This window comes from Streptomyces lydicus (assembly GCF_000717345.1).
GTDB lineage: Bacteria > Actinomycetota > Actinomycetes > Streptomycetales > Streptomycetaceae > Streptomyces > Streptomyces lydicus.
On the sequence record NZ_JNZA01000011.1, the window covers coordinates 1 to 57,671 of the forward strand.

Here is a 57,671-nt window from a genome sequence, read left to right on the forward strand (position 1 = left end):
AGGGGGTTTGTTCGCGCCTTTCGGCGTGATCACTACGTTAGCGGAATTCCTCGTCGGCACATAATCGCGCCGCGGTCCGAATTTCGGCATGCCGAAATTTTTCCCGGTGAGGGGCCGTGCAGTAGTGGTGTGCCGCGAAGCGGCGGGATGGCTGCTCAGGACCTGTCGGCCCCGTGGCAACTCGAAGAACCTACACGATCCTATGGGTGCTCCACGACTTGGGGGCACCTTCGCGGTGGTTCGAGCTCTCCCGGACCGCTGCGTCGCCAGACCACCTGGTCGCTGGGGCACCCAGGTTTCGCCGTTGTCCAGGAGGAGGCTTCCTGCCCAGCCCGGCCTGCCCGAGCACCCGGCCTACCCGCATCGTCCCCGTCTTCGACGAGGCACCGGGTCCCTCCGGGCCCAGGAAGTCTTCGTAGCTCACGGCCACGCACGGCCCCCGAAGACGATGGCGGAATCAGTCAAAGAGGCATGAAAAGCCTCTCGGTGCCCCCGTACCAAGCGGATGTTCTGGGTCCAGGCGTTCGTCCCGCCGCTCGGCGTGGTCTTGCAGGCGGGGCATAGCAGCGCCAGACCCAGGTGCCATTCTGCGGAAGCGCTCGGCGGCGGCCCCGGATCCACCCTGGGGGCCACACTGCTGGCGGTGACCTCCGCCATCGCCTTCGCCACGATCCTGGCGGTGGTGGCCGGACTCACCCTCACCTCGTCCGCCTCCTTCGCCCACGACCTGTACGCCCACGCCGTGCGCAAGGGGAAGGCGAGTGAGCGCGAGGAGATCAGAGCGGCGCGGTTCGCCGCGGTCGGGATCGGCATGGTGGCCGTCGTACTGAGCATGTCGCCGACAAGCTCAACACCGCGGCGCTGGTGGCACTGGCCTTCGCCATCGCGGCCTCGGCCAATCTGCCGACGATCCTGTACAGCCTGTTCTGGCGGTTCAACACCACCGGTGCGTTGTGCACTATCTACGGCGGCCTGGCGACTTCGGTGGTGCTGGTGATCTTCTCCCCGGTCGTCTCCAGCACCCCGGCCTCGCTGGTGTGCGGACTTCCACTGGTTCCCACTGGAGAACCCCGGCCTGGTCTCCATCCCGATCGGCTTCCTGTCCGGCTGGCTGGGCACCCTCGCCTCCCGCGAGACCGACCCGGACAAGTACGCGGAGCTGGAAGTCCGTTCCCTCACCGGTGCCGGCGCGCACTGACCCCCGGCTCCGCGTCGCGCAACTGCTCGTACGGCCGGTCCACCACGCCGAGGGGAACGCGAAGGGCGCCATGGCGCGCGGACTCCCCTGCGGCCATGCCACGGCCCGGGTCGGGCGCGATCCCGGGCAGCAGGTGGTCCAGGCTCGGCGACTCGTCGAGCGGGGGCAGCCAGACCTGCCGGGCCGGCGGGCCGGCGTCGACGAGTCGGTCGACCATCACTTCCAGCAGGCTGTCGCCGCCCTCGCCGCGCCCGGTGGGCCCGGTCTCCTGCTCTGCGTCGGCTCCGAGCGCGGTGGCCGACGGAGGGGCGTGGTGCGTCGGTTCGGGTTCCGGGGCGGAGGCCGGCGCCAGCTCCAGCCGGAACGGCACGACCTCGCAGGCGACCCTGGCCGCCCGCACGCTCGGCGTCGATGCCACCGGCGGCAGATAGCCGTGTCCGGGCTCCGAGGGCAGTTCGTAGGCGCTGGGCGACCCGATCACGCTCCGGGACTCCATCGAGGAGAAGGTGCGCAGCGCGATCCGGTACGACAGATGTCCTTCCACCCGGTTGATCCGGCCCTCGTCCAGTCTCTGGGAGGCCAGCAGCAGGTGGATGCCGAGGCTGCGCCCCACTCGCTCGATCATCACGAACAGCTCGACGAAGTCCGGCTTGGACGCCAGCAGTTCGAAGAACTCGTCGACCACGATCACCAGCGACGAAGCGGCGCGAGCCGGGCACCGGCGAGGCGTGCCTTCTCGTAGTCGAACAGTGAGCTCCGCTGCCGCCTCGGTGAGCAGGTCCGCCTCCGCGTCGGCGGTAGTCTCGCCGGTGGGGAAGTGACCGTGGCGTTCTCCACGGTGAGCCGCAGCACCTTGGGCCGCCGCGCAGGGAGCCGGTGACGTCGAGCACCACCGCACAGCGCACCCCGCCGTCGAGCAGCCGGCATCGTTCAGGAGGTCCACTCCGTCGGCGACGATCACCATGAACGGTTCCGTCGTCCCGGGAACGGCCGACTGGTCATGATCGGGCCGGTCGGCGAACTCGGCGCCCAGCAGCTCCATCAGCCCGTCATGGTCCTGGGCCGCCAGCCGCAGCGGGCCCGTGGCGTCCTCCCGCTCCGGGTGAGCGTTGTGGGGCAACCACTTCACCCAGTCCCACTCCGCCCGCCCAGCGTCGTCGGTGCGCAGCGCGATCCGCAGTTCGTCAGGCGAGTGGAAGGTGGCGAGCTGCCCGACGAGCGCCCGCGCCAGGCCGAGGACGCCCTCCCGGTCCCCCACCAGCTCCACGCTGGTGAACCGGCGCAGCACCACTGTCACCGGGACACCGGGTACGGCCCTGCTGGCGCGGGCGAACCGCCGCAGCGACACGGCCGAGAGCGGCTCCAGATCCTCCACCGGCTTGGTGTGCGGCGGGACGTACTCCAGCGCGGCCCGCCGCGTGCCCACCCCGGTCCGTACATGGGCGAAGTCCTGGTGGCCCGGCCGCCGTTCCCACAGGCGGGGGCCGGTGGCGAGCGCGGGGAGGTGCTGCGGTCGCGGGTTGTCCCAGCACACCGCCGCCCGCTGTTCCTCAGCCGCCGCTCTGGCCTGCGGCCGCAGCTGCGCGAGGTACCGCAGGTAGTCCCGCCGCTCGGCCCGGATCCGACGCTTGCGCTCCGCGCCTCCCCTGCCGAGCTGACTGAAGGTCATGCTGAGCATGGCGATGCCCATCACCCCCGACATCAAATAGCTCGTGGGGGAACTGCCGCCCGTGGAGAACATCAGCACCATCGCCGTGCCCTCAGGCCCATCGGCAGGTAGAGCAGCATCGGCGTGCGGCGAGCGCTTGACGATCACGGTACTCAGCGGGTCGGCTCTCCTGCTCGTGACGCCCTCTCCCTATGGGGGCCGGGGAGCCGCCGCGCCGTGAGCGCGCGGTGGCGAGGGACGGTGCCCGGACGACCGCCGAGACGTGCCCACCCTTACAGGTTCTGCGGTGACCTGCTCATATCGGAAGGCGTACGCGACGGCGTGGGCCCGGTTTGCGCAGCTGCAACCTGCTCATGGCCCCATAGATGATGTTCTTGATGGTCCGCTCCGAGTAGTTCAGCCGCTGCGCGATAGCGGCGGTCTCCAGGCCGTCGGCGAGGAGCTTGATGACCTCCACGCCCGGGTCACCAGGCCGTTGGTCGTCAGGCCGATCGGCGTCAGTACATCCGACTGGACCGCCCTGGCCCAGTCGAGCAGCCAGGCCGCCCCCTGTGTGGGCAGCTCGGCGCGCCCGTCCCTGGCCCCTATGACCGCCCGTAGCAGCCGCTCGGTGCTGGCCTCACCGCGCGGGATCAGGCTGATCAGACCGCAGTTGACGGCGCGTAGGAGATGCTGCGTGCGCACCATGTCCCCGCCCAGCACCACGCGCATCCGTGGGTTGGCCGCGTCACGGACCGCCCGCTCGATGGAGTCCAGGGTCTCCGCGGTGATCTCACCCGCGAGCACCAGCAGGACGTCGGCCTCGGCACTGCACTCCGCGGCAAGCAGGCTGACGGTGGGGTACGGCCGCAAGAGGGCGGCGGCCCCGGCGCCGCTGATGGGGTCGGCAGCCAGGATGGTGAAAGAAACGCTCTCCAACACTTCTCCTGTTGGCGCCTTGGTCTACGACGGGCCGGACCCGCGCCACTGGACGGGCATAGGGCGGTTCCCACGCTCCACCACAGGGAGCGGCGTCCGACCGCAAGTAGCACGCTAAGGACCGCGCCCCTCGGCACACATGACGGCACTCGCCGAAAGGTTTGCGCCGCAAGGACCGAAGAGGTTGTTGCGGCGCCTGCCGCCCGAACCCGGATCCCCCGCCGACCAGGGCTGGCCGAAAGGCAGTCGCCCACGGGAGGTCCACCTCAACGGTCAGGGCGCAGCGGCCGTACGGCCGGGCCGGCACTGCTCCGGCGTCGCCGCCTGTCGACGTCGCCGACGGTGGCCGTCGGGGGATCTTTGGGCCGCGGCGGTTTCTCAGTCGGGAGGAAGAGGGAACTCAACAGGTGGGGCCGGACACCACGCAGCGGGCCGGCCCCGAACAAAGGCCCCCGCCGGCACCCGCCCGCGGAGGGCCTCACTTCTCACTTGCTCTCACACGCGTCTCACCAGCACCGTCGACGCACCGGGACCACGAGGCCCCCACCTGAGCAAACGGCCCCGTCCTGGACCACGCGGAGGCCAGAAGACGGCTCCGGCAACTTGTGCCGTGCCGTGCCGCACCGCTCCGCCGATGCCACCACACGCCAAGATCCGGGCCGGGTGCGGACCAACTCGACTTCACAGCCAGCAGCGGCCGCAGCGGTGTGACACCAGCAGACGAAGAACCCTTACTTCGCCCGCTCCAGGGTGACCACGCACTCCACATGATGCGTCATCGGAAAGATGTCGCAAAACGAGAGATGTGACATAGCAACAGCTCAACATCCCTTTCCCGGCTTGCCGTAGGGGCCTTCGAGCACTCGGAGCGTCAAACGAGCGTCACGGCCGGCCGGGCCCCCGCTCCGTCGACCGGAACGGCTCCGGCAACAGAGCTGCCTCACCGTCGGCGCCGGTAGCCCGCGCCGTGCCCGAGGCCACGAAGAGCTGTCTCCCAGCGAAAGCGAGAGCGCTTCGCCGACACTGATGACCGAGGAGCAGAAGAAACGCAAGGAACTGATCCGCCACCAAGGTCACCTACGACAAGGTCGCCATCACGGCTGGGGGCGGTCTCGGACAGCAAGCTCATCGAGCTCGGACTTCAAGGGTCAGGGGGACGGGACGACGACGAGAGCGCGAGCCCGAGCCCTTCGCCGACGGGCAGTGCCACACCCGGTGCCGGAGCGCAGTGGGTCGCGACCGTCGCCACCAAGAGCGGGACGAAACACAAGGTCCGCATCGACGTTGTCTCCGGCAAGGTCGCCAGCTCGTCCGAGGGCTCCGACCAGGACACCTCGGACAAGGCCCGGACGGTCAAGCGGATGGCCGAGGCCAAGCAGACGCCGCAGCAGGCGGCGAAGGCCGGCTCGGCGGGAAAGAAGGGCACGGTGTCGTTCATCGACCTGGACGACAACGACAAGGACGTCCTTGGCTGAAAGACCGATGTCGTCACGGGACTGGAACCTTCGACATCAACGCGTCCAACGGCTCCGTGACGCACGAGGAGACTGACAGCAACTCAAGCGGATACCCCCTGTGGGCTCCCGCTCCGTACGGGCCGGGGCATTCCCTATAGACCGCGCGTGACGTCCGGGTCCCTCAGCCCCTTCATCAGCTCGGTGATGACCTCGCGGTCCCGCACCTCGTTGTTGTACGGGCCCGGAGCGGCGGTCTCCTGGCGGGACACGAACTGCGGCATGTCACGCAACCCGGCGAACGGGCTGGCCAGTTCCTGGACGGCGGCGAAGCCCTCAACCAGCACTGTCGCTTCGTAGCGGACGGCGAGTTTGTCGTACCGAGTGGCAACGGCCCGGTGGCGCTTGAGCCGCTTGATCCCGCACTCGACCGCGTGCCGCTGCTTGTAGTCATCCTTGTCGAACTTCGGCGGCCGCCCGCCACGCGATCCACGCTTGAGGCGATTACGGACCCGGTCCGCCGGAACCGGGATGGTGGCCTTGATCCCGCGTCTGCGCAGGTAGGAACGATTGCCACGGGAGTCGTATGCCTTGTCGGCCCACACCCGGTCCGGACACTTGCGCGGCCTGCCGAGCCCCAGCCTCGGGGCCCGGATGGCCTCCAGGACCGCTTCGAACTGCGGGGAGTCGCCCCGATGCCCAGCCGTGATCACGACGGACAAGGGCTTCTTCCCCTGCTCGACTGTGAGGTGGATTTTGCTGGCCAGTCCGCCCCGGGAGCGTCCGAGGCCGTGGTCAGCCGGCTCGACGAAGATCCCGCCGGGCGGTTCCTTCTGGAGCTCCCCCCTTTCACCGCTCTTGCGGCGTGCTGGTGCGCCCAGCAGACGGTGGCGTCGACATTGAGGTCCCGGGTGATCAGGCCCTTCGTGTCCGCCTCGGCCTGGAGTTGGGTGAGGATCCTTGCCCAGGTGCCGTCCCGCTGCCAGCGCCGGAACAGGTCATAGACCCGGCGCCACGGCCCACAACGTTCGGGCACGTCCCGCCAGGGAGCACCGCTCCGGGTCCGCCACCATATGCCGTCTATCAACTGCCGTCGCGTCCACACCTGCGGACGACCCGGCGTGATGCCCGTCGGCAGCAGAGGCTCCGCCGGGCCCACTGGCCGTTCGTCAGATCCCCAACGTCCCATAGGACGTGATCAACCACGAACAAGATCCACTTTCGCAACGGACCCTAAGCGGGTTGAGCCCGCGCCGGTTCGGCAGGCTGATCACCGCGTTGAGCCGCGAGGGTGCGGACCCGGTGCGCAAGGGCCGACCCTGGAGCTGTCGCTGGAGGAGCGCGTGCTCCAGGTCGCCGCCTACTGGCGGACGAACCTGGCCCTGCGCCAACTAACCCTGCTGTTCGGAGCGTCCAAGACTGTGGCGGGCCGCACCGTCGACCGCCTCGGAACGTCGCTCGCGCTCCAGCAACGCCAGGGGATTCGTGAGAACACCGTGCTGCTCGCGGACGGCGCCCTGTCCCCCACCCGCGATCACCAGTGGGCGAGCAGTCGAAGAACTGCCGCTGCTCCACCAACCATCAGGTCCTCATCGACGCAGGCACCCGCCTCGTCGTCACCGTCGGCCCGCCCCTGCCCGGCAACCGCAACGGCTGCAATGCATGGGAGCCGTCCGGAGCGAGAGCCGCCGTCGGCAACACCATGGTCATCGCGGACGGCGGCTACCGGGGCACAAGCCTGGTCATCCCGCACCGGCGCGAGAAGGGCCAGACCAACTCACGGCCTGAAAAGAGGAACGCAACGCCTCCCACACGCAAGGTCCGCGCCCGCCTCGAGCACGCCTTCGCCCGCATGAAGACCTGGAGATCCTCCGCGACTCCACAACCTCACCCTCGCCGGATGGCCGTGAAACTACGCTGGCCAACAAGCATGCCGTAGATCATTTACGGGACAGCGCTTGGAGATTTCCGCCCGGAATTAGCCAGTCCGCGGCACCTAACTGGCCATCTGAGGAAAAGCCAGTTGATACAGGGTTATTACCGCTTAGTCTCTACCCTCTGCCGCCATGCCCTGAACAGACGACGCATGATCACCACACTGCATGGGGTTGCCACCACAACTGCGGCAACGAAACGACGGGAAAATGTCATGACGTAGAGCACAGGGTCAAAATCCGCATGACGGGCAGATCTCCCTGCCGGAGCAGAGATGCGATTGACGCCTCTACAGGTCGCGACGACGAAGCTGATAGACGAAAAGGCCGACACCTTCAGAATTTCGTCGCAGGCCCCCCAGCGGGGCAGCCATTATTGCAGGACCTGAATAGATACACACGCCCATTGCGCAATAGAGAGCACCACAACCATCCCTGAAAAGGCAGTGGTTGACACACTCCTGCGCTCACATCGACTCTTCAGGAATTAACTTGATACGTCGTCACCGCGTAACGAAGCGTCTGCCCACACCATTGCTCCTCGCCACAGCCATGCTGGTCGCGAGCGGACCTTCGGTGTCGCAGGCGCTCGCCGTCGAACCCTCGCCACCGTCCGCGAGACTGAAGGGGTGGGACGCGGTCGCAGCCGCCGAACACAAGTTATCCGACAAGCCCCGCTCGAGCCGCGTAGCTAGCCCGGACATCAACCTCGGAAAGAGCTGGAAGCAGAGCAAGGACCGCGCCGTGATCGGCGTGGCCGACGTGAAGGCTTTCAAAATCCTCGCCGCCGATGAAGCGAAGGCGTACGACTGGAAGACAGTCGCGGCCCTTGCGGAACCGACCATGCCCGCCGACTCATGGATCGGTAACCAGTGCGTCATGGATCGCGACCATGTCGCCGCCGTGTACGCGCCCCGCACGTTCACCAACAAACCCGACCTGATGCAGGGAGGCGCGTTCGCGGCGATCGTCAGTACCACGACCGGTGCCGTGACGAAGTTGCCCTTCACTGCCTCTCTCGCCTACTTCGACCCCACGTGCAACCCGCAGACGCATACCGCAGCATTCACCGCCTACAGGGACATGAACGACCCGGCGAAGACGACGACGCGGGTGCTCACGGTCGACACAGCAGGGAAAACGACCGCCGCCCCCGCCGTCGACGGTCAGGTGACCAGTGCGGTGCCGGTGGGGAACGGTGTGGTCGCCGCGCGCGGACGCCAACTCGTCCGCATTGACACGTCCGGCTCGATCACGAAGTTGACGACCGCCGGCAGCACGCCGTTCGACATTCACCTGGCGGCGGGGAAAATCGTGTTCGCAGATCGCAAGAACGACACCACGGCGCAGGTCAAGGTGCTCACGGGCCACGGCAGACCCGCCCTCGTCGCCTCCGGCCCTCTCTCCGACATGGACCTACACCAGGGCGAGGGTGGACGCGTGTTCCTCACGGGTCACCCCACGGACAGCCCCCGCCTGAAGGGCACCGGGATCAGCCGTCTCGCCGCGCCCGCTGGCGTCGCCATCTCCACCCACGGACGTCTCGCCGTGAACCCCGTCCTCACCCCCGGTATCCGCGCCGGACTCAACCGTATTTCTCACGCGGGCAAGGTGTTCAAGAAGGCGGAGGGTAAACAAGCGGCACCGCCCGCGCGTTCCCCGGAGCAGGTGGCACAGGACCCGGTCAAGATCACCTCGACCGCCACCACCACCGGCAAGGCGGTAGCCCAGTCGGTGGTTGAAGTCACGGCGGAGGACGGCAACAGCACCCTCAGTCCCGCCCTCGGCGGCACCGGTAAGCCGAGCGCCGCGCTCGCACCTCGTGCCGCGGGCGCCGGAGTCTCCCACGACCCCACCGACCCCGACCGCTGGTGCTCCATCTCCCGCAACGACGTGACGATGCAGGCACTGCAGCCCACACCGAACCAGGTGGAGTGGGCGGTCGACATGGCCGTCCGGGGCAAGCTGCGGGGCAGCCTGATCCGTCAGGGCGAGTACCGCAGTCAGACGGGCATGAGCACTATCGACCCGCAGGGCCTGTTCCCGCCTCCGACGCTGAAGGGCGGCCAACGCATCCCCGCCAACGTCATGCTCGGCATCCTCGCCCAGGAATCCAACCTCTGGCAGGCCGAATCCGGTGTCATCCCCGGACAGACAGGCTCCCCGCTCGCTGCCGTCGACGGCTACTACGGCCACAAGGCGGACAAGGACGACCCATCCGCCTACTGGAAGATTCACTGGGACAAGTCCGACTGCGGCTACGGCGTCGGCCAGGTCACCGACGGCATGCGGAAGGCCGGCATGGAGAAGCCGACCGAGAAGGGCATGGAGCCCAAGCTGCAGAAGGCGGTCGCGGTCGACTACGCAACCAACATCGCCGCCTCCATGTACATCCTCGCCGACAAGTGGAACGAGGTACACACCGACGGGCAGAAGGTCACGGTCAACAACGATGATCCGAAGCGCGTGGAGAACTGGTTCACCGCCGCGTGGAACTACAACCTCGGCTTCAACGGCAAGGGTGCTCCGGGCAAGCCGTGGGGCCTCGGCTGGTACAACAACCCCGCCAACCCCTTTTACCCGCCCGGACGCGGCCCGTTCATGAACACGGACATGGACACGGAAGCCAATCACGACGCGGCGCACCCACAGGACTGGCCGTACGAGGAGAAGGTGATGGGCTGGTCCGCTTGGTCCATCGACACCGGATACTCCTACGGGACGGACGGACGGCAGGACTGGAAGGGCGAGTCGGGCTTCAACTCGGCAGGCTTCCAGCCCGCTTGGTGGACCACCATTGCAAACCGTGCCACCGTCGCCCCACCCATGTTCACCTTCTGCAACATCCACAACGGATGTGACCCGGCCAACCCGGCGGACTGCCCGGACGCCAAGTGCTACGAAAAGTTCTGGTGGAATCAGGAGAACGCAACGTGGAAGAAGGATTGCGACAAGACTTGCGGTAACGAACTGATCAAGTATGCGACGGAGCGGCCCGAGCCAGGACGCGGCAACCGCCTCAAGTACGGCGAGCCGGTCTGTTCCGGTACCCCGAAGGACGCAGATATCGTCGCCTCCGTCCCCGACGGGACGCAATCATGGAGCAGTTGTGGGCAGGTGAAGTCATCGGGCAGTTTCCAGTTCACTTTCTATCCCGACTCTGACAACCACTATGAGGCCAAGGCGGATCTGTACCAGGTCGGCGGCGGCTACGGCGGCCACTTCTGGTACGCCCACACCCGTGACGGGGCTCACTACGGCGGCCCTTCAGGTCGCATGACGATCGACGGCACCTGGACTTTCGGTCAGAAAATGGACCTGGGCAAGGTATGGGTGCACCTGCCAGACACTGGAGCTCAGGCGAAGCACGCCAACTATGTGATCAAGGGCGTCGATGGCGGGGATCGCACGGTCACCATCAACGCCGACAGCGACAACACCAACAAGTGGATCTCGCTCGGCGGCTACAAGTTCACCCGCCCACCGAGCGTGACCTTGTCGAACTACGCCCATGACGGCACCGCCGATGCAGACATCGCCTGGGGTGCCGCAGCCTTCCAGCCGCTCAAGGGCACGTATGTGAAGGACACGATCGAGGCCGACGCATTCTTCGACGAGGACCAGGACATCGACGTCCGGCCGGAATCCAGCTTGTTCAATACACCGTTGAAGTCCCGCAAGGACTTGCACGACTGGGCCCTGAAGACGTCTCAGAGCGTCGCGGCATTGGGGAACTGCACCGGAGGCATCCCCGACTCCCGGTGCGCCATGCCGAAAACGCGGGAGGCGGTGCAGAAGTGGCGTGATGAGGTGCAGCAATCCGGTACCTCCACCACCGACCACCCCGACGGTCATTCCATCCCCGCCTGGATGCACTACTCCAACCCGTACACGAAGCGGCCGTCAAGCGACCAGCACCCATCATGGTTCGGTCAGGACGGCGGGGCCTACAAGATGTACAACACGGCGACCGTGTCGTACATCAAGACCTCCGACGGGAAAATTGTGGACGGCAGCCAGTCCGTCACCTACGACGACCGGACCGCCGACACCCACATGCCCACCTTCGTCCACGAATTCTTCAAGAACGTCAGTGCGGAATACGGCATCCCGGAACCAAAGCTGAACTACGCACGGAAGAACCTCAACGTCCACGACGGGGCCACCACGCACACGACCACTAACGGCGACGGGATCCTCCCCGGCCTCGCCTACCAGTCGATCGGCGTGAAGCCGGTCCTCACCGACTACGACGACAACCCCGTGTCCGGCGACAAGGGCCAGTGCGTCGCGGTAATGACCACCGCCGGCGGGGCCATCGGTTACCGTCCTGCGCTTGGCAACGACGGGCTCACCAGCAGCGTTTCCGACTGGGTGGACAAGGTGTCGCATGCGACAGGGGCGAACCATCCGGTGACGACGATGGCCGACGAGATCCGCAACATGTTCTTCAAGCCCGGCCTCACCGGCTCCATCTTCGGCAGCGCACCTCCCATTTGGCAGGAACTCGACTTCAAGTCGTGCGCCGACGGTTCGATCCGCAAGGTATCCGCTTCTCCCGTCCTGCGCTCCAGCTACATGCCGAATCAGTACCTGTACCGCAACGGCAGGGCGATCAACCTCGACGGCACCTACACCCAGTCCAGCAGCCCGGTTACCACGGGCGACTTCTACCACTTCAGCGGTCCAGCCTCGCCGCTCAACGAAGGTGATCCGTACATGGGATGTTCCCGAGACAGCGGGCATGGAGGAAACCCGTGGAGTATCAGCGTTCTGTCGGGTGTCGACACCGACCCCGACGCTCAGTTCTGTGGCGCTCCCGCAAAGAAGCCCGATGTTGAGTACACCCGATAGGTGACAGAATGAACTGGGTGCCTCACACTCGCGGGGCACCCGTTCCTCTGTCGACAACTGAAACCAGGTAGGTCATGCAGGTCGGCGCACTTGCCATTGGTATAGGCATTTTCTTGTTATTCCCTGCAATACCCTGGATTTTGTGCCCCGGCCACAGGAAGGCTGGAGCATTTGCGGCACTGATGTGGGCGGGGGCGTGCAGCGCTTGGGCGCTGAAAATCTACGGGACAGGAGCTGCGCGGTTCGTTGTCATAATCGCCCTCAGCTCTGGCATCCGTGTGATTGCCGAGACATTCGGGGTATTCAACAAATGGCGTGAGGTCCGCACCCACTGCAAAATCTGTACCGACGCCAGCTCGTGCGGGGTGGATCACAAAACGGACAGGATCCCCTACGTCTTGGTGGCCCTAGCTTCCGTCACGTTCCTTCTGGTGTTGCACGCCACATGGCCTTAATGGTTTTTGACGCGGTGAGTTGAGCGCGGCGACCATGAATCTTTCACCTCCTGGCTCACCGGACCCCGATTGAAGTCGCCGGCACTTCTACGTCACCTCCGACTTGCTGACCTGAGGCACTAGCGAGTCGACCTCGCGTCACCCTGGAGATTTAGGGCGGAGATTCGGCCAGGGTCAACTGCGGCCATACAAAGCTTCTCATAAACACCGAGAGTGGTGTTTGAGCTGCAAGAACACATGTCGCTACCCAGCCCTTCCCGGAAACTGCGGGGGTCCAATCCAGACAGCTTCACAACAAGGCGAAATTTACCCCTCAAGAGTGAATGAAGTAGCGTATGGTTACCTACCTTCGGAGTGATCGAGTTCCGATGAGCACGAAGGCCCGTTGTCTCTTTGGCGTGGCTCTGCGCATCAATCCTGGAGTCATTCCTATTCCTTTCACTGGGGGGAAAGTGCGAAAAATCGCAGTACTGACTGGACTGGCCACTGCGTTACTGGTTTCCAGTCCTGCTACCGCCGCCACCACGGTGCACGATGATACCGACAACCTCTACAGCGCGGAGGCATGCAAGATCCCCGGCAAGTCGAAGTTCGACTTCCATATCTATTACAACTCGGCTCAGTCGGGTGCCTGGCGAAACATCGGCTATTCCGTGTACAACTTTGCGGACGTGCCAGACGGAGTCGTCGGAGCTACCTCGCCGCTCCCTTTCTGTAACTCAGGGGCAGGCGCAGGGCAGGGAATCAAGAACAACGCTGCCTCGGGCGAAAACTCGCACTACAAGTACATGGCGCGCGTCTACTTCAACAGTGGTTTCAAGGGTGCGCAGGACGCCATGGCGCCGTACCAACACATCGACCAGTTCGTGCATGTCTTCAATCAGAATGCCTCGTTCCAGTGGACCTGATGAAGGCGCGAAAGAGAGGGGGAAGCATGGGTAGCAGAAACATGAAGCGGCGTGTGGGATTACCGCTCGTCTCCGCTGCAGCAGTCGGCGCCGTGGTTCTCGGGATGACCGTCATACACTCGGAATCTTCCAGCGACAAGGAGCCGGTGAGTGCTGCCGGCCAGCCGAATCCGATCTCCGAGAAGGGGCAAGCAGGGGACGGGCCGGCCACCTGGCATCTGCCCATTGAGGCCTTTATGCCGTCAAAAGCAGAGGTTCGCCTCATCACGAGTACGCGGGACAGCTTGATCGACCAGTGCATGAAGCGCGCGGGATACGACGCATGGACTCCTGCGCCGGATTTGCCCGAGCTGGGCGGCAAGTCGCTCGTGGACTGGCGTTACGGAATCCACGACCCGGCCCTGGCGGCCGCACGAGGCTACAAGCCGGACGCCGACGAGCAGGCAGCCTACGACCAAGCAATCGAAAAGGGCGCTGTCGACGAAACCGGGGCCGACCCGAGTGTTCTCAAAGGGTGCGTCCAGCAGACTGACGGGACAGTCCCGGCTAGCCAGCAGGCGCCCCTTGCTCAGCAGATCAGCAGTGAGTCCTACAAGGAATCCATGAAGGACCCGACGGTAGTGGGCGTCTTTGCTAAGTGGTCCGCGTGCATGGCTGGCAAGGGGTACACATACTCGAAGCCCATGGACGCCAACGACGACGTCCGATTCTCAGACCCGCACCGCGTGTCCGCAGAGGAGAAAGACACCGCAAAGGCAGACGTTGCCTGCCGCGAAAAGAATCACGTCGAAAAGACCTGGTTCGACGCTGAAGTCTCGCTGCAAAAAACTGCCATCAAGGCCAACCAGAAGGCCTTGAACGAGGTGAAGGCGGCCAACAAGTCCGCCGCGGCCAAAGCATCGTCAGCCGTCAAGTAGCGTTTCGACGGCAAGCTGACTCAGAGCGTCCGGAATAGGAAGGCCCTCTTTCCTGCTGGACCTCTGTGGTGATTCAAGTGCGTGCTGCACACGCCGTGAACCTCTGAGGTGGTGAATGTGCGGTCGGGCCGGCGTTCGATCCGACAGCGAGGCCAGGGCTGAGCCGGGAGGGCCGAAGCCCGACCACACATCAGGGGCCATCTGATGCCTCTGCACTGCGTCACCGGAGCCGGCCAGGGCGAAGGAGGACCCTCACGGCGGTCAACTCGGAGCTGTCCAACCACCCGTTCGAGCGCAAGCAGAACCTGCTGAAGAGCAGCCACCTGGAGATGAACTGACGTATCGCCGCTACCGAGCGGTGGGGCGCCCAGGAGATCCTGACCCGCGCCGACGACCTTGCCGAGCGCGCGACCACGCTGTGGCCGGCCCCTCTGCGCGGAATCGGTCGGGCAGAGCGCAGCCGCGACTGGCAGCTGGCCCATCAGGTACTCGCAGCGCTCCCTCACGGCACTTGGACGTCCTACGGCGACCTTGCCGCATTTCTCGGTTCGGGCGCCCAGGCCGTGGGTAACCACCTGGCCGATACCCCGGGCGTGGCCAACGCGTACCGCGTGCTCACCTCCCAGGGCAAAGTCTCCGACGGGTTCCGATGGACGTCCCCGGACGACGAAGGCGACGTCCGCGCCCGGTTGACCGCGGCCGGCATCCGCTTCACGGTCAACGGTGCCGCCGATCCGGCGCAACGCGTCAATGCCGACGATCTCGCCCTCCTGCTCACCGGCGCTGGCGACACCGAGGCGGACGGCGAGGACGCGGCTCAGCGCACCGCACAAGGCCAGGGCGGGGAGACACGCGCCGACCGGTTCTTCCGTCAGCTCGCGGCAGATGACTCCCCCGAGACGGTGGCAGCGGTCCGTTCCCTCCTCCACCGCTGGGAGGAGGGCGGCGGATGGGTCGGCCACGGCACCGGGCAGGTCACCACCAGCGCGTTCCTCATGCTCGGAGAGGCCGGGGCACCAGGCCGTGGCATCTGGCCGCTGACGCTCTACCCGGGCAGCGGGTGGCGGCACGGCGGAGGTGGTGTTCCAGCACCTCGCCGCGCGCGAACCCTTCACCGACCTCGGGCTCCGCGCCGAACTCCTGCAACGCCTCAATGAGCTGAAGGGCGTCGACATCCCCGAGGGAAAGCTGGCGCTGCGTCCCAGCTTCCGTCTTTTCCTCTTGGAGGAAGACCACAACCGCGAACTGCTTGCCGAGACACTCACGTGGTTCCGTCACTGCTGGGACGCTCGGGAGACGGCCTGAGACGTCTGGCGTGGGCTTCAACGAACAGGCGGCTCTGATAGCCCCTTTCCGTACTGGGAACGCGATGCCGGGTCCGCCGCTCGGCAACATCGGCGACCTCTCGTGGTTGGCCGCCATCCCAGGTCAGGCGCCCTTAGCCGCCTTCTCCAGCACCACCACGCACTCCACATGATGCGTCATAGGAAACAGATCAAACGCCCGCATCCGCCGCGGTACGTACCCCGCCTCGCCGAAGTAGTTGAGGTCGCGGGCGAGGGCGGCCGGGTCGCAGGCTACGTAGGCGATGCGGCGGGGGGTGAGGGAGGCGAGGTGGGTGACGGTTTTCTTGCCGGCGCCGGCGCGCGGGGGGTCGAGGACGACGAGGTCGACGTCGGTGATGCCGGTGCGGGGGAGGATCGCGTCGACCTTGCCGTGTTCGATGCGGACGCGGTCGAGGTCGGCGAGGTTGTGGCGGGCGTCCTCGGCGGCGCGCTTGCCGGACTCGATGCCGAGGACCGCGCCCTTGTCGCCGACGCGTTCGGCGAGGGCTCCGGCGAAGAGGCCGACACCGCAGTAGAGGTCGAGGGCCATGTCGCCCTTCTTGGGCATCAGGCCCTGCATGACGGCCTCGACGAGGAGGTCGGCGGCCTTCGGGTGGACCTGCCAGAAGCCGCCGTTGCCGACCCGCCAGGTGCGGCCGGCGGCGCGTTCGCGGACGAAGGGGCGGCCGTGCACGCGGTGGACCTGTTCGTCCTTTTCGCCGATGCGCAGGACGGAGACGGGCTTGTCGAGCTCGACGATCGGGAGGCGGCCGCCGGGGCGGGGGGTGAGGACGACCTGACGGTCGTGCGAGCCGGTGGCGGCGATCGCCTCGACGGTGGCGATCTGGGGCCACTCGCGCTTCTCGATGCCGAGTTCGGAGACCCCGGGGGCGGCGATCATGCAGTGGGTGATGGGCTCGATGTCGTGCGAGCGGTGCTTGCGCAGGCCGGCGCGGCCGTCGGAGTCGACGGCGTACTGCACGCGGGTGCGCCAGGCCGGTACCTCGCCCGGGGCGACCTTGTCGCCGGGGGCGGGCTCGACGGTGCCGTCCCAGCCGGCCGCCTCGGGGGTCAGTCCGGCCAGCCGCATCAGCTGCTCGGCGACCACCTCGCCCTTGAGGCGGCGCTGGGCGCCGGGCTTGGCGTGCTGCCAGTCGCAGCCGCCGCAGCGGCCCGGGCCGGAGAAGGGGCAGGGCGCCTCGACCCGGTCCTTGGAGGGCTCCAGGATCCGTACGGCGTCGGCGCGCAGGAAGCGGGCGCCCTCCTCGCCGTCGGTGACGCGGACGACGACGCGTTCGCCGGGGAGGGCGTGGCGGACGAAGAGGACCTGGCCCTCGTCGGTGCGGGCGATGCAGTGGCCGCCGTGTGCGACCGGGCCGACCTCGACCTCGTACTCCTCGCCGACCAGCGACTTCTTGGGTTCTGCCTGCATGGCGGGAGGGCTCCTGAGGTGGTGGGGCGCGGGGGCGGTGGCCGGCCTCCGGAGGGAGGCCAGCCGTCAAGTCTACGTCCCGCGGTGTGGTGCCCGGGTGCGTGCCCGGCCGGGGCCGGCCGGGCAGGTACCGCTACTTCTTGGTCGCGGCCTTTTCCTTCTTCGGCTGGGCGACCGGGCCGCGGCGCACCGCGCCCGGCGCGTTCCACTCGGCGCGCTTGCGGGCGCGCAGCTTGGCGGCCTCGGAGGAGTCCAGCTGCCAGGGCACCGAGGTGACCATGACGCCCGGGGTGAAGAGCAGGCGGCCCTTGAGGCGGAGAGCGGACTGGTTGTGCAGCAGGTGCTCGTACCAGTGGCCGACGACGTACTCGGGGATGTAGACGGAGACGGCGTCGCGCGGGCTCTCCCGGCGCAGGGACTTGACGTAGTCGATGATGGGGCGGGTGATCTCGCGGTAGGGCGAGGCCAGGACCTTCAGCGGGACCTCGATGCCGCGGCGCTCCCACTCCTCCCGCAGGGCCTTGGTGTCGGCCTGGTCGACGTCCACGCTGACCGCTTCGAGGCTGTCGGAGCGCATCAGCTTGGCGTAGTTCAGGGCCCGGAGCGTGGGCTTGTGGACCTTGGAGACCAGAACGATGGAGTGCACCCGGGAGGGGCGTACGACGTCGTCGTCGAGGGTGTCCTCGGCGGCGATCTCGTCGGCGACCCGGTCGTAGTGGCGGCGGATCGCGGACATGGTGACGAAGAAGATGACCATGCCGAGCAGCGCCACCCAGGCGCCGTGGGTGAACTTCGTCAGCAGGACGACGACGAGGACGAGGCCGGTGAAGAAGGCACCGAAGGCGTTGATGGCGCGCGAGCGGTGCATGCGGTTGCGCTTGGCCGGGTCCTGCTCGCTGCGCAGGTGGCGGTTCCAGTGGCGGACCATGCCGGTCTGGCTGAGCGTGAAGGAGACGAAGACGCCGACGATGTAGAGCTGGATCAGCCGGGTGGAGTCCGCGCCGTAGAGGTAGACGAGGATCGCGGCGGCGCCGGCCAGCAGGACGATGCCGTTGGAGAACGCCAGGCGGTCGCCGCGGGTGTGCAGCTGGCGCGGCAGGTAGCGGTCCTGGGCCAGGATCGAGCCGAGCAGCGGGAAGCCGTTGTAGGCGGTGTTGGCGGCGAGGAACAGCACCAGCGCGGTGGCGGCGGCCAGCACGACGAAGAGGAAGCTGCCCTTGCCGAAGACCGCCTCGGCGACCTGCGAGATGACCGGGTTCTGGGTGTAGCCGGAGCCGATCGGCTTGCCGTGGAGGAGCAGGTCGGTGGCCGGGTTCTCGGCCATCCTGACGTTGGTGGCCATGGCCAGGCCGATGATGCCGCAGAACATGGTGACGGCCAGGCCGCCCATGAGAGCGAGGGTGGTGGCCGCGTTCTTGGACTTCGGCTTGCGGAAGGCGGGCACACCGTTGGAGATCGCCTCGACGCCGGTGAGCGCGGCACAGCCGGAGGAGAAGGCGCGCAGGAGAAGGAAGATGAGCGCGAAGCCGGCCAGGCCGCCCTGTTCGGCGTGGATGGTGTAGTCGGCGGTGGGGGCCTTCATCGTGTCGCCCATGACCACGGCGCGGATGACGCCCCAGGCGATCATGATGAAGACGCCCGCCACGAAGACATAGGTCGGGATCGCGAAGAGCTTCCCGGACTCCTTGACCCCGCGCAGGTTCATCAGCGTCAGCAGAACGATGACGACGACCGCGCAGAGGGTCTTGTGCTCGACGACGAACGGGATCGCCGAGCCCAGGTTCTCGATCCCGGAGGAGATGGAGACCGCGACGGTCAGCACGTAGTCGACCAGCAGGGCGCTGGCGACGGTGAGGCCGGCCTTGGGACCGAGGTTGGTGGTGGCGACCTCGTAGTCACCGCCACCGCTCGGGTAGGCGTGCACGTTCTGCCGGTACGACGCGACGACCGTGAACATCAGCACGACGACCGCGACCGCGATCCACGGGCTGAAGCTGTACGCAGAGACACCCGCGACGGACAGGACGAGCAGCACCTCGCCCGGCGCGTAGGCCACGGAGGAGAGCGGGTCGGAGGCGAAGACGGGGAGTGCGATGCGCTTGGGGAGCAGGGTCTCCCCGAGCCGGTCGCTGCGCAGTGCGCGCCCGATCAAGATCCGTTTGGGCACGTCGGTCAGTTTGGACACCCGAGGATGCTAAGCGCTCGTCAAGGCTCATGCCCAGCCACCATCCGTAACGGTGGTGGGCGGTCCGGCGGGCAGCACGCCGCCGACCTGCCCGTGAACCCAGCTCAGCCCGGGGCCTTTACAGAATCCGCACCTCGTGCGCACCCCGTACGCCGGGGCTTCGGTGGCCCGGCGTGGTGTTCGTCACGTCCTCACCGGCGCGCCCCGGCGCCGGCCGGCCGCGAGCGCCGGGAGTGCAGCTCACCCAGCGCCTGGCGGGTGGCGACCAGCAGCACCCGGTCCTGGGGCCGCAGGACGTAGTCGTTGCCCAGTTCGTGCACGAGGTGGGCCGGTTCGCGTTCCTGGTCCGGCGGCGGGGCGGCCGCGGTGGCCGGTTCCGGGTCGTCGGGCGCGGAGGTGTCCACCGCCAGCACCCGCAGCCAGCCGGGGCGCAGCACCTCGCCGACCGTACGGCCCTCCAGTGCGGCGTGGCCGCGGACCTCGACCCGGGCGACCAGCAGCACCCGCCGCTCGACGGGAATGGCGCCGAGGATCTGCCGGCCCATCATCGCGCCGGCGAAGGCGGGCGCGGCCAGGAACGAGGTGCTGCGGCTGCGGGTCAGCGCCCGCGGGTGCGCGGCGCGCAGGGTTCGGTACACGGCGGTGGCGAACCGGTCGTCGAACAGCCGGAGCGTGACCCGCAGCTGCGGCTTGACCGAGCGGGCGTAGAGCGCGGCCTCCAGGTTGGTGGTGTCCTCGCTGGTCAGGGCGAGCAGGCCGGCCGCCCGCTCGATCATCGCGGCCTCCAGGACCCCTTCCTGTGTGACGTCCCCCAGGACGGTCGGCACCCGCAGCCGCCGGGCGAGCGCGATGCCCCGCGCCTCCGGGTCCGCCTCGATGCACACGACGGGGATGCCCATCTCGTGCAGCCGGGCCAGGACCCGGGTGCCGACCTTGCCGAGGCCGAGCAGCACCACGTGCCCCGACAGCCCGCGCGGCGGCCGCCGCAGCGCCGAGGCACTGCGGAAGGTGCCCAGCCCCTCGAACGCCGCCGCGACCAGCACCGGCAGCAGCAACAGCCCGGTCAGCCCGGACAGCAGCTGGAGGATCTTGCGGGGCAGCGGCGCGTCGATCGCCGGATCGTTGATCGCGAAAAGGTCCAGCAGCGTGAGGTAGGCGGCGTGCACCGGGTTCTCGCCGATGGTGATCCAGGAGGCGACGGCCAGCGCCAGCACCGCACCGACGACGCCGGCCAGCGACCAGCGCAGCCGCCGGGAGAAGAGCGAGGCGAGCGGCGCGCCCCGGCCGCGCAGCCCGCGGCGGCGCACCGGCCGCCCCGTGTAGGAGACGGTCTCCAGCACGACGGTGCCGCAGCCGACGGCCTCCGCCGCCGCGGCGTCGTCCGGCAGCAGGACCGGCCCCTCGTCGCCGGCTGCCGGCCGCGGCGCGTCGGCCGGGTGCCCGGCGGCCGCGGGGTCGCTGGCGGAGGCGGAGAGCAGCGCGAGGGTGCACAGACCGGGATCGCCCGGCCGGCCCGGGGGCACCGGGGTGCGCTCCACGGCTCGCAGCAGCAGCCCGTCCGCCTCGATGACCTTGCTGGTGCCGGCGACCGCGGTGGCCGCCAGGGCGGGGGCGACGGTGTCCGCGTCGGACAGCACGGTCGTGGAGGCGTCGATTCCGGAATCGACGTCGTCCGACGCGCCGTCGGCCTCCCCGGCGCCCTGCGCCGCGACCGCCGCGGCCTGGTCCAGCAACTCCTCCAGGTGCTGGCCCAGTTTGCGGTTGTAGAGGCGGATGACCAGCCGCAGCCGGGGGTTGAGCCGGCGGGCCCGCAGCGCCGCGTGGATGTTGAGTTCGTCGTCGTCATAGACCAGGGCCAGGGCCTCCGCCCCGGCGACGCCCGCCTCGCTCAGCGCCACGTCGTCCGGCTGCGCCGACTCCAGGATCCGTACGGTCTCCTCCGGGACCTCGCCGGTGCCGTCGGCGGGCGCCTCGGACGGCAGCGGCCCGGTGCGCGTCATCGCCGCCGAGACCCTGCCGAGCAGAGCGGTGGCCCGGTCGAGGGCGCGGGACGGCGGGGGGATCCGGGGGCGGTGCGGCTCCCGGGCGGAGGGGACGACCAGCGTCACCCGTTCGCCGTAGACGTCCCGGAGCTCGGCGGCGAGCCGGTGCGCGAGCGCATCGTCGCCACAGACCACCATGTGCGGTGCGGAATAGCCCTGTTGAGGCTGGAGAGGCAGGTTGGGCACACCTCGTAGCGTGCCTTACGGGCGTCCCACGGCGCAGCCCGGCGTGCGAAGCCGTCGTGCGGCCGGGTCGGGCCGCATCCGATCAGCGCCTACCGCGCCCCCTACGGCACGCGGCATTACGGCTACGGTTGTACCGGACCACGGTGCGCCCAGCGCTCCCGCTGCCGCGCCCGGTCCGTGTCGCGAGCTCGGGCTTCGTGTCGCCGGTACTGGGAGAAGAAAGTAGTGAGCAGGGTGTTTGTGCAGGTCAGCGCGCTAGTACAGGGCACGGGGTAATCAGCATGCACATCGTCATCATGGGGTGCGGGCGGGTGGGCTCCGCGCTCGCGCAGACCCTGGAGAGCCAGGGTCACACCATCGCGGTGATCGACCAGGACCCGACCGCGTTCCGTCGCCTCGGCTCCTCGTTCGGCGGGCGCCGGGTGACCGGCGTCGGCTTCGACCAGGACACCCTGCGCGAGGCGGGCATCGAGGAGGCGGGTGCCTTCGCGGCCGTCTCCAGCGGTGACAACTCCAACATCATCGCCGCCCGGGTGGCCCGCGAGATGTTCGGCGTCGAGAACGTCGCGGCCCGCATCTACGACCCGCGCCGTGCCGAGGTCTACCAGCGCCTGGGCATCCCCACCGTCGCCACCGTCCGCTGGACGGCCGACCAGATGCTGCGCCGGCTGCTGCCGTCGGGCGCCGAGCCGCTGTGGCGGGACCCGAGCGGTGCCGTTCAGCTCGCCGAGGTGCACACCTCCCCCGCCTGGGTCGGGCACAAGATCAGCAAGCTGCAGGAGGAGACCGGCGTCCGCGTCGCGTTCCTCACCCGGCTGGGTGAGGCGATGCTGCCGACCTCGCAGACGGTGCTGCAGGAAGGCGACCTGGTGCACGTCATGATGCGCACCGATGAGGTCGAGAAGGTCGAAGCGGCATTCGCCACGGGTCCCGAGGAGGCGCACGCATGAGGGTCGCGATTGCGGGTGCCGGCGCGGTGGGTCGTTCCATCGCCGGCGAACTCCTCGAAAACGGTCACGAGATCCTGCTCATCGACAAGGCGCCGACCGCCATCTCGGTCGAGCGGGTGCCGCTGGCGGAGTGGCTGCTGGCCGACGCCTGTGAGATCACCTCGCTCGACGAGGCGGCGCTGCAGCGCTGCAACGTCGTGATCGCGGCGACCGGCGACGACAAGGTCAACCTGGTCGTCTCGCTGCTCGCCAAGACCGAGTACGGGGTGCCCCGGGTGGTCGCCCGGGTCAACAACCCGAAGAACGAGTGGCTGTTCAACGAGGCGTGGGGCGTGGACGTCGCGGTGTCGACGCCGCGTCTGATGTCGGCGCTGGTCGAAGAAGCGGTGAGCGTCGGCGACCTGGTACGGCTGCTGCGCTTCAGCCACGGCGACGCCAACCTCGTCGAGCTGACGCTGCCGCCCGAGGCCGCACTGGCCGGCACCCGGGTCGGGGACGTGGCATGGCCCGAGGACACCTCGCTGGTCACCATCATCCGCGGCACGCGGGTGCTCACGCCCAGCAAGGACGACGTGCTGGAGGCCGGCGACGAGCTGCTGTTCGTCGCGGCGCAGTCGCGCGAGGAGCAGCTCGAGGACCTGCTGTCGGTGCGGCGCGAGGAGTCGTGACGCCGGACTGACGCCGAGCACGCGCCGGGGCCCGGGAACCGTACGGTTCCCGGGCCCCGGCGCGTCGGTGTCGGTACGTCCGCCGCGGCTGCCTCAGCGGCGGTGGCGCGGCCCCTGCGGGCGCTCCGCGGCGGCCTCGGCCACCACGTCCCCGTAGAGGTCGTCGGTGACCCGGTCGAGTGCCTCGCGCTCGATGCGGCGGCGCTCCTGCGCCTCCTCCTCGGCCTTCTCCTTCGCCTCCATCTCGGCGAAGACGTCGATCGGCGGCGGCGCCTTCACCAGGAAGACCCAGGTGAGGTAGACCGCGAGCAGGAACGGCGGGATCTTCAGCGCGATCAGCACCCAGCCGAGCTGGGTGGTGTCCGCCCACCAGTACAGGGGGAAGAGGATCGCGCACTTGGCGAGCAGGATCAGCCCCCAGGCCAGGCTGGCCTTGGCGTACGCCTTCTTGCGGCCCGGGTTGCGGGTGCGCCAGGAGAGGTTCTCCTTGAACACCGGCCCCAGGATCAGCCCGATCAGCGGGACACCGGCGAGCGTGGTGACGAGGTACGCCACCGCGAGGCCGAGGGTGTAGAGCATGCCCGGCAGGTAGAAGTCCTTGGCGTTGCCGGTCATCATCGCGAAGACCACGCCGAAGGCCACCCCGAAGACGCCGCTGAAGGCGTGCTTGACGGTGTCCTTGCGGATCAGCCGGACGGCGGTCAGCACCAGCGAGACCGCCAGCGCGGCGATCGCCGAGACGTGCAGGTCCTTGTTGACCGTGAAGATCGCCACGAACAGCAGGCCGGGGACCACGGTCTCCACCATGCCGCGGACGCCGCCGAACGCCTCGAAGAGCGCGGCCTCGGTCACCTGTCTGCCGTCGGCGCCGGGCCCCGGCGCGGGGTCTGCGGCAGCGGCCGGTCGGTGCGGGCCTTCTGCGTCAGTGGTCGGTCGGTCGTGAGACGTCACCGGCTACTCCTGTCCGAGCGGTCGGAGTTCGTACTTCGGATTGAAGAGCACCCGGCGTCCGTGGCTCAGGGAGACCCGGCCCGAGGCGATGAGCTTACGGCCCGGCTCGATCCCGACGATGGAGCGGCGGCCGAGCCACACCACGTCGAGCGCCGCGGAGCCGTCGAACAGCTCCGCCTCGAGCGCGGGCACACCGGCGCGGGGCCGCAGCGTGACGTGCCGCAGGGTGCCGGTGACCTTCACTATCTGGCGGTCGTCGCAGTCGCAGATGCGGGTGCACCCCGCGTTCTGCGCATCCTGCTGCAGCTCGGCGGACTGCAACTCCTCCTCGGAGGAGGACAGCCTGTCGAGCATCCGGCGGAAGCGACCGGCCGGCTTCTCGGGTCGGGTACCAGCACTCATGAACCCAGCGTACCGGTGGCCGGGCCGCGCAATCACGGCGTCCACAGGGACTTCGTACGCGGCTGACAACCCCGCGGGCGCCGCCTTTCGGGACGCCACGGCCCGAAACGGTCCGTCCCGGTCCGCCGCCCGCACCGCCCCGCCGCCTCACTGCTCGAAGCGGTACCCCATCCCCGGCTCGGTGATGAAGTGCTTCGGGTGGGAGGGGTCGCTCTCCAGTTTGCGGCGGAGCTGGGCCATGTAGACCCGCAGGTAGTTGGTCTCGGTGCCGTACGAGGGCCCCCAGACCTCCTGGAGGAGCTGCTTCTGGCTGACCAGCCGGCCGGCGTTGCGGACCAGGACCTCCAGCAGGTGCCACTCGGTCGGGGTGAGCCGGATGTCCCGGCCGCCGCGGTTGACCTTCTTGGCGGCGAGGTCGACGGTGAAGCCCTCGGTCTCCACGATCACCTCGTCGTCAGCCGGCCCGGTCGGCTCGGCACGGCGCACCGCCGCCCGCAGCCGGGCCAGCAGCTCGTCCATCCCGAACGGCTTGGTGACGTAGTCGTCCGCCCCGGCGTCCAGCGCCTCCACCTTCTCGTCGGAGGTCTGCCGCGCGGAGAGCACCAGGATCGGCACCCGCGTCCAGCCCCGCAGCCCCCTGATCACCTCGACGCCGTCCATGTCGGGCAGGCCGAGGTCGAGGACGACCACATCGGGGTGGCGGGCCGCGGCGAGCTTGAGGGCGGTGGCCCCGTCGGGGGCCGCGTCGACCTCGTACTTGCGGGCTTTCAGGTTGATCACGAGGGCGCGGACGATCTGCGGCTCGTCATCGACCACAAGCACCCGGTTCACTGGCGTTCTCCTCGTGGTGTCGTGTCCCGGCGGGCCGGGCCCGCGGGGCGTGGGGTGAGTGCGGTCCGTACGGGCCGGCTCATGTCGTGGCCTGGGCCGGCAGGTCGGGCCGCACCGGGGTCCGGCCGGCCGCGGCCCGGAGGGTGAGGACCATGGTCATGCCGCCTCCGGGGGTGTCCTCGGCGGCGAGCGTGCCGCCCATCGCCTCCGCGAAACCGCGCGCCACGGCCAGGCCCAGGCCGACGCCGGCGCCGCGCGGCACATCTCCGTAGCGCTGGAACGGCTCGAAGATCCGGTCCTTGGCACTGTCGGGGACGCCCGGGCCGCGGTCGGCGATCCGCAGTTCCACCCGGTCGCCGAGCGCGCTGGCCGCGACCAGCACCCCCTCGCCGTCCGGGCTGTACTTCACGGCGTTCTCGACGAGGTTGGCGACCGAACGTTCCAGCAGCCCCGGATCGACCGCGACCATCGGCAGCTCCTCGGGGATGTCGAGGGTGACGCTGTCCTCCGGTACGCCGCCCAGCGCCATCGGCACCACCTCGTCGAGGTCGATCTCGCGGATCAGCGGGGTGACCGTGCCGGTCTGCAGCCGGGACATGTCCAGCAGGTTGCCGACCAGGTGGTCCAGCCGGTCCGCGCCCGCCTCGATGCCGGCCAGCAGCTCCGCCTCGTCCTCCGGGGACCAGGCGACGTCGTCGGAACGCAGGGAGGTGACGGACGCCTTGATGCTCGCCAGCGGGGTGCGCAGATCGTGGCTGACCGCGGCCAGCAGTGCCGTCCTGATGCGGTTGCCCTCGGCCAGCTCCCGGGCCCGTTCCGCCTCGCCGACCAGCCGCTGCCGGTCCAGCACGACGGCCGCCTGGGCGGCGAACGCGGCCAGTACCCTGCGGTCCTCGGCGGGCAGCACCCGCCCGGTCAGCGCCAGCGCCATGTGGTCGCCCACCGGCATGTCGACGTCCGCGTCCTCGGGGCGCAGCAGCGGACGGGACTCGTTCAGGCCGCCGACCCGGCCCGCGCAGGTCCACGGGTCGACGTCGCTGCTGCGCTCCAGCAGTGCCACGGTGTCCATGCCGAAGGTCTCCCGCACCCGCTCCAGCAGCGCGGTCAGCGTCGTCTCGCCGCGCAGCACGCTGCCCGCCAGGAAGGAGAGGATCTCCGACTCCGCGCGCAGCCTGGCGGCCTGGTGCGTGCGGCGGGCGGCGAGGTCCACCACCGAGGCGACGGACACCGCCACCGCGAAGAAGATCACGATCGCGACGATGTTCTTCGGGTCGCTGACCGTGAGGGTGTGGGTCGGCGGCGTGAAGTAGAAGTTCAGCAGCAGCGAGCCGACGGCGGCCGACGCGAGCGCCGGGAGCCGCCCGCCGAGCAGCGCCGCGACGACGGTCAGGAACAGGAAGAGCAGCACGTCATTGGCCAGCCCGGGACCGTTCTCGATGCCGGTCAGCAGCAGCGACAGCAGCGCGGGGCCGGCCACCCCGACGAGCCAGCCGGCGATGATCCGGGCCCGGCCGAGCCGTGCACCGCGGGTCACCGGCAGCCCCCGGCCCTTGGCGACCTCCTCGTGCGTGACGATGTGCACGTCGAGGTCGGGCCCGGAGTCGCGGGCCACCGTCGCGCCCACGCCCGGTCCGAAGACGTACTGCCAGGTCTTGCGGCGGCTGGACCCCAGCACGATCTGGGTGGCGTTCACCCCGCGGGCGAACTCCAGCAGCGCACTCGGTATGTCGTCCCCGATGACGTGGTGGAACGTCCCGCCCAGATCCTCCACCAGGGTCCGCTGGACGGCGAGTTCCTTCGGTGAGGCCGAGGTCAGCCCGTCGCTGCGCGCTATGTAGACGGCGAGCACCTCGCTGCCCGAGCCCTTGGCCGCCATCCGGGCCGCGCGGCGGATGAGCGTACGGCCCTCCGGCCCGCCGGTCAGCCCGACGACGATGCGTTCGCGCGCCTGCCAGGTCGAGCGGATCGAATGCTCCGCGCGGTACTCCTGCAGATACTCGTCGACGCGGTCGGCGACCCAGAGCAGCGCCAGTTCGCGCAGCGCGGTGAGGTTGCCCGGCCGGAAGTAGTTGGAGAGGGCGGCGTCCACCTTGTCGGACTGGTAGATGTTGCCGTGCGCCATCCGCCGGCGGATCGCCTGTGGCGACATGTCGACCAGCTCGATCTGGTCGGCCCTGCGGACGACCTCGTCGGGCACGGTCTCGCGCTGCCGCACACCCGTTATCGACTCGACGACGTCCCCGAGCGACTCCAGATGCTGGATGTTCACCGTCGAGATCACATGGATCCCGGCCTCCAGCAGCACCTCGATGTCCTGCCAGCGCTTCTCGTGGCGCGAACCGGGCACGTTGGTGTGGGCCAGCTCGTCGACCAGCGCGACGGCCGGTTTGCGTGCCAGGACGGCGTCCACGTCCATTTCGGTGAACCGGGTGCCGCGGTAGTCCAGCTCCCGCCGCTGGATCTGCTCCAGGCCGTGCAGCATGACCTCGGTGCGGGGCCTGCCGTGGTGCTCGACGAACGCCACCACGGCGTCCGTTCCCCGCTCCACGCGCCGGTGCGCCTCGGACAGCATCGCGTACGTCTTGCCGACGCCCGGTGCCGCGCCGAGATATATCCGTAGCTTGCCGCGTGCCATGGCCCCATTGTCTTACGTGAAGGCCGCCCCCACCGGGCTGGACCTGCTGCGACCCTACCGACCGCTCAAGGGGACAAAAGCCTCAGGTGACGACTTCGGGCCCGGTCTTGACGCGACTCTGATACGGGGCCCGGACGGGGCGGCGCGACGGCGCTCAGGGGCCGCACGGGCCCGGCCGGACCCGCCCGGACCCGGCCGGGCGGGAGCGGGCTGAGCCGCCGACACCACCCGTAACGGCAGTGCGGCATACGGGTGGCCGCCCCCGGGCCGGATGGCCGGATGGCCGGAAAAATGGCATCGCCCCGTGCCGGTGCGGCTGCCACCATGCCCCATATGACCGAGGCTCATCCGACAGCACCGGCGATGCCCCGCCCGGCGGGCGTACGCCTCCTCCACACCGCCGACCTCGACCCCGCCACCCGCACGGCGGCCCGTGCCCTTCTCCACGATGTCTTCGACGACATGACCGCCGAGGACTGGGAGCACGCCCTCGGGGGTCTGCACGCCCTCGTCCACGAGGACGGTGAACTCGTGGGGCACGCGTCCGTGGTCCAGCGCCGTCTGCTGCACCGCGGCCGGGCGCTGCGCTGCGGTTACGTGGAGGGCGTGGGCGTACGCGCGGACCGGCGCGGCCGGGGCCACGGCGCGGCCCTGATGGGCGCGCTGGAGCCGGTGATCCGCGGCGGCTACGACCTCGGGGCACTCGGCGCCTCCGACGAGGCCGCCACCTTCTACGCGGCCCGCGGCTGGCAGCTCTGGCGCGGCCCCTCCTGGGCCTTCACCCCGAACGGCACCCGGCGCACCGCCGAGGAGGACGGCTGCCTCTACGTCCTCCCCACCCCCGCCGCTCCCCTCGACCTGGACGCCGACCTCACCTGCGACTGGCGCGACGGCGACGTCTGGTGACCAGGGGAGCCGCCGGCCCGCCAGTGGCGGGTGACCGAGAGCCGTGGGCGACCGCGGCCCCGGGGCGACGGGTGACCGAGGGCCGTGCGCGACCGGGGTCCCGGGGCGACGGGTGACCGAGGGCCGTGCGCGACCGGGGTCCCGGATGACCGGGACCGCCGGTGACCAGCGGCAGGTGCGGTCTCAGAGCAGGGTGGCGCCCTCGATCCGGGTCTCCTTCAGGATCGCCGCCAGCCGGTCGAGTACCTCCTGCGGCAGCGTGATCCGTGCCGCGGCCAGGTTCTCCTCGATGTGCGCCGGCGTGCGGCTTCCCGGGATCGGTACGACCTGCGGATCCTGGTGCAGCAGCCACGCCAGGGCGAGCTGGGCCGGCGCGATGCCCAGTTCCTCGGCGATCCCGCGCACCGGCGCGAACCGGTCCTGGTTCCTCTGCTGGTTCGCCGCGTCGAAGCGCGGCATGTTCTGCCGGAAGTCCCCCTCCTTCACCTCGCCGACCTGACCGGTCAGGAACCCGGCGCCCAGCGGCGACCAGGCCACCACCCCGACACCCAACTCCCGTGCGGCCGCGAGCAGTTCCTCGTCCACCGGCCGCCACATCGACCATTCGGTCTGCACGGCGGCCACCGGGTGCACCGCGTGCGCGGCCCGTAGTTGTTCCGCCGTCACATTGGACAGCCCGAGCCGGCGCACCAGCCCCGCCCCGATCAGCTCGGCGACCGCCCCGACGGTCTCCGCGAGCGGCACCTGCGGATCCGGAAAGTGCGGGTAGTACAGATCGATCCGGTCGGTCCCCAGCGCACGGAGGCTGGCCTCCGCATAACCGCGCACGTACTTCGGATCCGCGTTGACCGCCAGTTCCCCGAAGGCGAACCCGACGGGAAAGCGGTGCGCCTCGGCGCCCTCGGGGATCCGGAAGCCGAACTTGGTCGCGATCACGATCTCGTCGCGCCGCCCGCGCAACGCCTTGCCGATCAGGCGCTCGTTGTGCGCCTCCTCCCCGTAGCCGTCGGATGTGTCGAAGAACGTGGCTCCGGCGTCGAGCGCGGCGTGCAGGGCCCGCTCGGCACGCTCGTCGTCGATCTCGCCGTACATCCCGGGGGACAGCACCATCGCGCCGAAGCCGAGCGCGGAGACCTCAAGACTCCCGAGAGAGCGCGAAGGCAGAGCATTCTCAGTCATTGCGGCAGATTGCCACAGCCGCATCGGGAGTGAAGGCCCCTTCAGCAGGCGCCGCCCCGGCGGGGATCAGCTCGCCGGCTGTTCCGTGATCAGACCGTCGTTCAGTTCCAGTACGCGGTCGGCGAGTCTGAGCAGGTTGGGGTCGTGGGTGGCCACGAGGGCGGTCACGGCCTCGCTGCGGACGACGGCGCGCAAAAGCTCCATCACCTCCATACCGGTGTCGGCGTCCAGTTGGCCGGTCGGTTCGTCGGCGAGCAGCAGGGAGGGGCGATTGGCGAGCGCGCGGGCTATGGCGACGCGCTGCTGCTGGCCGCCGGACAGTTCGCCGGGGCGCTGCTCGACGTGATCGGCGAGGCCCACCAGGGACAGCAGCAGTGCGACGCGCTCTTCGCGCTCGCGCGGGGGAACCTTGCGCAGCCGCAGCGGCACTCCGACGTTCTCCGCGGCGCTGAGTATCGGTATCAGCCCGAAGGACTGGAACACGAAACCTATGCGGTCGCGCCGCATCCGCAGCAGTTCGCTCTCGCCGAGACCGGCGAGCGGCGTCCCGTCGACGGTGATCCGGCCGGAGTCCGGGGTGTCCAGGCCGCCGATGAGGTTGAGCAGCGTGGTCTTGCCGGAACCGGAGCGGCCGCGCAGCGCCACCAGTTCGCCGCGCGGGACCCGGCAGCACACCCCGCGCAGGGCGTGTACGGCGCCGGCGTCGCTGCCGTAGCGCCGGTGCAGGTCCTCGACGACGACCATGGCCTCACCTGTCGGCGCACCGGCGTCGGCCGGCCGGCGCTCCGCGGTGGTGCTGCCCGTCGCACTTCCCCCGCCGTTCATGATGTCCCCCACTCCCCCGGCTATGTCGTGTCAACTGCCCGCGCAGAGCGACACGTTGGCCCGGCCGGCGCGAGGTGATCCGCCCCGCGTTGCCTGCCGGTTGCGTCAGTATGCGTACCGCGCGGTTCGGCAGGCAACGCCTGTGGAAAACTCTCGGACCGGGCCCGGAGCGCCCGTGTGATCAGCTCGGATTCTCCGCGTGGGTGAGGGTCTCCCAGCCGACGAAGAGGTTGTTGGAGCCGGACGGGCGCCGGCCTTCGGTCAGCTGCTGCGTGTGGGGCATGTCGTAGTGCAGCCGGTTGTGCAGGGCGTTGTAGCCGACCTCGGTGACCGGGCCCAGGCCGCGTTTGACGCTGCCGCCGCAGAGCCACGAGGGAGGGGCGGTGCCCAGCTCGTAGGTGGCCTGGAAGCCGAGGGCGTGGCGCAGCCGGTCGGCGACCTCCGGGTAGAGGTCCTGGCCCTGGAGACGGGTGGTCTCGGCGATGTGCGAGAGGGCCGACAGGCCGTATCCGGTGTGGGTGAAGTCGCGGCAGGTCTCCTGGGTGAGGCCGTCGACGAAGGTGGTCTGGCCCTGCCAGTACTTGATGATCTTGTCGCGGGTGTTCAGGCCGCTGCCCGGTGCGGTCTTCGGCAGGTCACCGTCGGACTTCAGATAGATGTACGCGGGGACCCGGGCGCGGAAGGTCGCGACGGCCCTGTCGTAGGCGGACTTGTCCTCCAGGAAGACGGAGATGCCGACGGCCGCCTCCATCATGCTCAGCTCCCAGTTCCCGTTGCTCCGGGAGCCGTTGATGACTTTCGGGAGATAGACGTTGCGCAGCATGCCGGCGAAGCGGTCGACGCGGTCCTTCGGCCAGCCGTTGTAGGTGTAGCGGATGATCTCGGCGGCGCGGGGCCAGGAGGAGCCGGCCCAGCCGGTCTGCAGGGGTGCGTTGCTGTTGGTGTGGTCCTCGATGGTGGCGGACCAGGCGTCCATGACCTGGATCGCCTTGTCGGCGTACCTGGGGTCGCGGGTGACGTACCAGGCCAGGGAGAGCGTGTAGGCGGCGAGCGCGTCCTCGCGTTCGTCCGTGCAGCCGTGATTGGGGTCGGAGTACGAGCCGCATTCGACCACGGCGCGGGGCTTGGGGGTGCGGGAGAGCGAGGCGTACTTGCTCGCCATCATGGCGTCGAAGGCGCCCTTCCAGGGCTGGGCACCGGAGTTGACCTTGCTGCGGGCGAGGTCGAGCTGGGCGGTGCCGACGAGGACGCCGGGGTGGGTGAACGTCGCCGGTGCCGCGGCGGGGGGCCTGGTGGCGGCCGGTGCCGCGCTGGAGGGGGCGCCTATGAGCAGGCCGGCTGCCAGGGCGCCGATCAGCGCGCCGACAGCGAGGGTGGATTTTCTGCGCATGGGGGGTGGATGCCTTCCTGTAGAGAGGCTCGGCGAAACGGGAGCTGTTCTCGTACATGAACGACAGGCGTCGATATGAACACCTGTGATGGCTGGGGAACGTAAGGGCAAGCCATCGCGGCGTCAAGACGCAGCGCCGGAACCGGTGTTCGGCGCGGTGCGGCGGGGCAACAGGAGAGCGGCCCCCGGGAGGGTTCTCCCGGGGGCCGCCCGTCGTGCCGCGTGCGGTGGGCGGTCAGCCCGTGCCCTGCCGGTGTGTCAGGTCCTTCAGGGCGATGTTCAACTCCAGGACGTTCACCCGCGGTTCGCCCAGGAAGCCGAGCGTGCGGCCGTCGGTGTGGTCCTCGACCAGTCGGCGCACCCGGTCGGCGGGCAGACGGTTCTCCTTGGCGACCCGGTCGGCCTGGAGCCGCGCGTACGCCGGGGAGATGTCCGGGTCCAGGCCGGAGCCGGAGGACGTCACCGCGTCCGCCGGCACCTGTGACAGCGGGACGCCGTACGTCTCGCTGACCCACTTCTTGCGCTCCCCCACCGCCTTGACGAGGTCGGTGTTGGTGGCGCCCAGGTTGGTGGCACCGGAAACCTGGAGGTCGTAACGGGTGTTGACCTCGTTGGTCCGGTTGCTGCCCAATCCGGCCGACGGGCGCGGCTGGAAGAACCTCAGATCGGGAACCGGCTCGCCCTTCTTGTCCGTTCCCTTGTCGTAGCGCTGGCCGAGCAGCGACGATCCGACGACCTTGCCGTGGGAGGTCACCTCGGACCCGTTGGCCCTGCCGGGGAAGGCCGCCTGCGCCACCCCGGTGACCAGCAGCGGGTAGAGGACGCCGCAGACCACGGTCAGGACGAGAAGGGCGCGCAGTCCTGCCCCGAGCAACCGGGCGGTGTTGCGTACCGAGTTGTTCATATCGGTCACCAGCTCCTGAATCAGTGCAGTCCGGGGAGGAGGGAAATGAGCAGATCGATGAGCTTGATACCGATGAACGGGGCGATCAGGCCGCCGAGCCCGTAGACGGCGAGGTTGCGGCGCAGCATCCGGTCGGCGCTGACCGGGCGGTACTGCACGCCCCTGAGCGCGAGCGGCACCAGCGCGATGATGATCAACGCGTTGAAGATGATCGCCGACAGGATCGCGGAGTTGGGGCTGGACAGCCGCATGATGTTGAGGGCGTCAAGGCCCGGGTAGGCCACCGCGAACATCGCCGGGATGATCGCGAAGTACTTCGCGACGTCGTTGGCGATCGAGAAGGTGGTCAACGCTCCACGGGTGATCAGCAGTTGCTTGCCGATCTCGACGATCTCGATGAGCTTGGTCGGGTTGGAGTCGAGGTCGACCATGTTGCCGGCCTCCTTGGCGGCCGACGTACCGGTGTTCATCGCCACGCCCACGTCCGCCTGGGCCAGCGCCGGGGCGTCGTTGGTGCCGTCGCCGGTCATCGCGACGAGCTTGCCGCCGGCCTGCTCGCGCTTGATCAGCGCCATCTTGTCCTCGGGCGTGGCCTCCGCGAGGAAGTCGTCCACACCCGCCTCGTCGGCGATGGCCTTGGCCGTCAGCGGGTTGTCACCCGTGATCATGACGGTCTTGATGCCCATCTTGCGCAGCTCGACGAAGCGTTCGCGCATGCCGTCCTTGACGACGTCCTTCAGGTGGATGACGCCCAGGACGCGCGGACCGCGCTCGTCCTCCAACGCGACCAGCAGCGGGGTGCCGCCGGCCTGCGAGATGGTGTCGGTGAGCTGCTGGGCGTCGTCGGCGACGCTGCCGCCGCGCTCCTTCACCCAGGCGATGACCGAACCGGACGCGCCCTTACGGATCTTGCGACCGTCGACGTCCACCCCGGACATCCGGGTCTGGGCGGTGAACGGGACCCACTCGGCCCCGACCAGTTCGCCCTGGTGGCGCTCGCGCAGGCCGTACTTCTCCTTGGCCAGGACGACGATGGAGCGGCCCTCAGGGGTCTCGTCGGCCAGTGAGGACAGCTGGGCGGCGTCCGCGACCTCGGCCTCGGTGGTGCCGCGTACGGGCACGAACTCGGCGGCCTGCCGGTTGCCGAGGGTGATGGTGCCGGTCTTGTCGAGCAGCAGCGTGGAGACATCGCCGGCCGCCTCGACGGCGCGCCCGGACATGGCCAGGACGTTGCGCTGGACGAGCCGGTCCATCCCGGCGATGCCGATGGCCGAGAGCAGCGCGCCGATCGTCGTCGGGATCAGGCAGACCAGCAGCGCGAGCAGCACGATCATGGGCTGCTCGGCGCCCGCGTAGATCGCGAACGGCTGGAGGGTGACGACCGCCAGAAGGAAGACGATGGTGAGCGAGGCGAGCAGGATGTTCAGCGCGATCTCGTTGGGGGTCTTCTGCCGGGCGGCCCCCTCGACGAGATTGATCATCCGGTCGATGAAGGTCTCACCGGGCTTCGTCGTGATCTTGATGACGATGCGGTCGGAGAGCACCTTCGTGCCGCCGGTGACGGCGGAGCGGTCACCGCCCGACTCGCGGATCACCGGAGCCGATTCACCGGTGATCGCCGACTCGTCCACCGACGCCACGCCCTCGACGACGTCGCCGTCACCGGGAATGATGTCGCCGGCCTCGCAGACGACCAGGTCACCGATACGCAGTGCGGTGCCGGGGACCTGCTCCTCGGCACCGCCGTCCTGGGACAGCCGGCGCGCCACGGTGTCGGTCTTGGCCTTGCGCAGGGTGTCGGCCTGCGCCTTGCCGCGCCCCTCGGCCACCGCCTCCGCCAGGTTGGCGAAGAGGACGGTCAGCCACAGCCAGGCGGCGATCGCCCAGCCGAACCAGTCCGAGGGGGACGTGACAGCGAAGAGCGTGGTCAGTACGGAGCCGACCTCGACCACGAACATCACAGGGGACTTGACCATCACCCGCGGGTCGAGCTTGCGTATCGCGTCCGGGAGGGACGTGACCAGCTGCCGGGGGTCGAAGAGGCCGCCGCCCACCCGGCCGTCGCCGGGCCTGTGCCCGCTGGGAACGTCCTGGTGCGGAGCGCGGGTCGGGGTAGCTGTCGAGCTGGAAGCCATGGAGCCGGGCTCCTCCGGTTTCACGGGGGCGGTCATGACAGGCCCTCCGCCAGCGGCCCGAGGGCCAGCGCCGGGAAGTAGGTCAGACCGGTGATGATCAGGATCGTGCCGACGAGCAGCCCGGCGAAGAGCGGCTTTTCGGTACGCAGCGTGCCCGCCGTCTCGGGGATCGGCTTCTGCTCGGCGAGCGAGCCGGCCAGGGCGAGCACGAACACCATCGGCAGGAAGCGGCCGAGCAGCATGGCCAGGCCGATCGTGGTGTTGTACCAGGGCGTGTCGGCGTTCAGCCCGGCGAAGGCCGAGCCGTTGTTGTTGGCGCCGGAGGTGAACGCGTAGAGGACCTCGGAGAAGCCGTGCGCGCCGGCGCCCAGGGCCTTGGTGTTGAGCTGGGAAGCCAGCGCGTCGGGCAGCACCATCGAGGCGGCGGTGAAGCCGAGCACCAGGGCCGGCGTGACGAGGATGAAGCAGGCGGCGAGCTTGATCTCGCGGGTGCCGATCTTCTTGCCGAGGTACTCGGGCGTACGGCCCACCATCAGGCCGGCGATGAACACCGCGATGATCGCCATGATCAGCATGCCGTAGAGGCCGGAGCCCACCCCGCCGGGGGCGATCTCACCGAGCATCATGCCGAGCAGCTGGATGCCGCCGCCGAACGCGGTGAAGGAGGAGTGGAAGGAGTCCACCGCACCGGTCGAGGTGAGGGTGGTGGCCACCGAGAAGATCGCCGAGGAACCGACGCCGAAGCGGGTCTCCTTGCCCTCCATAGCGGCGCCCGCGGCCTGCAGGGCCGGGCCGCCGTGGGCGAACTCGCTCCACATCATCAGGGCGGTGAAGCCGAGCCAGATGATGCCCATCGTGGCAAGGACGGCGTAGCCCTGCTTCACGTTCCCGACGAGCTTGCCGAAGGTGCGGGTCAGCGCGAACGGGATGACCAGGATCAGGAAGATCTCGAAGAGGTTGGTGAAGGCGTCGGGGTTCTCGAAGGGGTGGGCGGAGTTGGCGTTGAAGTAGCCGCCTCCGTTGGTGCCCAGCTCCTTGATGACCTCCTGGGAGGCGACCGCGCCGCCGCCGGTCTGCTGCGAGCCGCCCATGAACTGTCCGACCTCGTGGATGCCGGAGAAGTTCTGCAGGGCCCCGCAGGCGACCAGCACGAGGGCACCGACGACCGCGATCGGCAGCAGCACCCGTACGGTGCCGCGGACCAGGTCGGCCCAGAAGTTGCCGAGGTACCCGGTGCGCATGGGGGTGCCCCCTGCTCGAGCGGAGCCGAGAGCTCGGGGGAGGGCGAAGCCGCGGACCAGGGCGATGGCGACGGCCATGCCGGTGGCGGCGGAGACGAAGTTCTGCACCGCCAGGCCGGCGGTCTGCACGACATGGCCCATGGCCTGCTCGCCGCTGTAGGACTGCCAGTTGGTGTTGGCGACGAAGGACGCCGCGGTGTTGAACGCCTGGTCCGGGCTGATCGACGCGAAGCCGAGGGACAGCGGCAGGCCGCCCTGGACGCGCTGCAGCAGGTAGAGGAAGAGCACCCCCGCCGCGGAGAACGCCAGCACGCCGCGCAGATACGCGGGCCAGCGCATCTCGGCGTCCGCGTCGGCGCCTATGCAGCGGTAGATGACCTTCTCGACACGGAGGTGCCGGGGCGAGTTGTAGACGGCGGCCATGTGGTCGCCGAGCGGGCGGTACGCCAGGGCGAGCGCCGCGACGAGCGCGGTCAGCTGGAGCACGCCGGCGAGAACGGGGCTCATCGGCTGCTCAGAACCTCTCCGGGAAGACGAGGGCGAGGATCAGGTACCCCAGCAGGGCGACGGCGACGATCAGGCCGACGACGTTTTCGACGGTCACAGCCTCGTCACCCCCTTGGCGACGAGAGCCACCAGCGCGAAGACCGCGAGCGTGACGACGACGAAGGCCACGTCGGCCATCGGGTGCTCCTAGATGGATGGGAGATCAGGACCCCCACAGCAAAGCGCCCCGCCGGAGCCGCGGGACCGCCGTTGACGCCGTCCTTACGGCCATTAGCGCCCTGTTGACGGAATCCCTACGCGCCCCGGCCTGACCTGCGCGAACGACAAGGGCCCGCGCCCCCTCAAGGGGGCACGGGCCCTGCTGACCGTCGTTATCCGGCCGGAATGCGGACGCCTACGCACCGCTTGTGCGCGCGAGGTGCGGTCCCTCTGCGCCCCGGGCGTCAGCGGATCTCGGTGATCTCCGGTCCGCGCTCCAGCCGCTCCACGCCGCCGCCGAAGCGGGACTGCTCGACCGACTCCTGCTGCACGCCGTCCGGCACCATCTGCGCGTCGTCCGGCAGCTTCAGGACGATCGGGTCACGCGGCGCCATCGGTCCCTCGCCGCGGACGATGACGGTGTCCCGGAAGATGTGTTCCAGCACGCCGGCGGCCTGCGGCTGCACCGCGCCCTGGCCGGAGATCACTCCGCGCAGGAACCACCGGGGGCCGTCGACACCGACGAAGCGCACGACCTGCACGCCGTTGGTGCCGTCCGGCAGCTGTACGGGCACCTGGGCGCGCAGTTCCCAGCCCAGCGGGCCGTCGACCTCGTCGATGACCCCGCCCTGCTGGGTGATGCCGGCCGCGATCTCCTCGCGGACCTCGCCCCAGATCCCCTCGTTGCGCGGGGCGGCGAATGCCTGCAGCTGGACGGCGCTGTCCTGCAGCACCACCGTCGCGGCGACGATCGCGTCACCGGCGACCTCCACCCGCAGCTCCATGCCCTCGACACCGGGCACGTAGATACCGCCGAGGTCCACCCGGCCCTCGCCGGGGTTCGTGACCTCCGACGCGTCCCAGGGGCCGTCGGGGCGCGGCGCGGGCGGAAGACTCAGCCGCTCCTGCACCGCGTCGTCCTCGTCGGCGTCGCTCACCGCGCGCTCCTCCCGGAGCGTGGTGTCCTTGGCCGGCTCTTCAGCCTCGTTCTTCTTGCGACGTCCGAACACGTCACTGTCCTTCCCGGTCGGCACCGACCGATGCGTATTCATTCCCGCCCGTGGAGCCGTCCACCGCCGCATGACCGCCGGTGGAACCGAATCCCCCCTCGGCCCGCGCCGAGCCGGGAAGTTCCGCCACCTCGTGGAAGCGCACCTTCTCGACCTGCTGGACGACCAGTTGGGCGATCCGGTCGAACCTCTCGAACCGCACGCTCTCGCGCGGGTCCAGATTGACCACGATCACCTTGATCTCTCCACGGTACCCGGCATCCACCGTCCCGGGGGCATTCACCAGTGCCAGTCCGCAGCGCGCTGCGAGCCCGGACCGGGGGTGGACAAATGCCGCATAACCGTCGGGCAGCGCGATCGACACCCCGGTGGGCAGTACGGCGCGCTCCCCCGGCGCCAGCTCGGCGGCCTCGGTGGTCACCAGATCCACGCCCGCGTCGCCCGGGTGCCCGTACGACGGGACGGGCACCTCCGGGTCCAGCCGGCGCAGCAGAACGTCCACGGGATTCCGTACCTGACTCACGGGTTCACCTCGAAGGCACGCGCTCGTTTGACCTGGTCCGGGTCGGCCATCGCCGCCTGGATCTCCTCGGTCCTTCCGTTCTCGATGAAGTGGTCGACCTTCACCTCGATGAAGACGGCGTCGGCGCGGACCGCTACCGGGCCGTCCGGGGCGCCTATCCGCCCCACGGCCGACGAGTAGATCTTCCGCCCGTGCACCGCGGTGACCCGCGCGTCCAGATGCAGCACCGTGCCCAGCGGCACCGGCCGTACGAAGTCGGTCTCCAGCCGACCGGTCACCGCGATCACCCGCAGCAGCCAGTTCAGCGAGCCGAGGGTCTCGTCCAGCGCGGTGGCCAGCACACCGCCGTGCGCCAGGCCGGGCGCACCCTGGTGGGCCTCCTTGACGGTGAACTCGGCCCGTACGCTCACGTCCTCGCCGGCCCGCGCCTCCAGGTGCAGCCCGTGCGGCTGGCCCGTCCCGCAGCCGAAGCAGCGGTCGTAGTGCGCGCCGAGGAGTTCGCCGGGTGCCGGCGCGTCCGCGTGCCGGACCGGAGCGACGGCGTCCGTCGGTGGCGTCAGCCCCGGCCTCGTTCTGTCAGTTCCACTCACGAGTGCAGACCCTACCCGCGCGCGTAAGGGACCCGCGCCGCCGTGCCAAGCTGGAGCCATGCAGTCGTACGAGGAACGTCTCACCGCACCCCGGTCCTGGTGGGTGATCGCCGCACTGGTCGGCGTCGCCTGCGCGCTGATGCTGCTCCCGGTCGGGACGCTGCCGATGCTCGGCGGGCTGATCGGCGGCGCGGCGCTGTCGGCGGTCGCGGTGAGCGCGTACGGCTCGGCGCGGATCCGGGTGGTGGGCGGCGCGCTGATCGCCGGCGACGCGAAGATCCCGGCCTCGGCGCTGGGCGAGGCCCGGGCGCTGGACGCCGAGGAGGCGCTGGCCTGGCGCACGCACAAGGCCGATGCTCGGGCGTTCATGCTGCTGCGCAGCTACGTCCCCACAGCGGTGCGGGTGGAGATCACGGACCCGGACGACCCGACGCCGTACGCCTATCTGTCCACGCGCCGGCCGGAGAGTCTGGTGGCGGCGCTGACGGCCGTACGCGCCTGAGCGGCCGGCCCGCCGGGGGAACGGCGTCAGCCGTCGGAGGCGGGCAGGGCGTCCCAGGGGACCTGCTTCGTGCGCAGGTCCTTGCGGATTTTCTCCGCGAGTTTTCTGGTGTCACGGCGGTTCATCAACGCGCCGACGGTGGCGCCGACCATGAACGGCGTGAGGTTCGGCAGATTGCGCAGCGTGCGCTTCATGATCTGCTGGCGCAGCTCGCGCTTCATCGGCCCGCCGAGCGCGATGTTCAGCGAGGCCGGTCTGGCGATGTCGATGCCCCGCTCCTCCGTCCAGGACGTCAGGGAGGCCATCGCGCGCTGCCGGAAATTGCCCGGGGGCCGCAGCCCGTAGACCTCGTGCAGCTCGGCGATCAATTTGATTTCGATCGAGGCCACGCCGGTGATCTCGGCGGCCAGCTCGGCCGGCATGGCGGGCGGTACGGGCAGCATCGCTGCCGCGCCGACGCCCGCTCCGACGGTGCCCGTGCCCGCGCAGGCGCCCGCGACCAGCTTGTCGGCCAGTTCCTCGGGGGTCAGACCGGGAAACTGGGCGCGCAGTGTGGCGAGGTCGCGGACCGGGATCCGCGGGGCGGTGGCGATGATCCGGTCAGCGATCACCGCGAACCAGGCCCGCACCCGGCCGCGCCGTCCTGGCGCCGCCGCCCCGGTGGTGCCGGGGACGGCCGGGTCCGCGAGCGAGGCCCTCTGGCCCCGCTCCTGCGGTGCACCGGACGTCCGCTCCGCGGGAAGGGCGGTCGGGTCGGCGGGCACGGGCGCGGTTTCTTCGCGTGATCGTGCGCCGGCCGCCGGGCCGCTGACGCCCTTGGGACCCTTACGGAACGGGTTCACGCCTGCCACGGCGCAGTCCGGTCTCAGGCCGCGCAGTCGCGGCAGATCGGCTGGCCGTTCTTCTCCTCAGCCAGCTGGCTGCGGTGGTGGACCAGGAAGCAGCTCATGCACGTGAACTCGTCCTGCTGCTTGGGCAGCACGCGCACCGCGAGCTCTTCGTTGGACAGGTCGGCGCCGGGAAGTTCCAGGCCCTCGGCCTGCTCGAACTCGTCGACGTCGACGGCCGAGGCGGACTTGTCGTTCCGCCGCGACTTCAGCTCTTCAATGCTGTCCTCGTTGAGGTCGTCGTCGGTCTTGCGTGGGGTGTCGTAATCCGTAGCCATTTTCGCTCTCCCCCTCTGGGTGTCTGCGGTGTCTCAGCGCTCGTAACGCGTGAGAGGCCGGACTTGTGCCCGACCTGAGGCGGAGATTTTGCCTCACATCAAGGTCTGTTACTCAATCGACACCCAACCGCACCCCTGAAGAGGTGATCGGTTTGGATGGCGATCAGGACCGTACACGGTCCGAATGTCGCACCTCGCGCAGCCCATCACCTGTACTTCCCGTGATTCCACCCCTGGGAAACCAGGACTTCCCCGGCATTCCACCAGGCAATTCGATCACGGAGCGTAGATGGCTGGAAATTCGCGTCTGTGAGCGATCACACACGCATTGCCCGGCGGTCGGACCGGCGCAATTCCGCGCAAAGCGAACGTGGCGAAGGATCCACTCCCACCCCCCTTCTCGTCAAACCGGGAGGCAAGACGGTGTACGGCCGCGAGACGAGCGATCGTACGCACAGATGTCCGAGGCGGCCCGCGGGGGTGCCCAGGCGCTCCTGCGCCCGTACAACCACCCTGCGGGCGCCCCGTGGCCGAAGGTCGGAGTGCCAGGTCAGAGCGGCAGGACGACCCGCATCACGAGTCCGCCGCCGTCGCGGGGCTCGGCCGTGATCGTGCCGTCGTGCGCGCGCGCCACCGAGCGCACGATGGACAGCCCCAGCCCCACGCCCTTGTCGCTTCCCGTGCGCTCCGTACGCAGCCGCCGGAACGGCTCGAAGAGGTTCTCCACCTCGTAGGCGGGGACCACCGGGCCGGTATTGGCCACCACGAGCACCGCACAGCCCGGCAGCGGCTCCGTGGAGACCTCCACCCAGCCGTCCGGGACGTTGTAGCGCACCGCGTTCTGCACGAGGTTCAGCGCGATCCGCTCCAGCAGCACCCCGTTGCCCTGGACGAAGACCTGCTGCCGGACCCCGCGCAGCGATACGCCCTTGGCCTGGGCCTCCTCACGGGACTGGTCGACCGCCTGCGCGGCGACCTCGGACAGGTCCACCGGCTTCTTGTCCACGACCTTGTTCTCGCTGCGGGCGAGCAGCAGCAGACCCTCCACCAGCTGCTCGCTGCGCTCGTTCGTCGCCAGCAGCGTCTTGCCCAGCTGCGCCAGCTCGGGGGACGCCTCCGGGTCCGCCAGCTGCACCTCCAGCAACGTGCGGTTGATCGCCAGTGGAGTGCGCAACTCGTGCGAGGCATTGGCCACGAACCGGCGCTGCGACTCGAAGGCCCGGTCGAGCCGGTCCAGCATCTCGTCGAAGGTGTCCGCCAGCTCCTTGAGCTCGTCGTCCGGGCCGCCCAGCTCGATCCGCCGGTGCAGGTCGGAGCCGGCCACCCGCTGGGCGGTACGCGTGATCCGCCCCAGCGGCGACAGCACCCGGCCGGCCATCGCGTAACCGAAGGCGAAGGCCACGACGGTCAGGCCCAGCAGCGCCAGCAGGGAGCGGTTGAGCAGGCTGTTGAGTGCCAGCGCGCGCTGGTGCTGGAGGCACTGCTCGACGGCCTGCTGTAGCAGCGGCCCGGAGGTCTGGGTGGGCAGGTCGCAGATGTCACTCGTGGACTCGAACTTGCCGCCGAGGATCTTCAGCGGCAGCGCGCTGCCGTCGTGCAGCGCGTCGGCGGCCAGCATGTAGATGATCGTCAGCAGCACGATGCCGGCCATCAGGAACATGCCGCCGTACAGCAGCGTGAGCCGTATCCGGATCGTGGGCCGCAGCCAGGGGAAGGGCCGCACGTTGACCGGGCGGGGGTCCCAGGTGGGCTTCGGCGGCATGGGCGGCGGCGGGGCGGCCGGCTTGGAGAACGAGGGCAGGGAGGGCATCGGCGGTCAGATCCGGTATCCCGAGCCGGGCACGGTGACGATCACCGCGGGCTCGCCGAGCTTGCGGCGCAGCGTCATGACCGTGACCCGCACGACGTTGGTGAACGGGTCGGTGTTCTCGTCCCACGCCTTCTCCAGGAGCTGCTCGGCCGAGACGACCGTGCCCTCGCTGCGCATCAGGACCTCCAGCACCGCGAACTCCTTCGGCGCCAGCTGGACCTCCTTGCCGTCGCGGAAGACCTCACGGCGGTTCGGGTCGAGCTTGATGCCGGCCCGCTCCAGGACCGGCGGCAGCGCGACGGTCGTACGGCGCCCCAGGGCGCGCACCCGGGCCGTGAGCTCGGTGAAGGCGAACGGCTTGGGGAGGTAGTCGTCCGCGCCGATCTCCAGGCCCTCGACGCGGTCGCTGACGTCGCCGGAGGCGGTGAGCATCAGGACGCGGGTGGGCATGCCCAGCTCGACGATCTTGCGGCACACGTCGTCACCGTGGACCACGGGCAGGTCGCGGTCGAGCACGACGACGTCGTAGTCGTTGACCGCGATCCGTTCGAGGGCGGCAGCGCCGTCGTAGACCACGTCGACGGCCATGGCCTCCCGGCGTAGTCCGGTGGCCACAGCATCGGCGAGCAGCTGCTCGTCCTCGACGACGAGAACACGCACGTCGCTAGTCCTTCCTCACGGCCCTTGCGGGCAGGCACAACAATCTTGCGGAGCCCTTCCATCCTGCCCCGAACAGCTGTAAACCGGCGGTAAGGGGGATCGGGGCGGCGCAGCGGGGTCCCACGCGGCCCGACGCGCAGGATTCCTGGGCGGGTTGAGGTTTCCCTGAGGGTGGGCATGGGGAGGACGACTGCACACCCGCGATCACGCCCTGATTATGTGGCGATCCACTTGCCATGAACTGATCCATCGCAGGGACCACGCCGTGATCGACCCACCCGTCGGCACACCCCCGTGCCACCGACCCACGACGAGGGGGCGCAATGGACGCGTTCACCGCAGGCATTCTGCAGCGCATAGAGAAGACCGAAGCAGATCTGGACCAGGCCCGCGCTACGGGCGATGACTTCCTCGCCGAGGTCGAGCAGGCCGAGCTCGAGGACCTGCAGCGACTGGCGAACGAGCACGGTGTGCGCTATGAGGCGGTCAGCAACGCCTGATCGTTCACGGCGTACGACTCAACGCCCCGGCATCCAGGGGATGGTGCCGGGGCGCTGTCGTGCCCGGAGGCGGGCGGCGGTCAGTCGTGCCAGGCGCCGAGCTCGTCCAGTAGCGGCTGGAGCTGCTCGAAGAGGGCCGGAGAGGCGGCCAGCGTCAGCTCGTGGGAGGCGGACCGTCCGGGGCGGCCGCCGGTGAGGGCCCCGGCCTCGCGGGCGATCAGCGCTCCGGCCGCCAGGTCCCAGGGGTTCAGCCCCCGCTCGTAGTAGGCGTCGAGCCGGCCGCAGGCGACGTCGCACAGGTCGATCGCCGCCGAGCCGCCCCGCCGGATGTCGCGGACCTGCGGCAGCAGGGTGCGCACCACCTCCGCCTGGGCGGCCCGGCGCTCGGCCAGGTAGCCGAAGCCGGTGCCCAGCAGCGCCTGGGACAGCTCCGGTGGCGCGGGCCGGTGGCGGATCGGCTCGTCGTTGCTGAACGCGCCCCGGCCCAGGACGGCCCGGTACGTCTCGCCGCGCATCGGGGCGGCGACGACCCCGACGACCACCTCGCCGTCCTGCTCCGCCGCGATGGACACGGCCCAGGACGGCAGCCCGTAGAGGTAGTTGACGGTGCCGTCGATCGGGTCGATGACCCAGCGGATGCCGCTGGTGCCCGCACTGCTGGCGCCCTCCTCCCCCAGGAAGCCGTCGTCGGGGCGGCGCTCCCCGATGAAGCCGGTGATCAGCTTCTCGGAGGCGAGGTCCATCTCGGTGACGACGTCGATGGGGCTGGACTTGGTGGCGGCCACACCGAGGTCGGCGGGCCGGCCGTCGCGGAGCAGGACCCCGGCGCGGTGGGCGGCTTCCAGGGCGACGTCGAGAAGTTCGTCGTACAGGGCGTCGGTCTGCGCGGCGTCGGTCTGCAGCGGGTCGGGCACGATGCTCCTAGGGTCTGGCGGGAGGGGGGCGGCGGGCCGGACTCAGGCGGGGGCGTCGGCGACCGGGCCGCGCCAGTCGGCTCCGGCGGCGGCCGGGCGCGGGGCACGCGCCGGGCAGCAGCCGACCGGGCACAGGTCGTGGCTCGCGCCGAGGGCACCCAGCGCACAGCGCTCCGGGGCGCGGCCCCGCTCGGCTGCCGAGCGCTCCAGCAGGAGCTCGCGGACGGCCGCGGCGAACCGGGGGTCGGCGCCCACGGTGGCCGACCGGACGACCGGCAGGCCCAGCTCGGCGGCCTTGGCGGTGGCCTCGGTGTCGAGGTCGTACTTGACCTCCATGTGGTCCGAGACGAAGCCGATGGGGGCCATGACGACGGCGGGGACGCCCGCGGCGTGCCGCTCCTCCAGGTGGTCGCAGATGTCCGGCTCCAGCCAGGGGATGTGCGGGGCGCCGCTGCGGGACTGGTAGACGAGCTGCCACGGGTGGTCCACCCCGGTCTCCTCGCGGACGGCGTCGGCGATCACGCGCGCCACGTCGAGGTGCTGGGCGACGTAGGCGCCCCCCGTACCGCCCTCGGTGTGGTCCGCGGGGGTGCCGGAGGTGTCGGCCGCGGCGGTGGGGATGGAGTGCGTGGTGAAGGCGAGGTGGGCGCCGTCCCGGGCCTCCGCGGGCAGCTCGGCCAGCGAGGCCAGCACGCCGTCGATCATCGGGCGCAGGAAACCGGGGTGGTTGAAGTAGTGCCGCAACTTGTCGACCTGCGGCACCGGCAGCCCCTCGGCCTGCAGCGCGGCGAGCGCGTCGGCGAGGTTCTCGCGGTACTGGCGGCAGCCCGAGTACGAGGCGTAGGCGCTGGTCGCGAGGACGGCGATGCGGCGGTGGCCGTCGTTCACCATCGTGCGCAGGGTGTCGGTCAGGTACGGCGCCCAGTTGCGGTTGCCCCAGTAGACGGGCAGGTCCAGGCCGTTCTCGGCGAAGTCCTTGCGCAGCGCGTCCAGCAGCTCACGGTTCTGGGCGTTGATCGGGCTCACGCCGCCGAACAGGAAGTAGTGCCGGCCGACCTCCTTGAGGCGCTCACGGGGGATGCCGCGGCCGCGGGTGACGTTCTCCAGGAACGGCACGACGTCGTCGGGGCCTTCGGGACCGCCGAAGGAGAGCAGCAGCAGGGCGTCATAGGGGCTGGGATCGCGCTGTTCGGGCATGCCATCGATCCTGCCACCCTTCCTCCGGGGGCGGCGGGCAGGTCCCGGTGCGGCCGGGGCCCGGCGGGCCGTGCGGCGGTGACGGAAATTCGGGGGCGGCGGGCCCCGGCCGACCCGTAAGCTGTATCGGCCACATACATTCCTTACCGATTTTCGGTCCTCATCCGGCGGAGCGCCCCCGTTGCCCAGTCCCTACCGCGCCCTCTTCGGCCGCCCCGGTACCAGGTCGTTCTCCGCCGCCGGCCTCCTGGGCCGGATGCCGCTGTCGATGATGGGCATCGGCATCGTCACGATGGTCTCCCAGCTGACCGGGCGTTACGGGCTCGCGGGCGCGCTGTCGGCGACCCTCGCGCTGTCCGCCGCGGTGCTCGGCCCGCAGATATCCCGGCTGGTCGACCGGCACGGCCAGCGCCGGGTGATGCGCCCGGCCACCCTGGTCTCGCTCGCCGCGGTCGCCGGTCTGCTGCTGAGCGCGCTGCAGCGCTGGCCGGACTGGCTCCTCTTCGCCTTCGCGGCCTGCATGGGGTGCGTGCCGAGCGTCGGCTCCATGGTCCGGGCCCGCTGGGCGGAGCTCTACCAGGGCTCTCCCCGTGAGCTGCACACGGCTTACTCCTGGGAGTCGATCGTCGACGAGATGTGCTTCATCGTCGGCCCGATCCTGTCGATCGGCCTGTCCACCGCCTGGTTCCCCGAGGCCGGGCCGCTGCTGGCCGGCGGTTTCCTGGCGGCGGGCGTCTTCTGGCTGACGGCCCAGCGCGCCACCGAGCCGGTGCCGCATCCGCGGGAGCACCACACCAAGGGTTCGGCGCTGCGCTCGCGGGGGCTGCAGGTGCTGGTGGTGACGTTCGTGGCGACCGGCGCGATCTTCGGGGCGATCGACGTGGTGACGGTGGCCTTCGCGGAGGAGGAGGGGCACAAGGCCGCGGCCAGTCTGGTGCTGGCGGTCTACGCGCTCGGCTCGTGTGTGGCCGGTGCCGTCTTCGGGCTGCTGCATCTCAAGGGCCACCCGTCGCGCCGCTGGGTGGTGGGGGTCTGCGCGATGGCGGTGAGCATGGTGCCGCTCCAGTTCGTGAGTTCGCTGCCGCTGCTGGCGGTCGCGCTCTTCGTCGCGGGCCTGTCCATCGCCCCGACGATGGTGACCACGATGGCGCTGGTCGAGGAGCACGTCCCGCGGGCGCAGCTGACCGAGGGGATGACCTGGACCAGCACCGGGCTGGCGGTGGGCGTCGCACTGGGCTCGTCGGCCGCCGGCTGGGTGGTGGACGCCGCGGGCGCCGCCCGGGGCTATCTCGTCCCGGTGGCGGCGGGGGTGCTCGCCGCGCTGGTGGCGTTCGCGGGCTACCGCAGGCTCCGTCCGCAGCCGGTGCTCCCGATGGCGGCCCGCACGGTGGCGGACCTGCCGGAGCCGGCCGCGCAGCGGCAGGGCGAGCAGAGCGTCGCCTGAGGCGTACGGCGCCGGTCCGCCCGGTGAAGACCCCGGGCGGACCACCCCGCGCCGATCCTCGGGTTACCGACGGTACGACATGTCCCGGAGCCGGGTGATTACGGCCGATTCCTCGATCGGGTATTTCCCGTCACCCCCTGTGGAAGGCGCGTCGGTGACTGACATCATGCGCTCACACCAACGGCCTGCCGCCCGCGGCCGGCCCGCGCTGAGGGAGGGGACGTCACATGGCAGTCAGCAACGCCGTCCGGGGCCCGGGAGGGCGCGGCTCGGCCACCGGGCCGTGGCGCAACTGGGCGGGCAACGTCACCGCCCGCCCCGCCCGGAGCGTGACCCCGGCGAGCACCGAGGAACTGGTCGCCGCGGTCCGCGCGGCAGCCGAGGACGGCCTGACGGTGAAGGCCGCCGGCACCGGCCACTCGTTCACCCCGGCCGCCGCCACCGACGGGCTGCTGATCCGCCCCGAGCGGCTGACCGGCGTCCGCGCCGTCGACCGCGCGGCCGGCACGGTGACCGTCGCCGCCGGCACGCCCCTCAAGCACCTCAACGAGACGCTGGCCGCGCACGGGCTGTCGCTGACCAACATGGGCGACATCATGGAGCAGACCGTCTCGGGGGCGGCCGGCACCGGCACCCACGGCACCGGCCGCGACTCCGCCTCCATCGCCGCCCAGATCACCGCCCTCGAACTGGTCACCGCCGACGGTTCGGTACTGACCTGCTCGGCCGACGAGAACCCGGACGTCTTCGCCGCGGCCCGGCTGGGCCTGGGCGCGCTGGGCGTGATCAGCGAGCTCACCTTCGCCGTGGAGCCGGAGTTCCTGCTGACCGCCCGCGAGGAGCCGATGGGCTTCGACGAGGTGACGGACCGGTTCGACGAGCTGGTCGCCGAGAACGAGCACTTCGAGTTCTATTGGTTCCCGCACACCGGCAACTGCAACACCAAGCGCAACAACCGCAGCCAGGGCCCCGCGGCGCCGCCCGGCCGGGTCGGCGCCTGGATCGAGGACGAGCTGCTGTCCAACGGCGTCTTCCAGGTCGCCTGCGCCGTCGGACGGGCGGTGCCGGCGGCCATACCGGGCATCGCCAAGGTCTCCAGCCGCGCGCTGTCGGCCCGTACGTACACCGACATCCCGTACAAGGTGTTCACCTCGCCGCGGCGGGTGCGGTTCGTGGAGATGGAGTACGCGCTGCCCCGCGCGGCCGCGGCCGCCGCACTGGGTGAGCTGAAGGCGCTGGTGGAGCGCTCGGACTTCCGGATCAGCTTCCCCGTGGAGGTGCGCACCGCCCCGGCCGACGACCTGGTGCTGTCCACGGCTTCCGGCCGGGACACCGTCTACATCGCCGTCCACATGTACCGGGGGACGCCGTACGAGGCGTATTTCGCGGCCGCCGAGCGGATCATGACGGCGCACGAGGGGCGCCCGCACTGGGGGAAGCTGCACACCCGCGACGCCGACTACCTCGCCGAGGTCTATCCGCGGTTCGGCGAGTTCACCGCGGTGCGCGACCGGCTGGACCCGGAGCGCCGGTTCGCCAACGCGTATCTGCGGCGGGTCCTGGGGGCCTGACCGACGACGACGGCCGCGGCCCGGCGCCCCGGGAGGGGCACCGGGCCGCGCCCGTCGCGGCTCCGCCCGGCGGACGGAGCGCCCGGGTCAGGGAGCGCCCGGGCCCGGGGCCTCCGCCTCGGGCTGCTGACTCTGCTGACTCTGCTCGCTCTCCTGGTCACCGCTGCCGGCCGAGCCGTCACCTGAGCCGGTGTCGCCGCTGCCCGTCGAACCGCTCGGGGAGGGATTCGGGGACGGCGAGGTGTCCGGGTCCGGCGACGTGCTGCCGCCGTCGGACGGCGTGGGGGTCGGCGTCGGGGTGTCCTTGCCCTTGCCGGTGCCGCTGTCACCGGACGGGCCCGGGTCGGGGCGGGAGCCGTCGCCACTGCCCTGCCGGCCGCCGTCACCCGGCGTGTGGCCGGTTCCGGGCGACCGCGGGGTGCCGGGCTGGTGCCGGCTCGCGCTCCCCGTCTGGGTGAGGTTGCCCAGCGTGGTGCCCTTCGCGCCGCTCGGCGTCTGCCCGGTCATCAGCTCGGCGGCGGTGACCCCGCCCATGGCGAGGACGAAGACCGCGAACGCGCCGAGCGCCGGCCGCCGCCAGCCACGCAGCCGGGTGCCGTACTTCGTGGCGCTGAGTTCCTCGGGACGCCCGGTCACGGGCAGCACCGTGGTGGCGTCGGCCCCCGGGTGCGCCGCGGGCGCGTCGGCCGGGAGGGCGGCCGCCCGGCCCAGTGCCATGGTCCGCTCGTCGAGGCGCGGCACCAGCTGGGTCCGGTCCGTCGGGTGGGCGCCGGCCGGATCACGGCGCCGGGCCTGTTCGGCCCGCGGGATCAGCTGGGTACGGGTCGCGTCGGGCCCGGGGGTCCGGGCGGCGACGGCGGTGACACGGTCCTCCGTGCCCTGCTTGTCGAAGGTCGGCAGCACCATCGTGGGCGCGGCCGGCCGGTTCTGCGGGGTGGTGGATCGAGAGCGGGAGGAGGAGCGGCGAGGCTTCGGCCTGGTGGTGACCGAGACCTCCTTGATCTGTTCGCCGGTGCGTCGGAAGAGGTGCTGGAATATCGAGCCGCCGGTCGTGGCCACGACACTGACCAGACCTGCGCCGATGATGGTTCCGTACACACCGAGCTGTCCCGCGAGGTACGCGGCCGCGGCCGCGGCGAGCGCACTGCCGGCCACCTGAGCGACGCTCAGGTCGATCCGCTTCTCCTTCTTTTTCGTAGCGGTTTCGGTTTCTTCGTCCATCTCCTACCTTTGATAGCCCCTTCGATCCATCTTGCATGGAGAAGTGACCAATTGGCGGAGCCTTTAGTTCCGAATCTGGGGAATCTGTGAAACTCGCCACCTGCGTGCCTGGTCGAGAGGTCGACAAGACGACCGACCTCCGTTGCTCGCCCAGAAGTTCGGCGGCGCGGCGGTCCACCTCAGTGGCCCGAATGGAGTACTGTGGCGAACCCTGGCCCCGGTTCCCGTCCGGCTGCCCGGAACCCACGGGAGGGGCCCTGAAGGCGGCACTCGCCCCGGGGCGCCGCCGCTCGGCACGGGTGTTCGGCGACAGGGCAAGCGGCATGGTCACTGAGCGTTGCAAACTGGTAACCGTGTCATAACGGCGTTTGAGGGCCAAGCCTCGACACGCCGGGCAACTCGGCAATGTTGTGGCAGGCTGCACCCGGGCAGGCCACACTCGACTAGCGGAAGCAGCGACGCACGTGACGTCGGCAGGCACCACCCGGGAGGTCCCCATGCCCGAACTGCGTGTCGTGGCCGTCTCCAACGACGGCACACGGCTGGTGCTCAAAGCTGCGGACAGCACCGAGTACACGCTTCCGATCGACGAACGGCTGCGCGCCGCCGTCCGCAACGACCGCGCACGCCTCGGCCAGATCGAGATCGAGGTCGAGAGCCACCTGCGCCCGCGGGACATCCAGGCGCGGATAAGAGCCGGCGCCTCCGCGGAAGAGGTCGCCCAGCTCGCCGGCATCCCGGTCGACCGGGTGCGCCGCTTCGAGGGCCCGGTGCTCGCCGAGCGCGCGTTCATGGCCGAGCGGGCCCGCAAGACCCCCGTACGGCGCCCCGGTGAGAACACCGGTCCGCAGCTCGGAGAGGCGGTCGCGGAGCGGCTGCTGCTGCGCGGCGCGGACAAGGAGAGCGTCCAGTGGGACTCCTGGCGCCGGGACGACGGCACCTGGGAAGTACTGCTGGTCTACCGCGTCGCCGCCGAACCGCACTCGGCGAGCTGGACCTACGACCCGCCGCGGCGGCTGGTCCAGGCCGTGGACGACGAGGCCCGGGCGCTGATCGGCGAGACCGACGACACGCCCGAGCCGAGCTTCCCGTTCGTACCGCGCATCGCACGGCTGCCGCGCGACCGGCCGCTGGACCGCACCCTGGACCGGCAGAACTCCGAGCGCAACGCGCCGTCCGGCGGCGAGGAGAGCGAGCCGCGGGGCACCGAGGAGACCGTCGGTGAGCGAGAGCGCGAGCGGGATTCGCTGACCAGCCTGCTGGAGGCGGTGCCGAGCTTCCGGGGCGACATGGTCGTGCCGGAGAGCACCAAGGCGCCGCAGAGCGATGAGGAAACCGAGGTCGAGGTCGAAGAGCCGCCGGCCCCGGCGGCCAGCGCCGGCGCGGGCTCGGCGTACGCCGATGTGCTGATGCCGCGGGCGGTGGCCGGCCACCGCGACCGGCTGACCGGGACGACCGACCGGCAGGCGGAGGCGGACGGCGTACGGCCCGGACGCCGGGCGGCCGTGCCCAGTTGGGACGAGATCGTCTTCGGCACCCGGCGGAAGAAGCCGGAGTAGCGGCCGGCTCCCCGCGAGACCCTCCGTCCGCCCGCCCCCTGCTTCCAGGGGGCGGGCGGACGGCGTCGTACGGGGCCCTGACGGGGGCTCAGCCGGGCTGCGGGCCGGTGGCGACCGGGCGGGCCGGGTCGGCGGTCCATTCGCTCCAGGAACCGACGTACAGGGCCGCGGGGACCCCGGCGACGGCGAGGGCCAGGACCTGGTGGGCCGCGGAGACCCCGGAGCCGCAGTAGACGCCCACCTCGGCGTCCGCCGTGGCGCCCAGCGCGGCAAACCGCTCGGCCAGCTCGGAAGCGTCCCGGAAGACCGTGCCGCCCTCGGCGACGTTCTCGGTCGTGGGCGCGGACACCGCGCCCGGGATGTGGCCGGCGACCCGGTCGATGGGCTCGACCTCACCGCGGTAGCGCTCGCCGGCGCGCGCGTCGAGCAGCACACCGCGGCGGGCCAGCGCGGCCGCCCCGTCCGCCGTCAGCAGCGGCAGCGCACCGGGCGCCGGGGTGAAGTCCCCCGCCTGCGGGGCCTCCTTGTCGGTGCTCAGCTCCTTGCCCGCGGCCTGCCAGGCGGCCAGGCCGCCGTCCAGCACCCGCACGTCGGGGTGCCCGCTCCAGCGCAGCAGCCACCAGGCCCGGGCCGCCGCCCAGCCCTGGCCGCCGTCGTAGACGACGACGGGACGGTCCGCGCGGACGCCCGCGGCCCGCATCGCGCCGGCGAAGACATCGAGGTCGGGCAGCGGGTGACGGCCGGCCGCCCCGGGCGGTCCGGCCAGCTCGCTGTCCAGGTCGACGTAGACCGCGCCGGGCAGATGACCGGCCTCGTACACCGGGCGGCCGGGCGGGCCGCCGAGCTGGTAACGGACGTCCAGGAGCACCGGCGGGGTGCCCCCGGCCAACTCGCTCGCGAGTTCGGTAGCGGTGATGATGGCATTCATGGGACTCATCCTTGCGTAGCGGTGACTACGTACAGAAGGCGGGTGCCCACCCTCCGTATGACGCAGTTACGCCCCGGCGTAACGTCGCCGAAACGGGTGGGAAACATCAAAACGGGCATTCTCCCCCGTGAACGGGCCGTGGACGGCGCGGCCGGGGCGCGCACCAGGTCACCGGGTGCGAGCATCTGCTCAAGACCCCCACCCGTACCGCACCTACCGCACATGGTCGGGCCCCCGACGCTCCGAGGAGAAAGTGCAATGACGACCGAGGCCGCGACCCGGCGGATGTCCGGCGCGCCCTGCTGGGTGAGCCTCCTGGCCCACAGTCTGTCCGCGACGCAGGAGTTCTACGGCGCGCTGTTCGGCTGGGAGTTCCGCCCGGGACCGCAGCATTTCGGTCCGTACTCCCGGGCCTACCTCGACGGCCGGGAGGTCGCCGGCTTGGGCGAACTGGCGCCCGACCGCGATCTGCCGGTCGCCTGGACCACCTATCTGGCCAGCGACGACGCCGATATGACCGCCGAGCAGATTCGTTGCTGCGGGGGGACGGTGGGCGTCGGGCCGCTGGACGCGGACGCCAACGCGGGACGGATGGCGATCGGCTCCGACCCGCAGGGCGCGATCTTCGGCGTCTGGCAGGGCAGGTCGATGATGGGCACCGCGGTCACGGGTGAGCCCGGCACGCCGGTGTGGAACGAGCTGATCACCCAGGACACTGCCTCCGTCGGCCCGTTCTACGAGCACGTCTTCGGTTTCGAGGCGGAGCCGCTGGCCCCGGCGGGCCCGACGGACCTGGACTATCTGACGCTGCGTCTCAAGGGCCTGGCGGTGGTCGGCATCCACGGCGTGGGCAGCGCGCTGCCGCGCGACCGCGGCCCGCACTGGATGACCTACTTCGCCGTCCCCAACGCCGATGCGGCCGCCCGTCGGGTCACCGAACTGGGCGGCCGGGTCCTGGACACCGCGCACGACTCCCACCACGGGCGGCTGGCGACGGTCGCCGACACCGAGGGCGCGATCTTCTCGATCATCGAGCAGGGCTGAGCGCGGACGCCTCCCCCGGCCGGCAGCGGATGCGCGGGCGGCCGGCCCCGGGCGGCGGCGCCGGCGTCTTCACATGGGCACGTGGGGCGTGACCGGAAGGACGTCCGGCGAGAGCGCACCGGCGCGGGCCGTCGCGCTGGTCATCCGGCGCAGGTGGTGCCGCCGGCACAGCACCTCGTAACCCACCTCGCCCTGCGCCTGGTTGACGTCCCCCACCACGACCTGGGCGCCCTCGACCACCATCTCCCCGCCCACCGTACGGGCGTTGTGGGTGGCTCGCGCACCGCACCAGCAGAGCGCCTCGACCTGCAACGACTCGACGCGGTCGGCGAGCTCGATGAGCCGGCGGGAGCCCGGGAAGAGGTGCGTGCGGAAGTCGGTGAGGATGCCGAACGCGAAGACGTCCAGATCGAGGTCGTCGACGATCCGCGCGAGCTGGTCTATCTGCGCGGGGGCGAGGAACTGCGCCTCGTCCACGATGACGTAGTCCGCCCGGCCGCCCCGGGAGAGGTGGTCGACGAGGTAGGCGTAGAGGTCCATCCCCTCGTCGGCCTCGACCGCGTCCGTGACCAGCCCCAGCCGCGAGGAGAGCCGGCCCTCCCCCGCCCGGTCGTCACGGGTGAAGATCACTCCTTGGAGACCACGGGCTGAACGGTTGTGCCCGATCTGCAGCGCCAGCGTACTTTTCCCGCAATCCATGGTTCCGGAGAAAAACACCAATGCGGACATGGGTGGGGAATGGCCTTTCGCGTCGGAGTCAGCGGCATGGCAGCGGGCAGGGCCCGCCGTCCGCCCGGGTGGGCGGGGTGTCGTGGGGCGTACGGGTGCGGATCGACCGGGTACCGGTCAGGTGCGGACTTCCAGGAGCGGGACCAGCTGCTCCAGCGGCGTCATCGAGCCGTGCATCCCGACCATCTCCGACTCGCGGGGCTCCCGTTCGCTCGCGATGATCACCATGTCGGCGTGCGCGGCCGCCACGACATCACCGATCCGGGCCCGCACCCGGTCGTCGACCCGCGGCCCGAACCACCCGGCCGCGATGGCCTCGTCGCGGCTCGCGACCCACATCTGCTCGCCGACCACCTCGCGCCACACGGCGAGCACATCGGCGGCCGCGCCGGGGTGGGCGTAGACGTGCCGGGCACGGCCCTCGCCGCCCAACAGGCGGACGCCGGCCCGCAGTTCCCAGTCCTCGTCGAAGTCGATCCGGGACTCGGGGTCGAACGGGATGTCGATCATGCCGTGGTCGGCGGTGACGTAGAGGGCGCTGCGCGGCGGGAGTTGCTCCGCGAGCCGCTCGGCGAGCCGGTCCACGTACATCAACTGGCCTCGCCAGGCATCGGAATTGACGCCGTAGCGGTGGCCCTTGCCGTCGACCTCGGAGTAGTACGTGTAGACCAGCGAGCGGTCGGCGGCGGCGAGCTGTGCGGCGGCCAGGTCCATCCGCTCCTCGCCGGAGAGCCGGCCGTGGAAGCTGCCGCCGCTGAGCGCGATCTTGGTGAGCGGGGTCTGCTCGAAGTTCGGCGCGGAGACCTGACAGGTGTGGACACCCGCCGCGGCCGCCTGCTGGAAGACCGTCGGATACGGCTGCCAGACATACGGATCGGTCCAGGGATACCAGCGCAGCTGGTTCATCAGGGCGCCGGTGGCCGGGTCCTCGCAGGTGTAGCCGGGCAGGCCGTGGGCGCCCGGCGGCAGGCCGGTGCCGACCGAGGCGAGCGAGGTCGCGGTCGTGGAGGGGAAGCCCGCGGTGAGCGGACGGCCGGTGCCGTTGAACGACGTCCCCAGGAGCGAGGTGAGGAACGGCGCCTCCTCCGGGTGCGCGCGCAGCAGGTCCCAGCCGAGGCCGTCGATGAGGAAGACGCAGGCCCGGTCGGCCGGTGCCAGCTCCATGCACGCGGCGAGGCCGGGGACGCCGAGGCCCGCGGCGACGGTGGGCAGCAGATCGGCGAGGGAGCCGGTGCCGTAGCGGGGCACCGGGGCGTCGAGCGGGTCGAGCGGTGTGGGTTCCGGCCAGGCGGGGGCGATGTCGACCATCAGCGGGAGGTGGTGGTGGCCGCGGTGGCCTCGGAGAGCGCCTGGGCGAAGGCGAGCGTCTCGCGCACCGAGTCGGGGCCGTCGCCGGCCTCACTGACCCGCAGCGAGAGGTCGTCCGCGGTGGAGGATCCGGTGTACCCGTGGTCCGCCTCGCAGTTGGGGTCGCCGCAGGCGGCGGGCTCCAGGTCCAGACGGGCGACGGCGCCCCAGCCGATGGTCAGCACCACCTCGCGGGGCAGCTGGCCCGGGGTGTACGACTCGGGGTTCGCGACCACGCGGCTGAGCACCACGGACGAGATCCGGCCCAGCTTGACGGACTCGGTGGAGGTGGTGGCGTACGGCGACGGGGAGGTGGCGTCGGCGGCCTGCTCGTCGGTGTGGCTGACGATGAAGCGCGTACCGGTCAGGACCAGGACGGTGACGTGGCGGCGGACCTCGTTGGCGTCGAAGGTCGTCTCCTGATGGACGAGGTACGACACCACCGGCTCGCCGCCGACCGCGGCCTGCACCGCCTCGGCCACGAGCGTCGGGTAATAGCCACTGCGCTCGATCGCCGCGCGCAGCCCCTGGGTCGTCGTACCGGTCTTAGCCATGGGGTCCATCCTACGGGGCCTGCGCGGGGGTACGGGCCCAGTGGGCATGAGGCAGGCTCCTAGTAGGCGGGCAGGCGGCGGGGGCCCAGGTCGGTGGTGGCGGGGGGCCTCGCCAGCCGGACGCCGGCCCCCAGGACGGAGAGGCCGTGCGGGGAGACCACGACCGGTTCGAGGTCGACACCCACCACCTCGGGGTGATCGTCGACGAGCCGGGAGACCCGCAGCAGGAGCTCCGCCAGCGCACCGGTGTCGACGGGCTGGGAGCCGCGCCAGCCGAACAGCAGCGGGGCGGCCCGGATGGAACGGATCTGTTCGGCGACCTCGCGGTCGGTGGCGGGGATGAGGCGGTGGGCGACATCGCCGAGCAGCTGGGAGGGGGCGCCGGCCAGGCCGAAGGAGAGGACCGCGCCGGCGGCCGGGTCGATGGCGGCCCGGACGACCGTGTCGACGCCGCGCGGCACCATCGACTGGACGACCGGGCGCAGCTCCTCGGGCGAGCCGAGGAAGTCGGTCAATTCGGCGTAGGTACGGCGGAGTTCGGCCTCGCCGGCGATGTCCAGGCGGACCCCGCCGAGGTCGGCGCGGTGCCGCAGGTGGGGGGCGGTGGTCTTGAGCGCCACCGGGTAGCCGAGGCGGGCGGCGGCGCGTACGGCGGTGTCCGGGTCCGGGGCCGGCAGGACCGGGTGGGTGCGGATGCCGTAGCGGGCGAGCAGGGCCTCGGCGTCCTCGGCCGGCACCGGGAAGGAGCGACCGTCGGAGGTCTCGGCGGACAGGCGGCCGAGGAGCCGCTCGATGTCGGCGCCGGCCGCCGCCTCCTGGATGTCGTCGTACTCCGGCACCCGGCCGGGCTCGGCGGCCTCGCGGCGCCAGGCGGCGTACCGGACCGCCTCGGCGAGCGCGCGCACCGCACGCTCGGCGGCGGGGTAGGCGGGGATCCGCAGCGGCGCGGGGCGCCGCCGGAGCGGGCCGGCGGCGGCCTCGGCGTCGGCCGGCGGGGGCGCGGGGGCGCCGCCGGGCGCCGGGGGCGGGCCCGGAGGGACCGAGGGGCGGGCGGCGGCCGTCCGGTGCGGGGGCGGCGGTGGTGCGGCGCCGAACAGAGGCGCCTCGGGCGGGGCGGGCCGGGGCGCCGGGGCTTCGGCACGGGTGGGCTGCCGGTCCGGGGCCGCCGGGTCGGCCGCCATCGCCGGGTCGGCGGAGGAGGCCG

At 70.4% G+C, this 57,671-nt stretch carries 45 protein-coding genes and 4 pseudogenes (1 of these 49 running past the window's edge); 16 read left to right on the forward strand and 33 right to left on the reverse strand.

Features of this window, described 5'->3' with window-relative positions:
* Positions 1-589 precede the first annotated feature (589 nt).
* Positions 590-1,198 (forward strand): annotated as a pseudogene (locus tag OO62_RS37790) (solute symporter family protein); the annotation flags it as partial.
* 94 nt (positions 1,199-1,292) lie between these two features.
* Here the strand turns inward: OO62_RS37790 and OO62_RS41520 are convergent.
* The 4 genes and pseudogenes from OO62_RS41520 to OO62_RS37805 all read right to left on the reverse strand — a co-directional run.
* Positions 1,293-2,986: pseudogene (locus OO62_RS41520) on the reverse strand (FtsK/SpoIIIE domain-containing protein); the annotation flags it as partial.
* Between the two features lie 176 nt (positions 2,987-3,162).
* Positions 3,163-3,324, reverse strand: coding sequence for a LuxR C-terminal-related transcriptional regulator (locus OO62_RS41690; protein WP_206738434.1), 162 nt, complete (start codon positions 3,322-3,324; stop codon positions 3,163-3,165).
* On the reverse strand, positions 3,264-3,785 hold the full coding sequence (locus OO62_RS40185) for a hypothetical protein (RefSeq protein WP_206738433.1): 522 nt from the start codon (positions 3,783-3,785) through the stop codon (positions 3,264-3,266). The genes OO62_RS41690 and OO62_RS40185 overlap by 61 nt, the downstream gene beginning before the upstream one ends.
* Positions 3,786-5,583: 1,798 nt before the next feature.
* Positions 5,584-6,445 (reverse strand): annotated as a pseudogene (locus tag OO62_RS37805) (IS5 family transposase); the annotation flags it as partial.
* Here OO62_RS37805 and OO62_RS37810 point away from each other — a divergent pair.
* The 6 genes and pseudogenes from OO62_RS37810 to OO62_RS40530 form a co-directional block, all read left to right on the forward strand.
* A pseudogene (locus tag OO62_RS37810) lies at positions 6,434-7,106 on the forward strand (transposase); the annotation flags it as partial. The pseudogenes OO62_RS37805 and OO62_RS37810 overlap by 12 nt on opposite strands.
* Positions 7,107-7,725: 619 nt before the next feature.
* Entirely contained in the window at positions 7,726-12,027 is a 4,302-nt protein-coding gene (locus OO62_RS11875; protein ID WP_129322877.1) for a hypothetical protein, read from the forward strand.
* An 823-nt stretch (positions 12,028-12,850) separates the two neighbouring features.
* Complete coding sequence (locus OO62_RS39565; RefSeq protein ID WP_129322876.1) at positions 12,851-13,390, forward strand: hypothetical protein; 540 nt, start codon at positions 12,851-12,853, stop codon at positions 13,388-13,390.
* Between the two features lie 26 nt (positions 13,391-13,416).
* Positions 13,417-14,307, forward strand: coding sequence for a hypothetical protein (locus OO62_RS11885; RefSeq protein ID WP_129322875.1), 891 nt, complete (start codon positions 13,417-13,419; stop codon positions 14,305-14,307).
* A 473-nt stretch (positions 14,308-14,780) separates the two neighbouring features.
* Positions 14,781-15,464 (forward strand): MGMT family protein, encoded by a 684-nt coding sequence (locus OO62_RS36430; RefSeq protein ID WP_228332675.1) that lies wholly within the window; start codon positions 14,781-14,783, stop codon positions 15,462-15,464.
* The gene (locus OO62_RS40530; protein ID WP_228332552.1) at positions 15,388-15,612 is read left to right on the forward strand and encodes a hypothetical protein; all 225 of its coding nucleotides are present in this window, start codon (positions 15,388-15,390) and stop codon (positions 15,610-15,612) included. Before OO62_RS36430 ends, OO62_RS40530 begins: the two co-directional genes overlap by 77 nt.
* 123 nt (positions 15,613-15,735) lie before the next feature.
* On the opposite strand, the gene OO62_RS11895 is transcribed toward OO62_RS40530, so the two are convergent.
* The 3 genes from OO62_RS11895 to OO62_RS11905 form a co-directional block, all read right to left on the reverse strand.
* Complete coding sequence (locus OO62_RS11895) at positions 15,736-17,064, reverse strand: class I SAM-dependent RNA methyltransferase (RefSeq protein ID WP_033267307.1); 1,329 nt, start codon at positions 17,062-17,064, stop codon at positions 15,736-15,738.
* 133 nt (positions 17,065-17,197) lie between these two features.
* Complete coding sequence (locus tag OO62_RS11900; protein ID WP_033267308.1) at positions 17,198-19,249, reverse strand: APC family permease; 2,052 nt, start codon at positions 19,247-19,249, stop codon at positions 17,198-17,200.
* Positions 19,250-19,440: 191 nt separating this feature from the next.
* Positions 19,441-21,429, reverse strand: a complete 1,989-nt coding sequence (locus OO62_RS11905) for an NAD(P)-binding protein (RefSeq protein ID WP_033267309.1) — start codon at positions 21,427-21,429, stop codon at positions 19,441-19,443.
* A 329-nt stretch (positions 21,430-21,758) separates the two neighbouring features.
* On the opposite strand from OO62_RS11905, the gene OO62_RS11910 reads away from it, so the two are divergent.
* Positions 21,759-22,427, forward strand: a complete 669-nt coding sequence (locus tag OO62_RS11910) for a potassium channel family protein (RefSeq protein WP_033267310.1) — start codon at positions 21,759-21,761, stop codon at positions 22,425-22,427.
* Entirely contained in the window at positions 22,424-23,095 is a 672-nt protein-coding gene (locus OO62_RS11915; protein WP_033267311.1) for a potassium channel family protein, read from the forward strand. Before OO62_RS11910 ends, OO62_RS11915 begins: the two co-directional genes overlap by 4 nt.
* A gap of 93 nt (positions 23,096-23,188) precedes the next feature.
* Here the strand turns inward: OO62_RS11915 and OO62_RS11920 are convergent, their stop codons facing one another.
* The 4 genes from OO62_RS11920 to OO62_RS11935 all read right to left on the reverse strand — a co-directional run bounded on the left by OO62_RS11920 (position 23,189) and on the right by OO62_RS11935 (position 27,914).
* Entirely contained in the window at positions 23,189-24,046 is an 858-nt protein-coding gene (locus OO62_RS11920; RefSeq protein WP_033267312.1) for a DUF3159 domain-containing protein, read from the reverse strand.
* Positions 24,047-24,049: 3 nt separating this feature from the next.
* Positions 24,050-24,448, reverse strand: a complete 399-nt coding sequence (locus tag OO62_RS11925) for an OB-fold nucleic acid binding domain-containing protein (protein ID WP_180290177.1) — start codon at positions 24,446-24,448, stop codon at positions 24,050-24,052.
* 147 nt (positions 24,449-24,595) lie between these two features.
* Positions 24,596-25,279 carry a response regulator gene (locus OO62_RS11930; RefSeq protein ID WP_033267314.1) on the reverse strand — a complete coding sequence of 228 codons (684 nt, stop codon included), beginning with the start codon at positions 25,277-25,279 and terminating at the stop codon, positions 24,596-24,598.
* A gap of 79 nt (positions 25,280-25,358) precedes the next feature.
* Complete coding sequence (locus OO62_RS11935; protein ID WP_033267315.1) at positions 25,359-27,914, reverse strand: sensor histidine kinase; 2,556 nt, start codon at positions 27,912-27,914, stop codon at positions 25,359-25,361.
* 333 nt (positions 27,915-28,247) lie between these two features.
* Here OO62_RS11935 and OO62_RS11940 point away from each other — a divergent pair, with 333 nt between their 5' ends.
* A complete protein-coding gene (locus OO62_RS11940; RefSeq protein ID WP_033267316.1) occupies positions 28,248-28,820 on the forward strand; it encodes a GNAT family N-acetyltransferase in 573 nt (190 codons plus the stop codon).
* Between the two features lie 183 nt (positions 28,821-29,003).
* On the opposite strand, the gene OO62_RS11945 is transcribed toward OO62_RS11940, so the two are convergent.
* From OO62_RS11945 to OO62_RS11990, 10 genes are all read right to left on the reverse strand, one after another.
* The gene (locus OO62_RS11945; RefSeq protein ID WP_033267317.1) at positions 29,004-29,999 is read right to left on the reverse strand and encodes an aldo/keto reductase; all 996 of its coding nucleotides are present in this window, start codon (positions 29,997-29,999) and stop codon (positions 29,004-29,006) included.
* 66 nt (positions 30,000-30,065) lie between these two features.
* A complete protein-coding gene (locus tag OO62_RS11950; RefSeq protein ID WP_099871622.1) occupies positions 30,066-30,743 on the reverse strand; it encodes an ABC transporter ATP-binding protein in 678 nt (225 codons plus the stop codon).
* A gap of 262 nt (positions 30,744-31,005) precedes the next feature.
* On the reverse strand, positions 31,006-32,214 hold the full coding sequence (locus OO62_RS11955) for an alginate lyase family protein (RefSeq protein WP_033267319.1): 1,209 nt from the start codon (positions 32,212-32,214) through the stop codon (positions 31,006-31,008).
* 235 nt (positions 32,215-32,449) lie between these two features.
* On the reverse strand, positions 32,450-33,118 hold the full coding sequence (gene kdpC / locus OO62_RS11960) for a potassium-transporting ATPase subunit KdpC (protein ID WP_033267320.1): 669 nt from the start codon (positions 33,116-33,118) through the stop codon (positions 32,450-32,452).
* Between the two features lie 20 nt (positions 33,119-33,138).
* Positions 33,139-35,253 (reverse strand): potassium-transporting ATPase subunit KdpB, encoded by a 2,115-nt coding sequence (gene kdpB, locus OO62_RS11965; protein WP_106974842.1) that lies wholly within the window; start codon positions 35,251-35,253, stop codon positions 33,139-33,141.
* A 32-nt stretch (positions 35,254-35,285) separates the two neighbouring features.
* On the reverse strand, positions 35,286-37,001 hold the full coding sequence (gene kdpA, locus OO62_RS11970) for a potassium-transporting ATPase subunit KdpA (protein WP_033267322.1): 1,716 nt from the start codon (positions 36,999-37,001) through the stop codon (positions 35,286-35,288).
* Positions 37,002-37,008: 7 nt separating this feature from the next.
* Positions 37,009-37,098 (reverse strand): K(+)-transporting ATPase subunit F, encoded by a 90-nt coding sequence (gene kdpF / locus OO62_RS37410; protein WP_033267323.1) that lies wholly within the window; start codon positions 37,096-37,098, stop codon positions 37,009-37,011.
* A gap of 346 nt (positions 37,099-37,444) precedes the next feature.
* Positions 37,445-38,209 (reverse strand): DUF3710 domain-containing protein, encoded by a 765-nt coding sequence (locus tag OO62_RS11980; RefSeq protein WP_033267421.1) that lies wholly within the window; start codon positions 38,207-38,209, stop codon positions 37,445-37,447.
* Position 38,210: 1 nt separating this feature from the next.
* Positions 38,211-38,732: a dUTP diphosphatase gene (gene dut / locus OO62_RS11985; RefSeq protein ID WP_033267324.1), complete on the reverse strand. Its 522-nt coding sequence runs from the start codon at positions 38,730-38,732 to the stop codon at positions 38,211-38,213.
* A complete protein-coding gene (locus OO62_RS11990) occupies positions 38,729-39,322 on the reverse strand; it encodes a PaaI family thioesterase (RefSeq protein ID WP_033267325.1) in 594 nt (197 codons plus the stop codon). The genes dut and OO62_RS11990 overlap by 4 nt, the downstream gene beginning before the upstream one ends.
* 58 nt (positions 39,323-39,380) lie before the next feature.
* Here OO62_RS11990 and OO62_RS11995 point away from each other — a divergent pair, with 58 nt between their 5' ends.
* On the forward strand, positions 39,381-39,824 hold the full coding sequence (locus OO62_RS11995) for a DUF3093 domain-containing protein (RefSeq protein ID WP_033267326.1): 444 nt from the start codon (positions 39,381-39,383) through the stop codon (positions 39,822-39,824).
* Between the two features lie 26 nt (positions 39,825-39,850).
* On the opposite strand, the gene OO62_RS12000 is transcribed toward OO62_RS11995, so the two are convergent.
* The 4 genes from OO62_RS12000 to OO62_RS12015 form a co-directional block, all read right to left on the reverse strand.
* Positions 39,851-40,675, reverse strand: coding sequence for a hypothetical protein (locus tag OO62_RS12000; protein ID WP_398742384.1), 825 nt, complete (start codon positions 40,673-40,675; stop codon positions 39,851-39,853).
* 14 nt (positions 40,676-40,689) lie between these two features.
* Positions 40,690-40,989 (reverse strand): DUF4193 domain-containing protein, encoded by a 300-nt coding sequence (locus OO62_RS12005; protein WP_033267328.1) that lies wholly within the window; start codon positions 40,987-40,989, stop codon positions 40,690-40,692.
* 550 nt (positions 40,990-41,539) lie between these two features.
* On the reverse strand, positions 41,540-42,799 hold the full coding sequence (locus tag OO62_RS12010) for a sensor histidine kinase (protein WP_051733034.1): 1,260 nt from the start codon (positions 42,797-42,799) through the stop codon (positions 41,540-41,542).
* Positions 42,800-42,805: 6 nt separating this feature from the next.
* Positions 42,806-43,459, reverse strand: coding sequence for a response regulator transcription factor (locus tag OO62_RS12015; RefSeq protein WP_006602630.1), 654 nt, complete (start codon positions 43,457-43,459; stop codon positions 42,806-42,808).
* A 323-nt stretch (positions 43,460-43,782) separates the two neighbouring features.
* On the opposite strand from OO62_RS12015, the gene OO62_RS39945 reads away from it, so the two are divergent.
* Positions 43,783-43,959: a hypothetical protein gene (locus OO62_RS39945; protein WP_164993232.1), complete on the forward strand. Its 177-nt coding sequence runs from the start codon at positions 43,783-43,785 to the stop codon at positions 43,957-43,959.
* A gap of 80 nt (positions 43,960-44,039) precedes the next feature.
* On the opposite strand, the gene OO62_RS12020 is transcribed toward OO62_RS39945, so the two are convergent.
* Together OO62_RS12020 and OO62_RS12025 are read right to left on the reverse strand one after the other, a co-directional pair.
* Positions 44,040-44,873: an inositol monophosphatase family protein gene (locus OO62_RS12020; RefSeq protein WP_051733036.1), complete on the reverse strand. Its 834-nt coding sequence runs from the start codon at positions 44,871-44,873 to the stop codon at positions 44,040-44,042.
* Between the two features lie 42 nt (positions 44,874-44,915).
* Positions 44,916-46,070, reverse strand: coding sequence for a ferrochelatase (locus OO62_RS12025; RefSeq protein ID WP_033267329.1), 1,155 nt, complete (start codon positions 46,068-46,070; stop codon positions 44,916-44,918).
* A 181-nt stretch (positions 46,071-46,251) separates the two neighbouring features.
* On the opposite strand from OO62_RS12025, the gene OO62_RS12030 reads away from it, so the two are divergent.
* Positions 46,252-47,514 (forward strand): MFS transporter, encoded by a 1,263-nt coding sequence (locus tag OO62_RS12030; RefSeq protein ID WP_033267330.1) that lies wholly within the window; start codon positions 46,252-46,254, stop codon positions 47,512-47,514.
* Between the two features lie 227 nt (positions 47,515-47,741).
* Positions 47,742-49,085 carry a D-arabinono-1,4-lactone oxidase gene (locus OO62_RS12035; protein WP_033267331.1) on the forward strand — a complete coding sequence of 448 codons (1,344 nt, stop codon included), beginning with the start codon at positions 47,742-47,744 and terminating at the stop codon, positions 49,083-49,085.
* An 87-nt stretch (positions 49,086-49,172) separates the two neighbouring features.
* On the opposite strand, the gene OO62_RS12040 is transcribed toward OO62_RS12035, so the two are convergent.
* Positions 49,173-50,306 carry a hypothetical protein gene (locus OO62_RS12040; protein ID WP_033267332.1) on the reverse strand — a complete coding sequence of 378 codons (1,134 nt, stop codon included), beginning with the start codon at positions 50,304-50,306 and terminating at the stop codon, positions 49,173-49,175.
* 497 nt (positions 50,307-50,803) lie between these two features.
* On the opposite strand from OO62_RS12040, the gene sepH reads away from it, so the two are divergent.
* On the forward strand, positions 50,804-51,865 hold the full coding sequence (gene sepH, locus OO62_RS12045) for a septation protein SepH (protein ID WP_033267333.1): 1,062 nt from the start codon (positions 50,804-50,806) through the stop codon (positions 51,863-51,865).
* A gap of 88 nt (positions 51,866-51,953) precedes the next feature.
* On the opposite strand, the gene OO62_RS12050 is transcribed toward sepH, so the two are convergent.
* Positions 51,954-52,793 (reverse strand): sulfurtransferase, encoded by an 840-nt coding sequence (locus OO62_RS12050; protein ID WP_033267334.1) that lies wholly within the window; start codon positions 52,791-52,793, stop codon positions 51,954-51,956.
* Between the two features lie 258 nt (positions 52,794-53,051).
* On the opposite strand from OO62_RS12050, the gene OO62_RS12055 reads away from it, so the two are divergent.
* Positions 53,052-53,837, forward strand: coding sequence for a VOC family protein (locus OO62_RS12055; RefSeq protein WP_033267335.1), 786 nt, complete (start codon positions 53,052-53,054; stop codon positions 53,835-53,837).
* A gap of 69 nt (positions 53,838-53,906) precedes the next feature.
* Here OO62_RS12055 and OO62_RS12060 read toward each other — a convergent pair whose 3' ends face one another.
* The 4 genes from OO62_RS12060 to OO62_RS12075 all read right to left on the reverse strand — a co-directional run.
* Positions 53,907-54,566 carry a thymidine kinase gene (locus OO62_RS12060; protein WP_033267336.1) on the reverse strand — a complete coding sequence of 220 codons (660 nt, stop codon included), beginning with the start codon at positions 54,564-54,566 and terminating at the stop codon, positions 53,907-53,909.
* A 117-nt stretch (positions 54,567-54,683) separates the two neighbouring features.
* On the reverse strand, positions 54,684-55,874 hold the full coding sequence (locus OO62_RS12065; protein ID WP_033267337.1) for an alkaline phosphatase family protein: 1,191 nt from the start codon (positions 55,872-55,874) through the stop codon (positions 54,684-54,686).
* Positions 55,874-56,467, reverse strand: a complete 594-nt coding sequence (locus tag OO62_RS12070) for a DUF5998 family protein (RefSeq protein WP_030799055.1) — start codon at positions 56,465-56,467, stop codon at positions 55,874-55,876. The genes OO62_RS12065 and OO62_RS12070 overlap by 1 nt, the downstream gene beginning before the upstream one ends.
* A 59-nt stretch (positions 56,468-56,526) precedes the next feature.
* A protein-coding gene (locus OO62_RS12075; protein ID WP_033267338.1) for a bifunctional acetate--CoA ligase family protein/GNAT family N-acetyltransferase crosses the window boundary here: on the reverse strand, positions 56,527-57,671 show its 3' portion. 1,909 nt of this gene lie beyond the right edge of the window; only the last 1,145 of its 3,054 coding nucleotides appear in the window; its start codon lies off the right edge, out of view; it ends in the stop codon at positions 56,527-56,529.

Excerpts from the sequence above, each read along its gene's own strand:
- kdpA (WP_033267322.1), bottom strand. The coding sequence starts at position 37,001 with ATGAGCCCCGTTCTCGCCGGCGTGCTCCAGCTGACCGCGCTCGTCGCG.
- OO62_RS39565 (WP_129322876.1), top strand. The coding sequence starts at position 12,851 with ATGAGCACGAAGGCCCGTTGTCTCTTTGGCGTGGCTCTGCGCATCAAT.
- sepH (WP_033267333.1), top strand. The coding sequence starts at position 50,804 with ATGCCCGAACTGCGTGTCGTGGCCGTCTCCAACGACGGCACACGGCTG.
- OO62_RS12050 (WP_033267334.1), bottom strand. The coding sequence starts at position 52,793 with ATGAATGCCATCATCACCGCTACCGAACTCGCGAGCGAGTTGGCCGGG.
- OO62_RS11995 (WP_033267326.1), top strand. The coding sequence starts at position 39,381 with ATGCAGTCGTACGAGGAACGTCTCACCGCACCCCGGTCCTGGTGGGTG.
- OO62_RS11885 (WP_129322875.1), top strand. The coding sequence starts at position 13,417 with ATGGGTAGCAGAAACATGAAGCGGCGTGTGGGATTACCGCTCGTCTCC.
- OO62_RS12005 (WP_033267328.1), bottom strand. The coding sequence starts at position 40,989 with ATGGCTACGGATTACGACACCCCACGCAAGACCGACGACGACCTCAAC.
- OO62_RS12040 (WP_033267332.1), bottom strand. The coding sequence starts at position 50,306 with ATGGACGAAGAAACCGAAACCGCTACGAAAAAGAAGGAGAAGCGGATC.
- OO62_RS11910 (WP_033267310.1), top strand. The coding sequence starts at position 21,759 with ATGCACATCGTCATCATGGGGTGCGGGCGGGTGGGCTCCGCGCTCGCG.
- OO62_RS12035 (WP_033267331.1), top strand. The coding sequence starts at position 47,742 with ATGGCAGTCAGCAACGCCGTCCGGGGCCCGGGAGGGCGCGGCTCGGCC.
- OO62_RS11955 (WP_033267319.1), bottom strand. The coding sequence starts at position 32,214 with ATGCGCAGAAAATCCACCCTCGCTGTCGGCGCGCTGATCGGCGCCCTG.
- OO62_RS11875 (WP_129322877.1), top strand. The coding sequence starts at position 7,726 with ATGCTGGTCGCGAGCGGACCTTCGGTGTCGCAGGCGCTCGCCGTCGAA.
- OO62_RS12055 (WP_033267335.1), top strand. The coding sequence starts at position 53,052 with ATGACGACCGAGGCCGCGACCCGGCGGATGTCCGGCGCGCCCTGCTGG.
- OO62_RS12060 (WP_033267336.1), bottom strand. The coding sequence starts at position 54,566 with ATGTCCGCATTGGTGTTTTTCTCCGGAACCATGGATTGCGGGAAAAGT.
- OO62_RS11915 (WP_033267311.1), top strand. The coding sequence starts at position 22,424 with ATGAGGGTCGCGATTGCGGGTGCCGGCGCGGTGGGTCGTTCCATCGCC.
- OO62_RS11895 (WP_033267307.1), bottom strand. The coding sequence starts at position 17,064 with ATGCAGGCAGAACCCAAGAAGTCGCTGGTCGGCGAGGAGTACGAGGTC.
- OO62_RS11905 (WP_033267309.1), bottom strand. The coding sequence starts at position 21,429 with ATGGTGGTCTGTGGCGACGATGCGCTCGCGCACCGGCTCGCCGCCGAG.
- OO62_RS11940 (WP_033267316.1), top strand. The coding sequence starts at position 28,248 with ATGACCGAGGCTCATCCGACAGCACCGGCGATGCCCCGCCCGGCGGGC.
- OO62_RS11925 (WP_180290177.1), bottom strand. The coding sequence starts at position 24,448 with ATGAGTGCTGGTACCCGACCCGAGAAGCCGGCCGGTCGCTTCCGCCGG.
- OO62_RS39945 (WP_164993232.1), top strand. The coding sequence starts at position 43,783 with ATGGACGCGTTCACCGCAGGCATTCTGCAGCGCATAGAGAAGACCGAA.
- OO62_RS12010 (WP_051733034.1), bottom strand. The coding sequence starts at position 42,799 with ATGCCCTCCCTGCCCTCGTTCTCCAAGCCGGCCGCCCCGCCGCCGCCC.
- kdpB (WP_106974842.1), bottom strand. The coding sequence starts at position 35,253 with ATGGCTTCCAGCTCGACAGCTACCCCGACCCGCGCTCCGCACCAGGAC.
- OO62_RS11945 (WP_033267317.1), bottom strand. The coding sequence starts at position 29,999 with ATGACTGAGAATGCTCTGCCTTCGCGCTCTCTCGGGAGTCTTGAGGTC.
- OO62_RS11935 (WP_033267315.1), bottom strand. The coding sequence starts at position 27,914 with ATGGCACGCGGCAAGCTACGGATATATCTCGGCGCGGCACCGGGCGTC.
- OO62_RS12070 (WP_030799055.1), bottom strand. The coding sequence starts at position 56,467 with ATGGCTAAGACCGGTACGACGACCCAGGGGCTGCGCGCGGCGATCGAG.
- kdpC (WP_033267320.1), bottom strand. The coding sequence starts at position 33,118 with ATGAACAACTCGGTACGCAACACCGCCCGGTTGCTCGGGGCAGGACTG.
- OO62_RS12065 (WP_033267337.1), bottom strand. The coding sequence starts at position 55,874 with ATGGTCGACATCGCCCCCGCCTGGCCGGAACCCACACCGCTCGACCCG.
- OO62_RS12025 (WP_033267329.1), bottom strand. The coding sequence starts at position 46,070 with ATGCCCGAACAGCGCGATCCCAGCCCCTATGACGCCCTGCTGCTGCTC.
- OO62_RS11950 (WP_099871622.1), bottom strand. The coding sequence starts at position 30,743 with ATGGTCGTCGTCGAGGACCTGCACCGGCGCTACGGCAGCGACGCCGGC.